At 45.2% G+C, this 57,671-nt stretch carries 55 protein-coding genes, 1 other RNA gene, 2 pseudogenes and 1 riboswitch (2 of these 59 only partly in view); of the genes and pseudogenes, 39 read left to right on the top strand and 19 right to left on the bottom strand.

The window, feature by feature from the left end; genetic code table 11:
• The 5 genes from NYE36_RS11110 to NYE36_RS11090 all read left to right on the top strand — a co-directional run.
• Positions 1-889: the 3' portion of a MoxR family ATPase gene (locus NYE36_RS11110; protein ID WP_003153758.1), read on the top strand. 2 nt of this gene lie to the left of the window's left edge; the window shows 889 of its 891 coding nt (coding positions 3-891); only part of the start codon is in view: it crosses the left edge, with 1 base visible at position 1; its stop codon occupies positions 887-889.
• 10 nt (positions 890-899) lie between these two features.
• On the top strand, positions 900-2,816 hold the full coding sequence (locus NYE36_RS11105; protein WP_094032097.1) for a VWA domain-containing protein: 1,917 nt from the start codon (positions 900-902) through the stop codon (positions 2,814-2,816).
• 227 nt (positions 2,817-3,043) lie between these two features.
• Positions 3,044-5,878: a 2-oxoglutarate dehydrogenase E1 component gene (gene sucA, locus NYE36_RS11100; RefSeq protein WP_094032098.1), complete on the top strand. Its 2,835-nt coding sequence runs from the start codon at positions 3,044-3,046 to the stop codon at positions 5,876-5,878.
• A gap of 15 nt (positions 5,879-5,893) precedes the next feature.
• Positions 5,894-7,141 carry a 2-oxoglutarate dehydrogenase complex dihydrolipoyllysine-residue succinyltransferase gene (gene odhB, locus NYE36_RS11095; RefSeq protein ID WP_094032099.1) on the top strand — a complete coding sequence of 416 codons (1,248 nt, stop codon included), beginning with the start codon at positions 5,894-5,896 and terminating at the stop codon, positions 7,139-7,141.
• 72 nt (positions 7,142-7,213) lie between these two features.
• Positions 7,214-7,960, top strand: a complete 747-nt coding sequence (locus tag NYE36_RS11090) for an MBL fold metallo-hydrolase (RefSeq protein ID WP_033574663.1) — start codon at positions 7,214-7,216, stop codon at positions 7,958-7,960.
• A gap of 32 nt (positions 7,961-7,992) precedes the next feature.
• Here the strand turns inward: NYE36_RS11090 and NYE36_RS11085 are convergent, their stop codons facing one another.
• A complete protein-coding gene (locus NYE36_RS11085) occupies positions 7,993-8,964 on the bottom strand; it encodes a bile acid:sodium symporter family protein (RefSeq protein WP_104843519.1) in 972 nt (323 codons plus the stop codon).
• A gap of 203 nt (positions 8,965-9,167) precedes the next feature.
• Between NYE36_RS11085 and NYE36_RS11080 the strand changes: the two genes are divergently transcribed.
• A complete protein-coding gene (locus NYE36_RS11080; protein WP_007407975.1) occupies positions 9,168-10,505 on the top strand; it encodes a sodium-dependent transporter in 1,338 nt (445 codons plus the stop codon).
• 39 nt (positions 10,506-10,544) lie between these two features.
• On the opposite strand, the gene NYE36_RS11075 is transcribed toward NYE36_RS11080, so the two are convergent.
• The 3 genes from NYE36_RS11075 to NYE36_RS11065 all read right to left on the bottom strand — a co-directional run bounded on the left by NYE36_RS11075 (position 10,545) and on the right by NYE36_RS11065 (position 14,853).
• Entirely contained in the window at positions 10,545-11,390 is an 846-nt protein-coding gene (locus tag NYE36_RS11075) for a superoxide dismutase (protein WP_007407976.1), read from the bottom strand.
• On the bottom strand, positions 11,387-13,270 hold the full coding sequence (locus NYE36_RS11070) for a prenyltransferase/squalene oxidase repeat-containing protein (protein WP_047935803.1): 1,884 nt from the start codon (positions 13,268-13,270) through the stop codon (positions 11,387-11,389). Before NYE36_RS11070 ends, NYE36_RS11075 begins: the two co-directional genes overlap by 4 nt.
• 95 nt (positions 13,271-13,365) lie before the next feature.
• Positions 13,366-14,853 carry an aldehyde dehydrogenase family protein gene (locus NYE36_RS11065; RefSeq protein WP_003153776.1) on the bottom strand — a complete coding sequence of 496 codons (1,488 nt, stop codon included), beginning with the start codon at positions 14,851-14,853 and terminating at the stop codon, positions 13,366-13,368.
• Between the two features lie 183 nt (positions 14,854-15,036).
• Here NYE36_RS11065 and NYE36_RS11060 point away from each other — a divergent pair, with 183 nt between their 5' ends.
• The 3 genes from NYE36_RS11060 to NYE36_RS11050 all read left to right on the top strand — a co-directional run bounded on the left by NYE36_RS11060 (position 15,037) and on the right by NYE36_RS11050 (position 16,084).
• Positions 15,037-15,240, top strand: coding sequence for a DUF6501 family protein (locus tag NYE36_RS11060; protein WP_007407979.1), 204 nt, complete (start codon positions 15,037-15,039; stop codon positions 15,238-15,240).
• A 65-nt stretch (positions 15,241-15,305) separates the two neighbouring features.
• Positions 15,306-15,446, top strand: a complete 141-nt coding sequence (locus NYE36_RS11055; protein ID WP_003153781.1) for a DUF4025 domain-containing protein — start codon at positions 15,306-15,308, stop codon at positions 15,444-15,446.
• A gap of 293 nt (positions 15,447-15,739) precedes the next feature.
• A complete protein-coding gene (locus NYE36_RS11050) occupies positions 15,740-16,084 on the top strand; it encodes a PH domain-containing protein (protein WP_003153783.1) in 345 nt (114 codons plus the stop codon).
• A gap of 44 nt (positions 16,085-16,128) precedes the next feature.
• Here NYE36_RS11050 and NYE36_RS11045 read toward each other — a convergent pair whose 3' ends face one another.
• Entirely contained in the window at positions 16,129-16,362 is a 234-nt protein-coding gene (locus tag NYE36_RS11045) for a hypothetical protein (RefSeq protein ID WP_003153785.1), read from the bottom strand.
• Positions 16,359-16,631 carry a hypothetical protein gene (locus NYE36_RS11040; RefSeq protein WP_014418114.1) on the bottom strand — a complete coding sequence of 91 codons (273 nt, stop codon included), beginning with the start codon at positions 16,629-16,631 and terminating at the stop codon, positions 16,359-16,361. Before NYE36_RS11040 ends, NYE36_RS11045 begins: the two co-directional genes overlap by 4 nt.
• 70 nt (positions 16,632-16,701) lie before the next feature.
• Here NYE36_RS11040 and NYE36_RS11035 point away from each other — a divergent pair, with 70 nt between their 5' ends.
• Positions 16,702-17,184 carry an Hsp20/alpha crystallin family protein gene (locus tag NYE36_RS11035; protein WP_003153787.1) on the top strand — a complete coding sequence of 161 codons (483 nt, stop codon included), beginning with the start codon at positions 16,702-16,704 and terminating at the stop codon, positions 17,182-17,184.
• Here NYE36_RS11035 and NYE36_RS11030 read toward each other — a convergent pair.
• Positions 17,171-17,404: a hypothetical protein gene (locus NYE36_RS11030; RefSeq protein ID WP_014418113.1), complete on the bottom strand. Its 234-nt coding sequence runs from the start codon at positions 17,402-17,404 to the stop codon at positions 17,171-17,173. The genes NYE36_RS11035 and NYE36_RS11030 overlap by 14 nt on opposite strands.
• Before the next feature lie 92 nt (positions 17,405-17,496).
• Between NYE36_RS11030 and gerPC the strand changes: the two genes are divergently transcribed.
• The 7 genes from gerPC (at position 17,497) to NYE36_RS10995 (ending at position 23,169) form a co-directional block, all read left to right on the top strand.
• Positions 17,497-17,877 carry a spore germination protein GerPC gene (gene gerPC / locus NYE36_RS11025; protein ID WP_144664989.1) on the top strand — a complete coding sequence of 127 codons (381 nt, stop codon included), beginning with the start codon at positions 17,497-17,499 and terminating at the stop codon, positions 17,875-17,877.
• An 82-nt stretch (positions 17,878-17,959) separates the two neighbouring features.
• A complete protein-coding gene (locus tag NYE36_RS11020) occupies positions 17,960-18,451 on the top strand; it encodes a TraR/DksA C4-type zinc finger protein (protein ID WP_265451414.1) in 492 nt (163 codons plus the stop codon).
• A 144-nt stretch (positions 18,452-18,595) separates the two neighbouring features.
• On the top strand, positions 18,596-19,222 hold the full coding sequence (locus NYE36_RS11015; RefSeq protein ID WP_003153791.1) for an FMN-dependent NADH-azoreductase: 627 nt from the start codon (positions 18,596-18,598) through the stop codon (positions 19,220-19,222).
• 215 nt (positions 19,223-19,437) lie between these two features.
• A non-coding RNA gene (gene ssrS, locus NYE36_RS11010) (6S RNA) lies at positions 19,438-19,623 on the top strand.
• 107 nt (positions 19,624-19,730) lie between these two features.
• Entirely contained in the window at positions 19,731-21,509 is a 1,779-nt protein-coding gene (gene recQ / locus NYE36_RS11005; RefSeq protein WP_020955932.1) for a DNA helicase RecQ, read from the top strand.
• Positions 21,510-21,744: 235 nt separating this feature from the next.
• Positions 21,745-22,614, top strand: a complete 870-nt coding sequence (locus tag NYE36_RS11000; RefSeq protein WP_007407985.1) for a 3D domain-containing protein — start codon at positions 21,745-21,747, stop codon at positions 22,612-22,614.
• Between the two features lie 162 nt (positions 22,615-22,776).
• A complete protein-coding gene (locus tag NYE36_RS10995) occupies positions 22,777-23,169 on the top strand; it encodes a hypothetical protein (RefSeq protein ID WP_040238966.1) in 393 nt (130 codons plus the stop codon).
• A gap of 31 nt (positions 23,170-23,200) precedes the next feature.
• Here the strand turns inward: NYE36_RS10995 and NYE36_RS10990 are convergent, their stop codons facing one another.
• Both NYE36_RS10990 and NYE36_RS10985 read right to left on the bottom strand, forming a co-directional pair.
• Positions 23,201-24,178 (bottom strand): S66 peptidase family protein, encoded by a 978-nt coding sequence (locus NYE36_RS10990; protein ID WP_040238044.1) that lies wholly within the window; start codon positions 24,176-24,178, stop codon positions 23,201-23,203.
• A 64-nt stretch (positions 24,179-24,242) separates the two neighbouring features.
• The gene (locus tag NYE36_RS10985) at positions 24,243-24,740 is read right to left on the bottom strand and encodes an N-acetyltransferase (RefSeq protein ID WP_040238046.1); all 498 of its coding nucleotides are present in this window, start codon (positions 24,738-24,740) and stop codon (positions 24,243-24,245) included.
• Between the two features lie 194 nt (positions 24,741-24,934).
• Here NYE36_RS10985 and NYE36_RS10980 point away from each other — a divergent pair, with 194 nt between their 5' ends.
• Together NYE36_RS10980 and NYE36_RS10975 are read left to right on the top strand one after the other, a co-directional pair.
• On the top strand, positions 24,935-25,717 hold the full coding sequence (locus tag NYE36_RS10980) for a VLRF1 family aeRF1-type release factor (protein ID WP_265451415.1): 783 nt from the start codon (positions 24,935-24,937) through the stop codon (positions 25,715-25,717).
• 144 nt (positions 25,718-25,861) lie between these two features.
• Positions 25,862-26,398, top strand: a complete 537-nt coding sequence (locus tag NYE36_RS10975; protein WP_007407990.1) for a DUF420 domain-containing protein — start codon at positions 25,862-25,864, stop codon at positions 26,396-26,398.
• Between the two features lie 64 nt (positions 26,399-26,462).
• Here the strand turns inward: NYE36_RS10975 and NYE36_RS10970 are convergent, their stop codons facing one another.
• On the bottom strand, positions 26,463-27,128 hold the full coding sequence (locus tag NYE36_RS10970; RefSeq protein WP_003153802.1) for a lysozyme family protein: 666 nt from the start codon (positions 27,126-27,128) through the stop codon (positions 26,463-26,465).
• A gap of 191 nt (positions 27,129-27,319) precedes the next feature.
• On the opposite strand from NYE36_RS10970, the gene czrA reads away from it, so the two are divergent.
• Positions 27,320-27,652 (top strand): Zn(II)-responsive metalloregulatory transcriptional repressor CzrA, encoded by a 333-nt coding sequence (gene czrA / locus NYE36_RS10965; RefSeq protein ID WP_012117736.1) that lies wholly within the window; start codon positions 27,320-27,322, stop codon positions 27,650-27,652.
• Between the two features lie 29 nt (positions 27,653-27,681).
• On the opposite strand, the gene NYE36_RS10960 is transcribed toward czrA, so the two are convergent.
• Complete coding sequence (locus NYE36_RS10960) at positions 27,682-28,203, bottom strand: hypothetical protein (RefSeq protein WP_007407994.1); 522 nt, start codon at positions 28,201-28,203, stop codon at positions 27,682-27,684.
• A 224-nt stretch (positions 28,204-28,427) separates the two neighbouring features.
• Between NYE36_RS10960 and NYE36_RS10955 the strand changes: the two genes are divergently transcribed.
• The 6 genes and pseudogenes from NYE36_RS10955 to NYE36_RS10930 all read left to right on the top strand — a co-directional run bounded on the left by NYE36_RS10955 (position 28,428) and on the right by NYE36_RS10930 (position 33,481).
• On the top strand, positions 28,428-29,147 hold the full coding sequence (locus tag NYE36_RS10955; protein ID WP_094032104.1) for an MBL fold metallo-hydrolase: 720 nt from the start codon (positions 28,428-28,430) through the stop codon (positions 29,145-29,147).
• Positions 29,147-29,713: a TetR-like C-terminal domain-containing protein gene (locus tag NYE36_RS10950; protein WP_094032105.1), complete on the top strand. Its 567-nt coding sequence runs from the start codon at positions 29,147-29,149 to the stop codon at positions 29,711-29,713. The genes NYE36_RS10955 and NYE36_RS10950 overlap by 1 nt, the downstream gene beginning before the upstream one ends.
• A gap of 52 nt (positions 29,714-29,765) precedes the next feature.
• Positions 29,766-30,475, top strand: a pseudogene (locus NYE36_RS10945) (helix-turn-helix domain-containing protein).
• 68 nt (positions 30,476-30,543) lie between these two features.
• A complete protein-coding gene (csaA, locus tag NYE36_RS10940) occupies positions 30,544-30,876 on the top strand; it encodes a chaperone CsaA (RefSeq protein ID WP_007611940.1) in 333 nt (110 codons plus the stop codon).
• Positions 30,877-31,205: 329 nt separating this feature from the next.
• A complete protein-coding gene (locus NYE36_RS10935) occupies positions 31,206-33,008 on the top strand; it encodes a T7SS effector LXG polymorphic toxin (protein ID WP_241457492.1) in 1,803 nt (600 codons plus the stop codon).
• Between the two features lie 14 nt (positions 33,009-33,022).
• Positions 33,023-33,481, top strand: a complete 459-nt coding sequence (locus tag NYE36_RS10930; RefSeq protein ID WP_015417611.1) for an SMI1/KNR4 family protein — start codon at positions 33,023-33,025, stop codon at positions 33,479-33,481.
• Positions 33,482-33,519: 38 nt separating this feature from the next.
• Here the strand turns inward: NYE36_RS10930 and NYE36_RS10925 are convergent, their stop codons facing one another.
• Positions 33,520-33,801 (bottom strand): hypothetical protein, encoded by a 282-nt coding sequence (locus tag NYE36_RS10925; RefSeq protein WP_061860625.1) that lies wholly within the window; start codon positions 33,799-33,801, stop codon positions 33,520-33,522.
• Complete coding sequence (locus NYE36_RS10920; RefSeq protein ID WP_061860624.1) at positions 33,794-34,372, bottom strand: MarR family transcriptional regulator; 579 nt, start codon at positions 34,370-34,372, stop codon at positions 33,794-33,796. Before NYE36_RS10920 ends, NYE36_RS10925 begins: the two co-directional genes overlap by 8 nt.
• 196 nt (positions 34,373-34,568) lie before the next feature.
• Between NYE36_RS10920 and NYE36_RS10915 the strand changes: the two genes are divergently transcribed.
• Positions 34,569-34,793 carry a hypothetical protein gene (locus NYE36_RS10915; protein WP_015417608.1) on the top strand — a complete coding sequence of 75 codons (225 nt, stop codon included), beginning with the start codon at positions 34,569-34,571 and terminating at the stop codon, positions 34,791-34,793.
• Positions 34,794-34,836: 43 nt separating this feature from the next.
• On the opposite strand, the pseudogene NYE36_RS10910 reads toward NYE36_RS10915, so the two are convergent.
• Together NYE36_RS10910 and NYE36_RS10905 are read right to left on the bottom strand one after the other, a co-directional pair.
• Positions 34,837-35,120 (bottom strand): annotated as a pseudogene (locus NYE36_RS10910) (hypothetical protein).
• 100 nt (positions 35,121-35,220) lie between these two features.
• Positions 35,221-37,269 carry a molybdopterin oxidoreductase family protein gene (locus tag NYE36_RS10905; protein WP_265451310.1) on the bottom strand — a complete coding sequence of 683 codons (2,049 nt, stop codon included), beginning with the start codon at positions 37,267-37,269 and terminating at the stop codon, positions 35,221-35,223.
• Positions 37,270-37,417: 148 nt separating this feature from the next.
• Positions 37,418-37,510: riboswitch (SAM riboswitch) on the top strand.
• A gap of 121 nt (positions 37,511-37,631) precedes the next feature.
• On the opposite strand from NYE36_RS10905, the gene NYE36_RS10900 reads away from it, so the two are divergent.
• The 3 genes from NYE36_RS10900 to NYE36_RS10890 are packed head-to-tail and all read left to right on the top strand — an operon-like array spanning position 37,632 to position 41,402.
• Positions 37,632-38,648, top strand: a complete 1,017-nt coding sequence (locus NYE36_RS10900) for a 2-hydroxyacid dehydrogenase (RefSeq protein WP_042635260.1) — start codon at positions 37,632-37,634, stop codon at positions 38,646-38,648.
• Complete coding sequence (locus NYE36_RS10895) at positions 38,641-40,107, top strand: FGGY-family carbohydrate kinase (protein WP_144464399.1); 1,467 nt, start codon at positions 38,641-38,643, stop codon at positions 40,105-40,107. The genes NYE36_RS10900 and NYE36_RS10895 overlap by 8 nt, the downstream gene beginning before the upstream one ends.
• A 47-nt stretch (positions 40,108-40,154) precedes the next feature.
• Positions 40,155-41,402: an RbtT/DalT/CsbX family MFS transporter gene (locus NYE36_RS10890; protein ID WP_020955920.1), complete on the top strand. Its 1,248-nt coding sequence runs from the start codon at positions 40,155-40,157 to the stop codon at positions 41,400-41,402.
• A 31-nt stretch (positions 41,403-41,433) separates the two neighbouring features.
• Here the strand turns inward: NYE36_RS10890 and NYE36_RS10885 are convergent, their stop codons facing one another.
• Positions 41,434-42,195 (bottom strand): hypothetical protein, encoded by a 762-nt coding sequence (locus NYE36_RS10885; protein WP_144464397.1) that lies wholly within the window; start codon positions 42,193-42,195, stop codon positions 41,434-41,436.
• A gap of 65 nt (positions 42,196-42,260) precedes the next feature.
• Positions 42,261-42,566: a DUF948 domain-containing protein gene (locus tag NYE36_RS10880; protein ID WP_265451311.1), complete on the bottom strand. Its 306-nt coding sequence runs from the start codon at positions 42,564-42,566 to the stop codon at positions 42,261-42,263.
• Positions 42,567-42,695: 129 nt separating this feature from the next.
• Here NYE36_RS10880 and NYE36_RS10875 point away from each other — a divergent pair, with 129 nt between their 5' ends.
• The 4 genes from NYE36_RS10875 (at position 42,696) to proB (ending at position 46,233) form a co-directional block, all read left to right on the top strand.
• On the top strand, positions 42,696-43,412 hold the full coding sequence (locus NYE36_RS10875; protein WP_007407344.1) for a 3-ketoacyl-ACP reductase: 717 nt from the start codon (positions 42,696-42,698) through the stop codon (positions 43,410-43,412).
• A gap of 285 nt (positions 43,413-43,697) precedes the next feature.
• Entirely contained in the window at positions 43,698-44,066 is a 369-nt protein-coding gene (rtp, locus tag NYE36_RS10870) for a replication termination protein (protein ID WP_003153833.1), read from the top strand.
• A gap of 175 nt (positions 44,067-44,241) precedes the next feature.
• Entirely contained in the window at positions 44,242-45,090 is an 849-nt protein-coding gene (gene proC / locus NYE36_RS10865) for a pyrroline-5-carboxylate reductase (protein WP_094032313.1), read from the top strand.
• Between the two features lie 24 nt (positions 45,091-45,114).
• Entirely contained in the window at positions 45,115-46,233 is a 1,119-nt protein-coding gene (gene proB, locus NYE36_RS10860; protein WP_007611899.1) for a glutamate 5-kinase, read from the top strand.
• Positions 46,234-46,293: 60 nt separating this feature from the next.
• Here the strand turns inward: proB and NYE36_RS10855 are convergent, their stop codons facing one another.
• Positions 46,294-47,196: a LysR family transcriptional regulator gene (locus tag NYE36_RS10855; protein WP_007611897.1), complete on the bottom strand. Its 903-nt coding sequence runs from the start codon at positions 47,194-47,196 to the stop codon at positions 46,294-46,296.
• Between the two features lie 145 nt (positions 47,197-47,341).
• Here NYE36_RS10855 and gltB point away from each other — a divergent pair, with 145 nt between their 5' ends.
• The 3 genes from gltB (at position 47,342) to NYE36_RS10840 (ending at position 53,695) form a co-directional block, all read left to right on the top strand.
• Positions 47,342-51,901, top strand: coding sequence for a glutamate synthase large subunit (gene gltB, locus NYE36_RS10850; RefSeq protein WP_094032314.1), 4,560 nt, complete (start codon positions 47,342-47,344; stop codon positions 51,899-51,901).
• 16 nt (positions 51,902-51,917) lie between these two features.
• Positions 51,918-53,399, top strand: coding sequence for a glutamate synthase small subunit (gene gltD, locus NYE36_RS10845; protein WP_076425192.1), 1,482 nt, complete (start codon positions 51,918-51,920; stop codon positions 53,397-53,399).
• Between the two features lie 95 nt (positions 53,400-53,494).
• Positions 53,495-53,695: a hypothetical protein gene (locus tag NYE36_RS10840; RefSeq protein WP_043021799.1), complete on the top strand. Its 201-nt coding sequence runs from the start codon at positions 53,495-53,497 to the stop codon at positions 53,693-53,695.
• Between the two features lie 26 nt (positions 53,696-53,721).
• On the opposite strand, the gene NYE36_RS10835 is transcribed toward NYE36_RS10840, so the two are convergent.
• Complete coding sequence (locus NYE36_RS10835; RefSeq protein WP_069007405.1) at positions 53,722-54,702, bottom strand: zinc-binding dehydrogenase; 981 nt, start codon at positions 54,700-54,702, stop codon at positions 53,722-53,724.
• 118 nt (positions 54,703-54,820) lie between these two features.
• Here NYE36_RS10835 and NYE36_RS10830 point away from each other — a divergent pair, with 118 nt between their 5' ends.
• Together NYE36_RS10830 and thrS are read left to right on the top strand one after the other, a co-directional pair.
• Positions 54,821-55,687 (top strand): LysR family transcriptional regulator, encoded by an 867-nt coding sequence (locus NYE36_RS10830; protein ID WP_342496853.1) that lies wholly within the window; start codon positions 54,821-54,823, stop codon positions 55,685-55,687.
• A 642-nt stretch (positions 55,688-56,329) separates the two neighbouring features.
• A protein-coding gene (thrS, locus tag NYE36_RS10825; RefSeq protein WP_069007407.1) for a threonine--tRNA ligase crosses the window boundary here: on the top strand, positions 56,330-57,671 show its 5' portion. It continues 578 nt past the right edge of the window; the window shows 1,342 of its 1,920 coding nt (coding positions 1-1,342); the start codon lies at positions 56,330-56,332; the stop codon falls past the right edge of the window.

Raw genomic sequence — 57,671 nt, 5'->3', positions numbered from 1 at the left:
GACTTCAGAATTACAGCACCTATCACTTCCGGAAGATATACAAAACAAACTGCAGGCTTATCAAAATCATCCCGTTTCCCAAGAATTCCGGGATTTAATCGGATCATCAGGCTATGAGGCCGAAGATAAAGCGATTGTATTCGATGCCGTCATTGCTTTGACAATGGGAAAAAATATCTTATTAAAAGGACCGACGGGTTCAGGGAAAACAAAATTGGCGGAAACGCTTTCGAACTATTTTCATAAACCGATGCACAGCGTCAACTGCTCCGTAGACCTCGATGCAGAAGCGCTTGTCGGCTATAAAACGATTGAAAATGAACAGGGACAGGCGACAATTGAATTCGTTCCCGGACCTGTAACAACCGCAATGAACGAGGGACATTTTTTATACATTGACGAAATCAATATGGCAAAGCCTGAAACCCTTCCGATTCTAAACGGCGTGCTAGATTACAGAAAAATGATGACAAATCCCTTTACAGGAGAAGTGATTAAGGCAAGCGAAGGATTCGGTGTTATCGCCGCGATTAATGAAGGCTACGTCGGCACCGTTCCGCTGAACGAAGCCCTTAAAAACCGTTTTGTCATCATTGATGTTCCGTATATTAAAGGAAGCCTCCTGAAACAGGTGCTGACCTCTCAGTCTGTTTTAAAAGATGAGAAATTAATTGAGCGTTTTATGACGCTGTCTTCTGATTTAATCGCACAAGCGCATAACGGACAAGTGTCAGAAGAAGCGGCGTCCATCAGGGCTCTCATTGATACGTGCGACTTGGCTGCGTACATCCCGCCGAAACGGGCGATTGAAAGAGGCATCGTAGAAAAACTTGACGACGACAGGGAAAAAGCCGCTGTCAGAAATATTGCAGAAACGCTGTTCGAATGAGGGATATACAATGAAGTTTATCAAATTTAATGACAGCACGATTGATTCGTTTTTGTTCATGATGCTGACTGATCTGGCCAAAACACTGACCAGAAGCAGTGAAGTTGAAGTGGAATACGGCGTGCAGTCTTACTACAATCCCTTTGAAAAGAAAATTTACATGAGCCACTTTTGGAAAGACCGATCAGCCGGGGATATGGAAGCCGGTCTGAAAAGCGATGTCTATTTGCGCGCTGTCGGAACACGCAGCAGCTCATTTCGGGTATTTGCGGCGTTTTTAAATGACGTTCACCGGCACTTCACCCGCCAAAGCTTTGCCAAGCAGCTGTTTATGCTGCTTGAGGATATCAGAATTGAAGAGCTGATCAAAAAAGAACGGCCGGGAACGAAACGTGTTTTTCAGAAGCGGAGGGAGATGTACAGGAAATATTTCACGACGCAGCTGACATTGAATTTAGAACGGAGCATTTTCACCGACGCTTTGTATTGCGCGATGTTTGTCAAGCTGACGGCTGAGTCTCCGCTTGAAGGCATTCCTTCCATGCATGAAAATATTGATATGATGATACCGTATATTGAACGTCAGCTCATCCGGGTGTATGAGGCGGATTCTACGGAACAAATCGCAAAAATAACGGAAGACCTCATGGAAGGCCTTGATGAAGTGCTTGAGAAAGATATGCTGAACACGTACTTTTTTCTGCCGGAACTTGATTACGAAAAAGCGTCTGAAGAGCCTATATTCGAAAGTGTAAAAAAAGCGCCTTCGTTAAGTGACGATCTCACGCTCCCTGAGTCTTCCGACGGAGATGAAGAAATTCTTGAAGAGAAAATGAATACGTGGCATCGGGAAACCGAAGCGCCGTCAAAAAGTTTCCTTCAATTTGATATTGAGCACGGCGCGAAATCAGATCTTGGGAAAGACGCGGCCAGAGAAGGCGATGACGGTGACCAGGCGCTCGGCTCCGTCCAAGGTTCCGCACGTCAGACGAAAAGAGAGGATTACTCCAAACTGGAAGCGCTTGAATCCATTCAGGATGAACATGAGGGCGCGGGGGTGGCTGACGGAAAAGAAAACAAATTTGCCTTCCCGGTTTATCAAACGCCTCATAAAGCGTCTCCTGAAGAGGAGCAGTCTTATAAAGAACAGGCAAAAACGATAGAATCATATCAAAAACGCCTGAAGCAGATGATACAAAAAACACTTGAGCACAAAAAAACGCTCCCGCGGACTGACCTTCACGCAGGCCGGCTGAATCGCAAACTGATCCGCTATTTTACGGAGCGGAACCCGCGCCTTTTCTATAAAAAGCAGGACCCGTCTTCAGACATTGACGCCGTTTTTACATTGCTTGTCGATTGTTCGGCCAGCATGTTCGACAAAATGGATGAAACAAAAAGAGGAATCGTTCTTTTTCATGAAGCCTTGAAATCAGTGTCCGTACCGCACCAGATCGTCGGATTTTGGGAGGATACAAACGAAGCGACCGAAACGAGCCAGCCGAATTTCTTCAATACCGTCATTCCGTTTGAAGAGTCGCTGCTGCAGGCGGCGGGTCCGCTGATCATGCAGCTTGCGCCTGAAGAAGATAACAGAGACGGATACGCCATCAGACAAATGACGAAACAGCTGATGCGGCGGAGTGAGGCGCAAAAATTTTTAATCGTGTTTTCAGACGGAGAGCCGGCAGCATTCGGATACGAACAAAACGGCATCGTCGATACGAGCGAGGCTGTCATCGAAGCGAGAAAAAAAGGGATAGAAGTCATAAATGTTTTTCTGTCCAATACTGCGATAGAGGAATCACAGATGAAAACCATTCAGGATATGTACGGAAAGTACAGTATTTTTGTTCCGGATGTCGATCAGCTGCCCGATGTGCTGTATCCGCTCTTGAAAAAACTGCTTCATAAAAGCATAGGATAGGCTTTTTCCTATGCTTTTTCGCTTTTTATTTTAAAATGATTTAATTTTTTCGGTATTGATCTGTTTTTTTTACTATTTTGTGAACAATCAAGGTAGAATCCAAACGCAATCAGTGGTAAAATATCCTTGGAAGCGTTTTTATTACATAATTTTGGGCACAGCGTTCAAAAGTTATTTCAAGATAGTGAATTGATCACTTGATTATCTAGGTTGGGGGTAATATTCAAATGTTTCAAAATAATATGAAACAAAGAATGAATTGGGAAGATTTTTACGGACCGAACCTCGGCTACGCACTGGAGCTGTACGACCAATATGCTGAAGATCCAGACAGCATTGATCCGGATCTGAAAGACATGTTTGACGAACTAGGCGCTCCGCCAAGCCAAATAAAAGAGGCATCGGGAACAAAGGAACAGGGACGCGTCACCGCAGATCTGATTCAAAAGATCGCAGCAGCAGTTAAACTTGCAGAAGATATTCGAACCTATGGCCATCTGAACGCTTCCGTCAATCCGCTCAGAAAGGATCCGAAAAAGAGCGAGCTCTTTCCGTTATCCGAGTACGGGCTTACAGAAGAAGAAATGAAAGCAATACCCGCGTCTGTCATCTGTAAAGACGCACCTGCCAATATAACAAACGGCTTAGAAGCCATCCAGCATTTACGCAATACCTATAAAAGAACCATCTCCTTCGAGTTTGACCATGTGCATGATTTCGAAGAGCGCGCATGGATTACAAAAATGGTCGAATCCGGAGAACTGTTCCGGAAAAATTCACCGGAAAAACTGTCAGCCGTTTTAGAAAGACTGACGGAAGTAGAAGGATTTGAACAATTTTTACACCGGACATTCGTCGGTCAGAAGCGTTTCTCAATTGAGGGGTTAGACGCGCTTGTGCCGGTTCTTGACGACATTATCGCCCAGTCTGTGAAAGCGGGCACAACCAATGTCAATATCGGGATGGCGCACAGAGGCCGTTTAAATGTGCTTGCGCATGTGCTCGGCAAACCGTATGAGATTATTTTCTCAGAATTCCAGCACGCGCCGAATAAAGATCTTGTGCCGTCTGAAGGATCGACCGGCATCAGCTACGGCTGGACGGGCGATGTAAAATACCACCTCGGTGCAGACAGACAGCTTCAGGATGCTGAAACCAAAAGCGCGCGGATTACGCTTGCAAACAACCCGAGCCATTTGGAATTCATCAATCCGATTGTTGAAGGAAGCACGCGGGCGGCACAGGAAACAAGAACGCAAAAGGGGTACCCGGTTCAAGACGAAACAAAATCGCTCGCCATTTTAATTCACGGTGACGCAGCGTTTCCGGGAGAAGGCATTGTCGCCGAGACGCTGAACTTAAGCTCTCTGAAAGGCTATCAGGTCGGCGGGGCCATTCATATCATCGCCAATAATATGATCGGCTTTACAACTGAAAGCGATGAATCACGATCCACGAAATATGCCAGTGATTTGGCGAAGGGCTATGAAATTCCGATCGTTCACGTCAACGCGGATGATCCGGAAGCATGCCTGTCAGCCGTTAAATTTGCGGTTGAATACCGGAAGCGGTTCAATAAAGATTTCTTAATCGATTTAATCGGGTACAGACGGTACGGCCACAATGAAATGGATGAGCCGTCAACGACACAGCCGATGCTGTATGACGCCGTCAGAAAACACCCGACTGTCAAGCGGATCTTTGCGGAAAAACTCGTAAGTGAAGGACTGATCAGCGAGGAAAAAGCGCAAAACATCGAAACGACAGTGACAAAACGAATTGAAGACGCCTATAAAAAGGTGCCCGCCAAAAAAGAAGACGCCGTACGGGAAATTGAATTGCCGGAACCGGTGTCCAACGGTTTTCCAGATGTTGACACAGCCATTGATTTTGATGTTCTCCGCAAGCTGAACGGCGAACTTATCAACTGGCCGGAATCTTTTAACGTGTTCGGCAAGCTGAAAAGAATCCTGGAAAGACGTGCAAAAGCGTTTGATGATGACCGTAAAGTTGAATGGTCATTGGCTGAATCGCTTGCGTTTGCTTCCATTTTGAAAGACGGCACGCCGATCCGGCTGACCGGACAGGATTCAGAGCGCGGAACGTTCGCTCAAAGAAACCTTGTGCTGCATGACAGCGAAACAGGAGAAGAATTTGTTGCCCTCCATCACTTAGACGACTGCGCTGCTTCATTTACGGTGCATAACAGCCCGCTCTCTGAAGGATCGGTTCTCGGCTTTGAATATGGATACAACGTGTATTCGCCTGAAACGCTTGTGATGTGGGAGGCGCAGTACGGGGACTTTGCCAATGCGGCTCAAGTCTATTTTGATCAATTCATATCTGCAGGACGGGCAAAATGGGGACAAAAATCAGGACTGGTCATGCTGCTGCCTCACGGTTACGAAGGGCAGGGCCCTGAACACTCCAGCGGCCGCGTCGAGCGGTTCCTGCAGCTGGCGGCGGAAAACAACTGGACGGTGGCCAACCTGACAAGTGCGGCTCAGTATTTCCATATTTTAAGAAGACAAGCGAAAATGCTGCTTCGTGAGGAAATCCGCCCGCTTGTGATCATGACGCCGAAGAGCCTGCTGCGCAACCCGAATACGGTATCTGAAGTGCAGGAACTGAGCGAAAGCCGATTCAAGCCTGTCTATGAGCAGTCCGGTCTTTCCCATGCTTACGAAAAAGTGACTCGCGTCGTATTATCAAGCGGAAAAGTGTCAATTGATATCAGCGATCACTTCAACAAAATGGAAGGCGATAAGGATTGGCTTCATATTGCCAGAATCGAACAGCTGTATCCGTTCCCGGCAAAAGATACGAAGGAGCTTTTCGCCAAACTGTCGAACCTGCAAGAGATCGTTTGGGTTCAGGAAGAGCCGCAGAACATGGGGGCATGGAGTTATATCAGCCCGTATCTGACGGAAATCGCGCCAAAAGGAGTAAATGTCCAATACATCGGCCGAAGAAGACGATCCAGTCCCGCAGAAGGAGATCCGACAGTCCACAAAAAAGAACAGGAACGCATTGTATCTGATAGCTTGACTCGCAAAAACTAAGGGGGAAATGAAAAAATGGCGGAAATTAAGGTACCTGAATTAGCAGAATCAATCTCAGAAGGAACGATAGCCCAATGGTTAAAGCAGCCCGGTGATTATGTAGAACAGGGTGAGTACTTGCTTGAACTGGAGACGGATAAAGTAAATGTTGAATTGACAGCAGAAGAATCGGGTGTTCTAAAAGAGGTATTGAAAGATTCGGGTGATACCGTCCAAGTAGGAGAAATTATCGGTACCATTACAGAAGGCGCTGGCGAAAGTTCTGCACCCGCCCCTTCAGAAAGTGCTCCAGCTAATGAACAAACGAAAGAGGAAGCAAAAGCTGAACCTGCTGCACAAGAAGTCAGCCAGGAAGCACAATCAGAAGCGAAATCCAGAACGGTAGCGTCTCCGGCTGCACGCAAGCTGGCAAGGGAAAAAGGAATTGATCTATCACAAATTCCGACGGGAGACCCGCTCGGCCGCGTGCGCAAACAAGATGTGGAAGCTTATGAAAAATCGGCTTCAAAACCTGCGGCACAGCCGAAACAGCAGGCTCCAAAAACACAGCAAAGCTTTGACAAACCTGTCGAAGTGCAAAAAATGTCCCGCCGCAGACAGACGATCGCGAAACGATTGGTTGAAGTGCAGCAGACTTCTGCGATGCTGACTACATTTAACGAAGTTGATATGACGGCCGTTATGAATCTAAGAAAACGCCGTAAAGACCAATTCCTTGAGCAAAACGAAGTAAAACTCGGTTTCATGTCGTTCTTTACAAAAGCCGTCGTGGCTGCATTGAAAAAATTCCCGCTCCTTAACGCTGAAATTCAAGGCGATGAGCTGATCGTGAAAAAATTCTATGACATCGGTATTGCTGTCGCGGCTGAAGAAGGGCTTGTCGTCCCAGTCGTGCGTGACGCTGACCGTCTGACGTTTGCCGGCATTGAAAGAGAGATCGGCGAACTTGCGAAGAAAGCGCGAAACAATAAATTAACATTAGGTGAGCTGCAAGGAGGCTCCTTCACGATCACAAACGGAGGTACATTCGGATCGCTTATGTCAACACCGATCCTAAACAGCCCTCAGGTTGGGATCTTAGGTATGCACAAAATTCAGCTGCGCCCAGTAGCGATTGATGCGGAGCGCTCTGAAAACCGTCCGATGATGTACATCGCTTTATCATACGATCACAGAATTGTAGATGGTAAAGAAGCGGTCGGATTCCTTGTCACCATTAAAAACCTGCTTGAAGATCCGGAACAGCTGTTGCTGGAAGGATAATTTGAGACAGACAAAAAGTACACTGCCCTTACAAGCAGTGTACTTTTTTATTGAGAGAAGGGGAGAATTTATATGAAAAGCTGTTATCCGCTTGAGATCGAATTTGAATATAATGAAGAATTGCATTCTATCACTCCGGTTCTTCTGCAAGACGAACATGACACGATATTAATAGACTGCGGATATCCCGGTTTTACAAACCATCTTCAACATGCCGCTGCCCGGCATGGAATGTCGCTTCATTCATTGACAAAAATCATTGTAACGCATCACGACATAGACCATATCGGCTCACTCGCTGCATTATACCGTTTACATCCGGATGTCAGCGTGACAGTACATGAGCGTGAATCGCCGTATATTGACGGCTCTAAAAAATCTTTACGGCTTGAGCAGGCTGAATCAGCGTTTTGTTCATTGCCAGAGGATGCAAAGCCTTATGCAAAACAGTTCATCCGCTCGCTTCAATCAGTCGAATCGGCTCCAGTTCACCGGACAGTTACTGACGGCGAGCTGCTGCCCTGGTGCGGAGGCATTCGCGTTGTAGCCACGCCGGGTCATACACCCGGCCATATCAGTCTTTATCTGCCTGCCGAAAAAACTATGGTCACAGGTGATGCGGTCGTCATTGAAGACGGAAAGCTGAACCTTGCTAATCCCGGCTATACGTTACATATGGATGATGCGGTCCGTTCTGTGCGGCGGCTGCTCGATTACGATATCCGCCAATTGATTTGTTATCATGGAGGTTTATTTCAGGGGGATGTAAAAAAAGCGCTTTTGCGTCTGTTTCGTGATCTGCAGAATAAACAAGGATAGGAGCGGCAGCAGCCTATCCTATCCTTGTTCAGTTATGAAAACGGAATCTTTGCCGTTTCTTCAACTTCGGCGCTGTTTTTCTCTTTTTTCTTAGACCAGTAGGTGGCAAGAACAGACCCCGACAGATTGTGCCATATGCTGAAAATTGCGCTCGGCACGGCTGACAAAGGGGAGAAATGCGCTGTCGCAAGCGCTGCGCCCAGTCCGGAGTTTTGCATTCCGACTTCGATCGCAATCGCTTTTTGTGAAGCATAATCCATTTTGAACAGCTTTGCAGTCAGGAATCCTAACAAATATCCGATTCCGTTATGTAAGATGACGACAGACACAATCAGCAGTCCTGATTGAAGCAGATGCTCACGATTTACGCTGACGACAGAGGATACAATCGCTACGATGCCGATTACCGACACGAGAGGAAGCGCGTGCACGGCTTGTCCGACCTGTTTTTTGAAGAACAGCTTCACAATCACCCCGAGGACGATCGGCAAAAGCACGGCTTGCATAATGGAAACAAACAGTGAGCCGAAAGAAACGGGGAGCCACTCTTTCGCAAACAGCATAATAAGTGCCGGCGTTACAATAGGAGCAAGCAATGTTGAGATCGTGGTGACCGCAACAGAAAGCGCCGTATTGCCTTTCGCCAAAAACGTCATGACGTTTGATGCCGTACCGCCCGGACAGCATCCGACCAGAATGACGCCCGCGGCGATTTCTGCGGGGAGGCGGAGCCCGATTGATAAACAGAAAGCCGTAAGCGGCATAATCGTAAACTGGGCAGCGACTCCGATCACGACATGCCAAGGCTTTCTGATTAATTCTTTAAAATCGTCTGCTTGAAGAGTAAGCCCCATCCCAAACATAATAATACCAAGGAAAATCGTCATATAAGAACTGATCCAAGAAAACAAATCAGGGCAGGCGAATCCTAAACCGGCAAAGACGATAACCCACAAGCCAAAGGTTTGGCCCGCAAACCTGCTTATTTTTTTCAGCCATTCCATAAACACAGCTCCTTTTACATTCAATCAATCAGTCAGAAAATATGACTGACTTTTCTGTATTCCATTATAAATAATTTTCTGAATAATTCAATATTAAATATAAGTTTTCAATAAAATTATTATGTAAACTAACATCTTCTTGACTATTCAGACATATATTCTTACAATTGATTTTTATACTGAAATGAATTGGGAGTGCTGAAGTGAAAGAAGCTAATCAATGGTCATCTAAGCTGGGATTTATTTTAGCTACGGCCGGCTCTGCAATCGGGCTCGGCGCAATATGGAAGTTCCCTTACGTAGCGGGAACCAGCGGAGGCGGCGCTTTTCTGCTTGTTTTTATTTTATTTACTGTTTTAATCGGACTGCCGCTTTTGCTTGCTGAATTTATTATCGGCAGAAAAACACAAAAAAACGCCGTTGAATCCTATAAGGCGCTCGCGCCGGGGAAAAAGTGGCACTGGATCGGATATCTCGGAATCATTACGTGTTTTATTCTATTATCCTTCTACAGCGTAGTGGGGGGATGGATATTAATCTACATTATAAAAGGCTTTACAGGCGGCTTATCGCTTTCTTCGGGATTTGATACGTTATTTATCGATACCATTTCAAATCCTTATGCAGCCGTTTTCGGCCAGCTGCTGTTTATCGTGCTGACGATTTTAGTTGTGGCAAAAGGGGTGAGCAGCGGAATCGAAAAGGTAAGCCAGGTGCTGATGCCGGCTCTGTTTATTCTGTTTATTCTCTTAATGATCCGCTCCGTTACGCTGCATGATGCAGCAAAAGGATTAAAATTCTTTTTTATGCCTGATTTTGGCGCGATGGATGCCAATACCATTTTATATGCGATGGGACAATCATTTTTCTCGTTAAGCGTCGGAGTGTCCGTAATGGTTACATACAGCGCATATTTAGAAAAAGAAGAAAATATTGTTCAATCCGCCGTATCGGTGACGGTATTAAATGTCCTTGTTGCTGTGATGGCGGGAGTGGCGATTTTTCCGGCGGTGTTTGCATTCGGCCTCAAGCCGGATCAAGGCCCGCAGCTTTTATTTAACGTGCTGCCGACCGTCTTTAACCAAATGCCGTTGGGCATCGTGTTTTTACTCGCCTTTTTGCTGCTGTTTTTATTTGCGACGCTGACATCGGCTTTTTCAATGCTTGAAATTTTAGTTGCTGTTTTGTCAAAAGGCGATTCGGCAAAACGGAAGCGGTATGCATGGATCGGGGGACTTGCTATATTTATTGTCGGGGTCCCTTCGGCGCTGTCGTACGGAATTTTGAGTGATGTTTCTATTTTTCACCGCAGTATTTTTGACGCTGCGGATTTTCTGGTCAGCAATGTCTTAATGCCGCTGGGCGCGCTTTTAATTGCCGTTTTCGTACCGCTGAAAATCCCGAAACAGATGCTGTTTGACGAACTGAAAAGCGGTTCCGGTATAAAACGAAAATGGTTTGCAGTCTGGCTCCTATTAATCCGTTATGTAGCTCCTGTAGCCATTATTATCGTTTTTCTGCACGTGCTTGGTATTTTTTAAACCAAAAGAAGCAGGCCCCCGTTCAAGACGGGGGCCTTTTTAATAAAGCGGCCATATCACGCGGTGCGCTTGCTCGAACCGTTTCTCCGCCTCCCGCCAATCAACGACATTCCACCATTGATCCACGTAAGCCGCTCGGTCGTTTTTATATTGTAAGTAATAAGCGTGTTCCCACACATCCAGCGGAAGCAAAGGAATGACGTCCCACTGGCTGTAGAGCTGATGCTTCTCAGCGGCCAAAATCTCCAGCCGCCCGGCGCGCGGCGCCCAGACTAGGATAGCCCAGCCGACTCCTTCGACTTTTTTCGCCGCTTGAGAAAATTGCTCTTTAAAAGCGGAGTAGCTTCCGAATGACACATCAATCATTTGAAAGAGTGCACCCGTCGGCCGTCTTTTTCCGTTTGGATTCATCGAAAACCAGAAAATACTGTGCAAATAATGGCCCGCGCCGTGAAACGCCAATTGCCGCCCCCAATGTGCCACTAAGTCGTACTGTTTCGTCTGTCTCGCTTTTTTGAGCTCCAGTTCTGCTTTATTCAGACCGTCAACATAGCTCTGATGGTGTTTGGTATGGTGGAGTTTCATAATCTCTCTTGAAATATACGGTTCCAGTGCGGAATAACTGTAAGGCAGTTTAGGGAGGACATGCTTGCCGATCGGCACATAAGCTCTGCGCTCATCCGGCTCTTCGGGTTCAGTAATGTCCCGGTAAAGTGCTGATGCCTGTTCGTACCATTCGGCCTCCGTTAATCCATCATCCTGAAGGGTGTGAAAAATCCGGTCGATTTGTGCCGCGAAGCGATCGAACCGACCTTGCTGAATAACTTGTTCCTTCAAGGTTTCACACCAATTCAGCATCTCGGTTTGATAAGCGTGCCGTTTCATTTTTCTTCCTCCTTTTCACTCATTTTCATAAAAGTGCTGAGCGCAAGCAAAGAAAACACATACGGGTAGCTGTGATACCTGATGTAAAACTGCTTCGGCAGGCCGATTCCGGTCGGATAGCTGAAAGCGGCTCCTTCGTAATGCCGGTTTTCAATAAGAAAAGATATGCCTTTTGTGACGGCTTGATGATGAGTTTTTTCGTATTGCAGCAAAGCTTCGGCCGCCCAAGCCGTCTGTACAAGCGTCCCGTAAGAAAGCGGAACATAGGTTTTCTCTTCTGCACTTATACAGGATTCCCCCCAGCTTCCGTCCTCGTTTTGAATGGACTTCAGCCAGCGGATCGCTTTTTTCACGGCCGGGTGGTTTTGGCTCACGCCGCAAGCCTTCATCCCTGTCAGCGCCGCCCATGTGCCGTAAATATAGCAGACACCCCACCTGCCGTACCACGATCCGTCCTCTTCTTGATGGCGGATCAGCCATTGGACGGCCTTTTCAATCTGAGGGTGATCAGAAGAAAGCCCCGCTTCTCCTAAACAGTGCAGCACCCGCCCGGTTAAGTCGCTTGTTGAGGGATCGATGGCAGCTTCCTCAGCCGATTCCAGCGGTAGCAGGCGGACCAGCGGATGATTGACATTTTTCTCAAAAGCAGAGAAGCCGCCGTCACTGTTTTGCATGGACAAAAGCCAGCTCAGTCCGCGTTCCCATGAGGCGGGATAAAGTTTTCGCGGAATGGCTTTGAGCACTGCGGCTGTGTCATCACAATCAGGATTATTTGTATTGATGTTTGAAAAACCCCATCCTCCCGGTTCAGCATGCGGGTTGTGAACGGCCCAATCAGCGACTTTCGTCTGCTGCCGTTCACGCAGAAACCGGGCGGCGCTGGTTATCATCTGATCGTTATCTGAGATCCCGCTTTTCATAAGCGCATAGTTGAGAAGCGCCGTATCCCAAACGGTCGACGTTGAATTTTCCAGGTACGGTATATCGCCGCAAGACGTGAGCAAAGCTTTCGTGCCGGCAAGTGCTTTTCTGATAACGGGGGAGTGGCGCGATACACCGAGAGCGAGCAGGCCGTACACCATAAAAATAGTGGCGCTCGCATAGCTGTATAATGTGCCGTCTTCTTCAATCCGGTCAAGCATATACGTTTTGGCCGTACGCAGACCGAGCTGGTGAAAAGCGGCAGGAATCTGCAAAAGCCGCTTCCAGTGCGCGAAAAGAGAAGAGAGGTCTCTGTTCTCATCCTGATCGGAACGAAGCCATGTAAACGGATTTTTAGTCATATGCCGATCTAAATGCGCGAGAGACGGAACGTTGGGATTTTTCAGCGAAAATCTTTTGTTAAGCGTCACGGCCATCGGTACAAAATGAATACGGGCGTATGTACTGAACTGGTAAAAATGCAGCGGGAAGGATGGGGGAATGACTAAGAAAGATAATGGCAGATGCAGCGCGGGCCATGGATAAAGGCCGTTTGCCGCAAGCATCCACTTTGTCATGAAGTGTACGTTGCGCAAGCCGCCATTTGAGATGATAAAGCGTTCGGCCTGAATCATATGCGCCTCAGAACGGCTATATAAACCGGAAGCCAGCAAGCCGGCATAGCCCTGTACAGTGGCGGTCACATTTCCTTTCCGGTCATCAGGATAGTTGGCAAAAGTTCCGTCCGGGCGCTGTTTAGCGCGAATGCCTTCTGCAAGCTCAGCGATCAGTTCTTTATCATTGTCTCCAAGAGAAGTGAGGAGGAGGATCAGAAAGGCGTTTGTCAAAATCGGTCCTTCAAAACAAAATGACCATGAGCCGTCCGCATTTTGCGTTTCTCTTAATAGGGAGATGGTTTTCTTTTGGCGGCTTCTGACGTTTTCATGAATTGTGCTCACACTCGCTCAACTCCTTCAGAAGCATATATATTCATATGTAAAAGGCGGCATGACAAAAGAAAGAAACTGCTGACAGGCAGCAGTTTCTTGTTTGATTAATCTTCCAGATTGATCCAGACGCTTTTCACTTCTGTATAATTATTCAGCGCGTAAGAGCCCATTTCCCGCCCGAGGCCGGATTGCTTATAGCCGCCGAAAGGAGATGCCGCATCGAAAACATTGTAGCAGTTGACCCAAACGGTGCCGGCTTGGAGACGGTCAGCAATGTAATGGGCGTTTTTCACATTCTCAGTCCAAAGTCCGGCTGCAAGGCCGTATTCCGAGCGGTTCGCCCGCTCAATGACTTCATCTACCGTATCATACGGAATGGCGGCTAAAACAGGGCCGAAAATTTCTTCTTTTGCGATGGTCATGCTGTCATCCACATCCGCAAATACAGTCGGGGAGACAAAATACCCTTCTTCAAACGGGCAGCTGCCGCCCGCGACAGCTTTGGCTCCTTCCGCTTTTCCTTTTTCAATATATGAAAGCACGCGCTCATGCTGTTCCTGACTGACGAGCGGGCCGATTTGTGTATCTTGGTGAAGGCCGGCGCCTTGCTGAAGCGATTTCGCATATGAAACCATTTCGCTGACGACCTCATCATATTTGTCTTTGTGAATGAAGACACGGGAGCCTGCGCAGCATACCTGCCCCTGATTAAACATGACCCCGTTTAAAGCGCCGGGAATGGCTTTCTTCAAATTGGCGTCAGGCAAAATGATGTTAGGTGACTTTCCGCCAAGCTCCAGTGTCACGCGTTTAATTTTTTTTGCGGCTTTTTCCATGATTTTTTTGCCGATTTCTGTAGAGCCGGTAAAAGCGAGTTTATCGACATCGTCATGGTTGGTCAGCGCTTCCCCGGCCGTCTCGCCGAACCCTGGGACAATATTGATGACGCCGTCAGGGAAGCCCGCCTGATCTATTAATTCCGCTAAATAGAGGGCGGTCAGCGGTGTCTGTTCCGCCGGTTTCAAAACGATTGTGCAGCCTGTGGCAAGGGCGGCGCCCATTTTCCACATCGCCATAAGGAGCGGGAAGTTCCAAGGGATGATCTGCCCCACGACGCCGACAGGCTCATGGCGGGTGTAATTAAAATATGAACCGGCGACCGGAATCGTTTGTCCGGTTATCTTTGTAGACCATCCGGCATAATAACGCATATGCTCAATTGCAAGCGGGATATCCCCATTCGTCGTTTCATTAATCGGTTTTCCGTTATCAAGTGTTTCAAGCTGCGCGAGTTCCGTTTTGTGCTCTTCCATTAAATCGGCAAGCTTATACATCAGCCTGCTTCTGGAAGCGGCCGGCATAGTGCGCCATTCGCCGTGATCAAAGGCTTTGCGTGCCGCTTTCACTGCACTGTCAATGTCTTCTGTCTGTGCCTCGTAAAGCGTCATCAGCGTTTCTCCGGTTGCCGGATTCGGTGTGACAAATGTTGATCCTGAAGCGCTCGGAACAAATTTTCCGTCAATATAAAGTTTCTTCGTGCCCTGTAAAAATGTTTCCAGCCTTTTTGTGATCTGCATCGTTAAAGAACTCATTCGTAACAAACCTCCCGAAATTTTTTTATGGTCTGTTTTGAGCATCTTGATGTCCGCGCAAAGTAAGCGCATACAGTCATTCTATAATAACAGCCCCGGTAAAATCAATTGATAACCGTTATTGCAATTCACAAGAAAAAACGGCTACAATAAGCTTATCGATTAAGAAAAGGAGTTTTATAAATGATTCATAATAATTGGCAGACAAAAGAAAGCGTCAAAAAGGTCAAATGCGTACATACAGATGCGAAAAAATACATTGTCAAAAATGTGCTGACGCCGGGTAAAGAGTATGAAGTCAAAAATGAAACAGAAGAATTCATTTTTGTTGTAGATAATACAAACAAAGTCGGAGGCTTCTACAAAGAGTATTTTGAAGAAGTTTAAAGCTGAATGAATTTATTTTGCCTGAGCCATACTAAAAAAGACTACATATAAAGGGTGGCTGCAAAATGAAAAAAACAGAGCAAGACAAACAAAATAAAACATCAGATCAGCTTCAGCAAGTGCAACCTGAAGAAGGCACCGACACGACGATGGAACAAATTTCAGATACCTATAAAGAAGGAACAATTGAAGATACGGATCGTTGATGTTTTGTTGAAACCGCGGCATTGGAGAAGCCGCGGTTTTTTATGGCGGAAATAAAAAACTGACTTTTCGAAAAAAACACCGTTTTCTTGAAACCTTTTCTTTCGCTGAACCGTACTACTTCATAACAGCGGCACCTTTCGCGAAGGGCTTTTTTGATGAACGTTCTAAAAATGTAATCTGTTCGTAATGGTTTAAATGCCGTCTATGTCGTATTCTTATATAGGGATAAAGAACTTATTTTTTTATGATTGTAATAAAACAATAGTATAGAAGCAGAAAGTGGGGTTCTTCATTGGGAATTTTTTCTGTCAGCAGATCAACCGACACAAAAAAGCTGGAGGCTTTGCTCGTTGAGGGAGAACGGATCGAAACGATTTATAAACTGCGGGTTGACCAAATATGCTTTACGAATAAACGAGTGATTTTCTTTGATAATAAAATGTTCTCCAAAAAGAAAGTGCGCGTATTTCTTCCATATAAAACAATTGAAAGCTTCGCCATTCAAGAAGCGGGGATGTTTGATCCAGATACCGGGCTTGTATTAATGACAAGGGGAAAAACTTTCGAATTGGAATTTGCAAAAGAAACGGACTTGACTGAGGTTCAAGCCATCTTAACAAAATACTTATGCAGTTAAATATCACATAAAAGCCATCCGAATGCATGCGGATGGCCTTTTTATTATATAATGCTTGTTTTTCCGGAGTTCGAATCAATGAGATCCGGATCAGCAATAGAACTGATGGGGATATAAATCGGCGCCAAATCACCATTTTCTTCACCGAATCCGTAGTTGATCTTATTGGATAAAAAATAATCGATTTGCTGATACGGGCCGATCGTAATGGAAGAACCGCGGTCGACTGCATTTACTTTAAAGCCTCCTACATTTACCAAAACCGGCGAAAACATCATAATGGGCCTCCTTTTCCGGCAGGGATTTTATCGCATGCAGACTCAAAGGCAGATGGAGAATCAATTTGATCCCGGTCATCCACTTTGCCGTTCGTGCCGATGAAGCCGCTTGCATCTCCGAAGTTCTGTCCGTATCCCTGATTCTTTTTATCAGAATTCTGCCATTCCGCCAGTAAATTTTGTCCGACATTCACCGCTGAAGCATTTTCAAAGGAATTAATTTTCAACATGAAAATATTAATATTGATATATGGAGTTGGTTGAACCACAGGCAAACCTCCTTTAATACAGGTGTATGCCGGCTGTTATGACCGTATGCTTAGACAGGGGGCGATAAAAATGGATTTCGATAAGATGAAGCAATGGATGGAAATGGCGCAAAACATGTCCGGCGGCGACTTTTGGAAAAACGTTTTTGATGATGAACAACTGAAATCATTTCAAAACGGCCATTCTCATTTTCCCTTTCAACAGGGAGATGGGCAAATGAGAAGAAATGAGGATGCTTTTCCTCTTATAGATATTGTGGAAACCCATGATGAGCTCCAATTTTTACTGTATCTGCCCGGCTACCGGAAACAAGATGTTCAGCTGCTGTCCTACGGAGAATATATCGTCGTAAAAGGCACGAGAAAATCCTTTTTTAATGAACAGGATTTTAAACAGAAGACCGGAAAATACGGCGATTTTGAAAAAAAACTCGACCTTCCGCATTCCGCTCAGGGAACAAAGGGAATGCAGGCGGTATTCAAAGACGGGATTTTATATATATCGATTGCTAAACATCTGGGGGATGCAAGCCAGATCATTATCGAAGGCTGATCTTGTTTGCTGTGCCATCTATCAGATCTGAATCATCGATACTCATGATAGGGATGACGACAACGGTGCAATCACCGTTTTGTTCACCGTACCCTTCATTTCTTTTATTGGCTGCTGTGTTTCTCACCATAACGGAAGAGCCGGTGTTAAAAGCTGCTCCGCCGCTGATTCCGTTCATTTTTATATACTCAAAATTGATAACGGATGGAAAAAACATCATGATTCGCCTCCTTTTTGTATATCATGTTTATATATTCGCAATGCGGGACGCATAGAACTTTCCAAGAGTGACGGGGAAAGAAGTGATTTTCTTTGAAAAAAATAATGAAAGAGATTTTCAAAAAAGTGTGTGAAGAAGAATTAGACCGGCTTAAGAAAGTGGAACAACAGCTTGATGAGCTTCAGGATAAGTGTCATTTTGATCCGCAGACGGTGGAAGGAGAAAAAACATATGTCCATATTGAGCACGTCAAAGTGGACAAGGTTGAATACAATATTGAATTTGAAAAGCTGAGTATAGAAGAGCTGAGCGGTATGCTGAATATCGGCGCCACTTACCATACACCGGCGCACAGGCTCAAACAAGCCTGCGCTGAAGAATTTCGGGACAACCGGCAAAATGATCCTGCGAAAGAAAAAAGACAGACAAAGCAGCAGACACCCAATGTCACCATCAGGGGGAGAAAGCATTGACCCCGTTGTTTCAGCCTCCTTTTTCGAGGGTATGTATTAACAGATGCAGCGAAGAATACAGACGAAAAAGGAGATGATGAATATGTCATTATCAAAAGAACAGCAGGACAGCCTTTATCATAAATTAATCGATTTAAAGGAAAGTCTTCAGGGAGAATCAAAAGAAAATCATTCAATGAGCGAAGACACAGGAGAACTGTCGAACGGAGTAGATAATCACTTAGCTGATCACGGAAGCATTTATTTGGACAGGGTCACGAATCAGACGCTGGACGGTGTCGATCAGAATCTTTTAGATGAGGTGAACGCCGCGCTTGAACGAATGGATAAAGGAACATACGGGATTTGCGAGAAAACGGGAAAAGAAATTCCTTATGAAAGACTTAAAGCCGTACCGTACGCCAGAATGACCGTCGAAGCGCAGCGAGAAACAGAAGGGGAAGTGAAAACAGACGCTCCGTCATATGAAAGGGAATTTCACGAGCAGGTGAAAGACCTCTCAAATAAAGAAACCGTTGATCAAAAAAGCTCACAAACATACGAAATCCTGGATCGTGAGCAGGATTCACAATAATAGCAGCAGGTACATTCATATGTACCTGTTTTTTTATTCCATAAAAAATCTCAAAATCGAAATAAAATCATTGACTTTATATAAAAAAGAAAGTAACATACTATTTGTAAGTAAATATTAAAAGATTACCGGGAGGAATTTAGAATGTCTCAAGTATTATTTGTAAAATCAAGTGATCGTACGGCTGAAGAAGGCGTATCCGTAAAATTATACGAAGCGTTTCTGGCTGCTTATAAAGAAAACAATCCGAATGATGAAGTGATCGAACTTGATCTTCATAAAGAAAACCTTCCTTACCTCGGAAGAGATATGATTAACGGAACATTTAAAGCTTCAAAAGGAATTGAAATGACAGACGAAGAGAAAAAACAAGCGTCAACTGCTGACATTTACTTAAATCAATTTGTCAAAGCTGACAAAGTCGTGTTTGCATTCCCGCTTTGGAACTTCACAGTGCCTGCTGTGCTTCATACTTATGTTGATTACCTGTCTCGTGCAGGAGTTACTTTCACATACACGCCTGAAGGCCCTAAAGGTCTGATGGGAGATAAAAAAGTAGCGCTCTTAAACGCACGCGGCGGCGTATATTCTGAAGGACCGATGGCATCTCTTGAAATGTCATTAAACTTCATGAAAACCGTTCTCGGTTTCTGGGGTGTCCAAGATCTTCACACTGTTGTCGTTGAAGGCCATAATGCTGCACCGGATAACGCTCAAGCGATCATTGAAAAAGGACTGCAAGAAGCGAAAGATCTGGCTGCAAAATTCTAATTTTCATTAACTCTTGCGCCCCTACAGGGTGTGAGAGTTTTTTCTATTATAGAAGAAACTGGCGGAAGCTTTCGATCTGATCTTATATTGATATATTGATATCTTGTCGAAAAAACAATTTTTATGTAGAATAAAGCATTTTTCACAAAGAAAAAAGGTTTTCTGTAAAAGAATTAACCCTCTTGCCAAAATACGACTGATGGTGTAGGATATAAGAGAAGCTACATTGTTCGTATTGTTAATTAAGTTTTAACCTTTAAGCTGTAATAGGGAGTTTTATATCGAAGCCGGAATGTCATGCCTCCATTGCAGAGGACGACAGGAACGCTTCTGCAAACACCCACTTTGAGGAGTGGTGGTTTAAAACTTTCTTACTTGCGTACGGCATACGTAGCGAAAGCCATTTCCCTTGCGGAGATGGCTTTTTATTTTGAATTGCCCTTGAGCAGCGTACTTTATCAGTATGATAAAATAAAAGAATCAAAGACAAAGTGAGGTTTTACAACATATGCTGGAGAAAGCCCAATCCCTTCTGGCGCATTATTTTGGCTACGACAGTCTTCGCGCGGGCCAAAAGCAGGCGATACAATCAGTTGCAGAGGAAAGAAAAAACACGGTCTGCATTATGCCGACAGGGGGCGGAAAATCAATCTGCTATCAGATTCCCGCACTGCTGTTTGAAGGAACCACAATCGTTATTTCCCCTCTTATTTCCTTAATGAAAGATCAAGTCGACGCGCTTGAAGAAGCGGGTATCGCGGCAGCTTATATTAACAGTACCCAGACAAGCCGTGACATTCATGAGCGCCTGACCGGTTTGAAGCAAGGGGCTTACCGGCTCTTTTACATCACACCGGAGCGTTTGACTTCTTCTGAATTCATTCACATCCTGCAGAATATTACGGTTCCTCTTGTCGCCATTGACGAAGCTCACTGTATATCGCAATGGGGACATGATTTCAGGCCGAGTTACCGGAATATCGAAATCCTTTTTAATGAACTAAAAGAACCGCCCGTCATCATCGCATTAACGGCGACGGCTACGCCTGAGGTTCATGATGACATCTGCAAACAGCTTCATATTAAGAAAGAACAAACTGTATATACCGGTTTTGCCAGAGAGAATTTAACGTTTAAAGTAGTAAAGGGCGAAAACAAAGACCGGTTTATCGAGCGGTATCTGGAAAAAAATAAACACGAAGCCGGCATTATATATACAGCGACAAGAAAAGAAACCGACCGTTTATATGAGAAATTAAAACGCAGCGGCATCAATGCCGGCCGTTATCACGGCGGATTGGCGGATGATGACAGAAAAGACCAGCAGGAGCGGTTTCTTAACGATCAGATACAAGTGATGGTAGCTACGTCCGCTTTCGGAATGGGAATCGATAAGAGCAACATCAGGTTCGTTTTACACGCGCAGATTCCGAAAGATATGGAGAGCTATTACCAGGAAGCCGGACGGGCCGGGCGCGACGGTCTTAACAGCGAGTGTGTGCTCTTGTTTTCGCCGCAGGATATTATGGTGCAGCGTTTTTTAATAGACCAATCGGCCGCCGGAGAAGAAAAACAAAAGCAGGATCTCAAAAAACTGAGACAGATGGTGGATTACTGTCATACGGAAGATTGCCTGCAGCGGTTTATTCTGAAGTATTTCGGCGAGAATGAGGCGGAAGCTTGCGGAGCATGCGGCAATTGCACTGATACAAGGACCGCCCATGACGTCACAAAAGAAGCGCAGATGGTATTGTCATGCATCATCAGAATGAATGAGCGCTTCGGAAAAACGATGGTGGCGCAGGTGCTTAGCGGGTCAAAAAATAAAAAAGTGCTGGAAAACGGCTTCAGCAGCCTGTCCACTTACGGCATTATGAAGCATCAATCCGCAGCGGAAATCAGTGATTTTATCGAATTCCTTATTTCAGATGAATATATCAGAATGGCGGACGGCACATTTCCGACGCTTATGGTCACCCAAAAAGGCAGGGACGTTCTGCTTGGAAAAAGCGCAGTCTCGAGAAAAGAAGCCTTACAGGCCGCCGCCGTTACCGAGAATGATGAATTATTTGAGCTTCTCCGGCGTCTCCGCAAAGAAATTGCAGCTGAACAGGGTGTGCCTCCATTTGTCGTGTTCTCAGATCAGACGTTAAAAGAAATGTCGGCGAAACTTCCGAAAACGGATCAGGATCTTCTTTCCGTAAAAGGGGTCGGGGAACAAAAAAGATTGAAATACGGAGCGGTTTTTTTAGAAGAAATCCGAAATTATGTAAGAGAAACAGAGTGAAAAAAAGTTTTTTTAGAAATTTGCACATTGTGTTTTTCATTGGCGCCGGAAAAATCAGAAGCTTGAAAACCCTTGCTGTATCAAGGTTTCAGCAAGACTTACCAAGCGAGAGAAATGTTTCATGTAAAGGAACTGTAATCTAATTCAAATCGTTTTGTTATTGAACTGACATTTTCATATGTTACGATATCACCTGTTAGCCGCCAATAAAAAGCTAACAAGGGAGGATTTACTTATGAAGAAGACGATTATGTCCTTTGTCGCAGTTGCAGCAATTTCAACAACTGCATTTGGAGCTCACGCTTCTGCTAAAGAAATCACGGTGCAAAAGGGTGACACGCTCTGGGGGATCTCGCAAAAAAACGGAGTGAACCTAAAGGACTTAAAAGAATGGAATCAGTTATCTTCTGATTTAATCATTGAAGGAGAGAAACTGACTATTTCTTCAGTAGAAACAACCACATCTGGGCAGTACACAGTGAAGCAGGGCGACAGCCTCTGGAAAATTGCTCAGAAATTCGGAACATCAGTCGGCAATCTGAAAAGCTTGAATAACTTGCAATCAGATATAATTTACGCAGGCACAACGTTAAATGTGAAAGGTCAGGCTCAGGCTGCACAGCCGGCTCAAGAAGCCAGCCAGCCGCAAACTGAACAAAAACCAGCTGCCGAGACAGAACAGCCGAAACAAGAAGCTGTCAAAAACGAGCAGCCTAAACAAGAACCTGTTCAAGAACAACAACCTAAACAAGAAGCGAAGGCTGTCGAAGCAAAACAGCAGCCTGTTCAATCAAATACAAACCAACAAGAGCCTAAAAAGCAGCTGACAATGACTGCAACTGCTTACTCTGCTAACGACGGCGGCATTTCCGGTGTAACGGCAACCGGTGTTGACTTAAACAAAAACCCTGATGCAAAAGTCATCGCGGTAGACCCTAGTGTCATTCCGCTTGGCTCTAAGGTTTATGTTGAAGGTTACGGAGTGGCAACAGCAGCAGATACAGGCGGCGCAATTAAAGGAAATAAAATTGACGTATTTGTTGCAAAGAAAAGTGACGCTAACAACTGGGGCGTCAGAACAGTAAATGTTAAAGTATTAGACTAGTTTCATATAGAGATGAAGAACACAAGGCGAAATGCTTTGTGTTCTTTTTTTCTTCCCTTTTTTGACTGTATATAATCGTTATATGCGGAAAAAGAAAAAGCGTTTCTCTAATATAATAAGGAATGGATGTGAAAACGGAATCTGAAGGGATGTATGAATCTGATGGAGCCGGAATTTATATGTTTATGGAATGCCTTCACAGAATCACCGGTGTTTCAAGCAGGTATATGCACCGCTTTCGCCATTGTGCTCGTTATCGGACTGTCTATGCCTGCTGTCAGGCTGTTTCAGGCGCTTGACAGAGGGAGAGGAAGGATAGCCGTTATTGAAAAGGTGAGACGTACTGGCGTGATGAAGAATGGCAGGCACGAGCTTGTGCTTATTTTAAACGTAAAAAACCAAGACGGAACGCATGATAAACGTGAACTGACACATGCCGTATATAATGAAGAGATCAGCCGTTTTTATGAAGGAGCTTCCGTATGGGTGACGGCAGCGGCCGGCGGACGAATTATGATCGCTCCGCGCACGCCGCGGCATAAGGCGTCAAAATAAAAAGACGGGGCGTTTTTCCCGTCTTTATGTATTAATGCCGATCGATCCATATCCGTCCGCCTTCTGAGCCGGCTTCTATCCTGCATGTTCCTCCGATCGGGAATGTCATCAAAGGGGAGGTATGGCCGAAATCAGCATTTGCGATAACAGGCATGGATGCCAGTTCTTCTTTTGTACGGATGACGGCACGCAGAGCCTCCTCAGACACATTTGAAGCATGCTGGAAACGTCCGATGACAATTCCTTTCACGGCTGAAAAAGCGGGAAGGTGGATGAGTGACTGCAAATCCCGGTCAAACATATGAATGTCCGACATATAATCATCTTCTATAAACAGAATCACTTGCTCCATCTCCGGAAAGTATTCGGTGCCCTGCAGAAGATTCAGCGTGCATAGATTTCCTCCGATCAGTGTTCCTTCCGCATATCCGGGTTGAATAACGAGCGGTCCCGGATTCCGATAAAAACGTCTGTCCTCCTGGTTCAAATACCATTTATCATCACTCCACTCAGATGAAGGCTTTACCTCATACGGGTTGTCAGAAGCACAGCAGGCCAAGAAAGAGTCAATCGTATAGTCCAGCCCTTTTTTCATGGCAAATGAAGAAAAATGGGGACCGGAATATGTAATAAGGCCGGTTTTTTGATATATGGCATGGCCGAGAGCGGTAATATCTGAATAGCCGCAAAGGATTTTCGGATGCCGCTTGATGTTTTCATAATCAAGATAGCGAAGCAGCTGATTTGATTGGAACCCGCCGAGTGTCGTCAAAATCGCTTTGATGTCAGGATCAGCGAAAGCTTCGTGCAGATCCTGTACACGCGATTCAATGGATGATGAATCAAATTCATTTATTTCTTTCGCATGCTCTGAAAAAGAGACACAAAAGCCCAGCTCCTCCAATTTTGTCTTCGCGGCATTTATATTTTCATCTGACATAACGGACATGCTTGTGGCCGGAGACACAATACGAATGCCGTCACCTTTTTTCAATTTTTCCGGATACAAAAAAAACCCTCCTTAAATGGTTTAATCTATTACACCATATTAACGAGGGTTTATCTATCATTTTTTACAGGTCGACCCATTTAATGCCGCCTGATTGCGTATCATTGTCAATCCAGACATCAAAGTGATGCTTTTCATAAAAATGAATGAGTCTGTCGACATGATCCCAATCACGCTTAGCGATGTCGCCCGTCACTTTCGGGATATTCTGCTCTCTGGCGATATGTTTTAAAAATTTCATGCAGATCGAGCCATAGCCGTGGTTCGGCGGGCCTTTAATGTCCCCGATGTGAATGGCATTGTCATAATAAGAGGCGATCAGTGAAAAACAGCCTCTTCCCCGGTAGGCTGATTCACAATCAGTCAGCATAATCTTACATGTTTGGCCATCATCAATCGAGGAAACAATGATCCAATCGTCATTGTTCGATTGATCAATACCAAGCACTCGCGCGTCTTTTGATACATCTATCAGATTTTCCCGCATTCTGAAAATCTGAAATTCAAGTTTATGAAGCTCTTTTTCCAGCTCTTTCTGATCTCTTTCTTCTGTAGTAAACAAAATCATACTCCTTTCACAGCGTAAAAGTCTTAGTCAAACACAAGTATCCATTGTAGTAAATGATGTCTTGGTTTGTAAATGGGTTTTGCAAAAACTTTTTTAGAAAAGTCTGCCGTTTATATGTGGATTGACGTTTTTAAGGCGGTGCGGATAGGGAAAGGAACAGTGAGCAGCGGAAAAAGGAGGAATCTATAATGGCAATTGACTCACTCATCGGCAAATTGAAGTACGTAATGACGGAATCTCCTGATAAAATGCTTTCCTTATATGTCAATACGGATATGAGAAATCCGGATCAGCAGGGGGGAGAGTGGAAAATCGCCTTGAAAACCGGTTTTCGGAGATTAAAAGAGTATCTGTCTGCCAGTGATCCGGAAGAAGAAAAATCTCTCGTCCGCATCATGGAACGTGTCTATCAATATATCGATGGGCTTGGTAAAGAGATGCCGCGAAGTCTCGTATTTTTTGCATCGGGAGAAGGCGGTATTTGGGAGACGATTGAATTGCAGGTGCCTGTCGAAACACGATTTTATTGGGAAGAGATGGCTGTCCTTGATCAATTAGAACTTCTTCGTGAACAATTTCCGAGCACGGCTTTTATTCTCACCCAGCAGAATGAAGTGAAGATCATAGAAACCGTACTCGGAAAAATTGAAGGGGTGGAGCATTATCAATACGACGTCATCAATGAATCGTGGAAACCGCAGGATGTAAGCGGAAGCTTCGCATCGATGGACGAAGACGCCGCCAAAGCCCATGTTGAAGAAAACCAAAACAGGCTGTATAAACGATTGGCTTCAAACCTTGATCAAAAGGCCGCTTCACACCAATGGGAGCGTCTCGTAATCGCAGGGGACAAAGAAACAGCCGATATTCTCGATCAGCATATGAATAAACCGATAGATCGGATCATTCCAAAAAATCTGTTGAATGAAAACGAACATAAGGTGATAGAAGAACTGTTGAAGGAAGCATAATATGACGAAAGGCCGGGTCTCAAACACCCGGTCTTTTTAGGGCTTAAGTTTGTCTAATTTCTGACGAAGCGGACGAAACCGTTGACATCAAAGCTGAATTCTCATACCATTTGGATAGTCAGTAAAATTGAGAGAGGTCATAAGATGAATCAGACAGAAAACAAACCTAAAAGTTATACCGGTATCGTGCTGACATTGACCGTTCTGATCAACGGGTTAATTGCGGTGCTGTTTTTTATGCCGAAATCGGGACAGGTCAGCATTGCCAATATTCATATTCTGCCGATGTTAAATGCTATTTTTAACAGTTTTACTTTTATCTTTTTGCTGGCAGCGCTCTTTATGATTAAGCAAAAAAATATTCAAGCGCATAAACGCTTTATTTTGGCGGCGTTTACGACGACTCTGCTGTTTTTGATCTGCTATGTCGTATACCACTCTGTGGCTGAAAATACTTTATTCGGCGGTCACGGCATCATTCGGGGGATTTATTTCTTTATTTTAATTACGCACATCTGTCTTTCCGCCGTTATCGTGCCGCTTGCGCTGTTTACGCTGATCAGAGGATTCAGTATGCAGGTGGAGCGCCACAAAAAAATCGCGAGATGGACGATGCCGCTCTGGCTGTATGTCAGTCTGACGGGTGTCATTGTATACTTAATGATCTCACCGTATTATTAAAAAAAGCCGTGCTCTGCGCGGCTTTTTTCTATTGATTGAAAAAGGCGCCTCATCAGGGCGCCTTTTACTCTTCAAGCGTTTCAAGTGTTGTTACATTTAAGGATTGTTCAACGGTTTTTGTTTTTGCTTTTACTTTTTCTGCGTACGTGTAATCACCATAGCAGTAGGGATAACGGAAATTGTCTTTGTTCCCTCCGCAAGTGTAAAGTTTCGGATTCTTTTTGACCTGCTGCTCGGAGTATTGTTTTGCCAGTTCCTCAGTATGCGATCCTCCATGTTCAGCCACAAAATCAATATAGCCGGCTCCCATGTTGTAGCTTTGTATAATCGTATCCAAGTCTACGCCTTTTTTCTTGCCTGTTTGGTACATGAGAGTGAATTGTTTGATTCCCTGTTTGATACTGGTTTGAGGGTTTTTAATCTCATTTCGCTTTAAACCCAGAGATTCTGAAGACTGCATGGGATCATTTCCTCTTCCTTTTGACTCCTGATATATCATGCCGAGTACAAGCGATGTATATTTGGTGAGTCCTTTTTCATCCAGCTCGTCTTCAACAAGCGGTTTGTAATCTGTCAGCCGTTCAAGGACGATCGGCTTGACATCAAACGGAAGACTTTTGAGCCATTCATTATTTGAAAATAACAGAATGAGGAAGAAGGAAACCATGACAAAAACACATATCATCATAAGACCCGCGGCAGCGAAACAGCCTTTTTTCTTTTTCTCCACTGTGTTTCACCCTCAATTTCAGGAGCATTATGACTTTTTCATTATGACACAGATGAATGCGCGAAACCAAGCGGAAACCCGTATTTGAAACATAAATTTAAAATAACGGTTCTTTTGTCAGGCGCAGGATGTATCTGCATCAATTGACATTTGGTATAATTGGGCTACTTGAGAAAAGAAGGGTGAGGTATATGACTGAATTTCACGAATCCGGAAACAAAAATGACCCCGCTGTCGATTTAGATGAGGAAACTTTATTTTTGGTTGCCCAGACTTTTAAGGCGCTGTCTGATCCGACCAGAATCAGAATTCTCCATTTGTTGTCACAGGGTGAGCACGCGGTAAATGATATCGCAGAAAAGCTGAATTTGCTGCAGTCTACCGTTTCTCATCAGCTGCGTTTTCTTAAAAATCTGCGCCTCGTCAAATCACGCAGAGAAGGAACATCCATCTATTATTCTCCTGAGGATGAACATGTGTTAGATGTGCTTCAGCAAATGATTCACCATACGCGGCACGATTAAAAAACATCCCTGCTTTTTAGACAGGGATGTCAGCCGTACTGACTGTTATTGGTTTGGTCTCTGCTCGTTTTTAAAACATAAAAAGAGAAGCCGCTGTAATACACTGCGATGAAATAAAAGATACTGATGGTCAGCGGATCGGCGCCGACCGTTTGGCTGTATGCCTCCGGATGGGTAAAGTCCGCTGTGACCCGGTAAATTTCAATAACGCGATAAACAAATCTCGATAGGAATAACGTTAATAGAATAAGTTCAATCCACAGGTGAGTGCGAAAATACATTTTTCCGCGGCGTTCTTCAAAAGAAATGTTCCGTTTTGCAAACAGGACCAGAAGCCAGCCGCAAAAAGTGCCGAATATAAGATGGCCGTATAAAGCCGGGTGTGTGATGCTGAAAAACGCCAGAGCTGCGGCCAGCAATGAAAACAAAATCATTCTTGTATAAAGCCAGCGGGGTTTCAAAGGCTGAAAGCCGACGGACCGTTTCACCTTTTTATACAGAAAAAAGGCAATCATTAAGACAGGGCAGATGCTTTGAAGTGTGATATGCATGGTGTGAAACTCCCCCTCCGTTGAGTAGTGTATGCTTATCCGGCTGGTTTTAGTAGTGTGATTTATTCGCAGGCTGAAAGCATCTTTTATCACAGTATGCGCGTTTCTTTTTTTTGCATAAGAGAAGCGCCCGCGCCTTTTTCAGGATTTAAACAGAAAACTCTTGATAAACTAACGGTATTAGTTATAATGAAACTAATGATATTAGTTTTAGGAGGATGTTCATGAGAATCTTACAATACGGAACCGTTTGGCAGCTGACTTTTTTTCCCGCGCTCTTCCCGGTGAATTGTTATTTGGTTGAAGAAGAAGAAGGAGTAACCCTGATTGACGCCGGACTGCCTAACAGTCATAAAGGAATCAAACAAGCATTGCGGCAGCTTGGGAAGCCGCTGAATGACATATTACTCACCCACGCGCACGGGGATCACATCGGTTCGCTTGACTCATTAGCTGCGGAATTTCCGGATGCTTCCGTCTGTATTTCTGAGCGGGATTCTTTCTTGCTGAAAGGTGACACTTCATTATTTGAGCATGAAGCACAAACGCCGATAAAGGGGGGAGTGCCGAAAAATGTTCAGACCGAACCTGATCGCCTGCTGAAAGGCGGCGAGCGGATCGGATCTTTACTTGTCGTTCCCGCTCCCGGTCATACGCCGGGAAGCCTCGCTTTTAAAGATACGAGAAATGATATGCTGATCGTCGGAGATGCCTTTCAAGTACGGGGCGGCCTTGCTGTTTCTGGGAAGCTGAAATGGAAATTTCCGTTTCCGGCTTTTGCTACGTGGAATAAAGAAGAAGCTGTAAAAACAGCAAGAACACTTATCGCTCATCAACCAAGCAGTCTGGCCGCCGGACATGGAAATGTTCTCTGCAATCCCGTTGAAATGATGGCTGAGGCTGCTGAGGAAGCCGAACGAAGCCTGCCGGGAGGCCGATCATAATGTCACCGAGAGTCGGAATGAGCCTTGACATGATATTGAGAGCCGCAGCAGGCATCGCTGACGAAAAAGGGCTGAACGAAGTGACACTTGCGGCTGTTGCAAAGTCCTTAAACGTAAAACCGCCTTCCCTTTACAATTTTGTCAATGGCCTTCAAGGAATTAAAACAGAGCTGGCTGTCTCCGGTTTAACTATGTTATATAAAAAAATGGCGGCCTCTGCAGAAGGACTGACGGGTGAAACGGCTTTGCTTGCTCTTGCCGATGCCTATATCAATTTCGCCGAAGCCAATCCCGGATTATATGACGCAACATTTCAAAAGATAAAAGACGGGCGGATTGAGAATCTGTCAAGCCTGCTTGTAGAGCTTGTTGTCAGGCAGCTGACTGCTAACGGTTATGCACAGTCTGACACTGCGATTCATGCTGCGAGAGGACTGAGGAGCCTTCTTCACGGATTTGCCGTGTTGAGAAAACAGAGTGCATTTGAATTAACCGAATCAATTAAGGAAAGCCGGAAGTTTGCAGTTGTTGCATTCCTAAGAGGTTTGCAGGATAGGGAACAATAATATTATTATGTAAACTAAATAAAAAGACGCATCATGTAAAAAGGAGGGACAAATGGATTCATTACAACATATCATTTGTGAGCGGCGCACCTATTCACATATTTTTGATTCTCATGCACACACATACTGCCAAATGCTCTTTCCGCTCGAAGGACAGCTGACTTGGAGACAGAAAGACGTAAAATCAGATTAAAACCTGATCAAATGTTGTATATTCCGCCCGGGCATGAACATCGGTTCCGTTCTTTGGAGCGAAATGAATGTCTCGTTCTCGACATACCGGCAAATTTTTTCAAAGGTTCATTAGACCCCGGCGTTCTGAATAAGCTTGATCCTTTTTGGACATCGATTCGGTTTCTGCTGACAGAAGAGACAAAGCAGCAGTCGGCTCATTCATTGAGTCTGCTTGCAGAATATATTGCTGAAAAGATACAAGAAAACCGTACAAATGATTCAATTGCGTATATCCGCCGAAATCTCTCAAAGACTTTTACAATTAAAGAGCTTGCCGCAATGGAACATTACCACCCGGCGTATTATTCCGACTGGTTTAAAAAGCAGACGGGGAAAAGCCCGCAAGCTTATATTGCTGAGCTCCGTATGAAGAAAGCGGAACAAATGCTTATTGAAACAAAATGCCGGCTGACAGACATCAGTCAGGAGGTCGGCTTTCAAAATTTGTCTTCCTTTACCAGATGGTTTGTCAGACATAAGGGAATAACGCCGCGCGTCTTCCGAAACACCTTTCAATCTGATAAATAATCCTGAAAATCGGTTAAATAAACTGCTTCTTTTTTTGGTATCATGATTGTAAAAAAGGAGTTTTTGATATGGCAGTCATCGAAGATTTTATCAAGCTTGATCTTAGAATAGGAACGGTCGTAAAAGCGGAAGTATTCCCGGAAGCAAAGGTGCCGGCCATTAAGATGACAATAGATTTCGGCGAAGAGATCGGCATGAAACAATCAAGCGCCCAGATTACAAAACGGTACGAACCGGGTGATCTGACGGGCAGACAGGTTACCGCTATTGTCAACTTTCCGCCGCGGCGGATCGCCGGATTTAAGTCAGAAGTTCTCGTTCTCGGCGGCATCCCGGAAAAAGGAGACGTTGTCCTGCTTACGCCAGAGCAGACAGTACCGAACGGAACGAAAATCGGATAATAAAAAAAGACGTTTGCAGAAGCAAACGTCTTTTGCGTATTGAGGCGATACACCACACGCCACATTCGTGTGTGCCGCAAGGGCATGTGCATCGGCTTACACAATTCAGCTCATCGCTATATCAATATAGCATGGCGGGTGTGGAAATGCAAGAGATTTTTTAATATATGTTATATCTGGCTTGTTTTGCCGATCCCCGATTCCGTCGTGTAAGGTTTTCTTTGAAATTTTATGATCTTGAATAAAGCAGTTCGACAAATGCAAGAGATTCATCTAATCTTATATCCTATGGTAAAATTTAGACAGAAAGAAGCAGAAAGGAGCCGTAAATGAAAGTATTTGAAGCAGCCTCGTTCATTTCAGCCGCAGAAAAGCGGGCAAAACAATACGATCAGATTAGAGAACAATTTATCAATCTCAGAAAAGCGTTTCAGGGAATGGCTGACTTAGACGACAGTGAGTTTTCAGGCAAAGGCGCAGACAACATCAAAGCATTCTTTCAAGATCACGCCGGTGTCACAGACAGCTGGCTTGATCTAATCGATATGAAGATTGCGTTTCTTAACAGTATTTCAGGAAAAGTAGCTGATGCCGGATTGGGCGATTCGTTTGTGGAAGAGTCCTTTTTAGAACACGAGCTGATCCATGCGAAGAATCAATCACAAGCCATCATGCAGGAGCAGCGCAATGAACTCAAGGACATCATAAATGAAATCAGCGATATCATTCATCTTGATGTTTTCTCGACAGAAGATGTCGATCAAAATCTGGAATCAGCAGACAAAAAACGGGACGATACCGTAAATAGGCTCGGAAAGCTCGATCACGATCTAACGAAAGAATACGCAGAAACAGAAGCGAACGAACAGTTCATTCAGGCAGATTTTCAACAGCTCCAAAACGCTACGGGCAAAGGAAAAAACGCCACTCCGCTTCATTATAACGTCAAGGCATACAGGGAAAGTGACATACATAAGAAAAAAGGCGAGATTGCAAGACACTCAGACACATATTTAACGTTTAAGAAGGAAGAAGCAAAAGAGCGGGAAATCAAGGATCTGAAGAAAAAGCTCGCTGACGGTGTGACCGATCCGGATGAATATTTGGAAATTGCGAAGAAGATCGGCTATGAAAACCTTGAACCTTCCCAGCAGCAATATGTCATTCAGCTTGAACAAGCAAAACAGCTGGAAGAAGCCGGAGAAGTGACTTGGGATATTTTAAAAGGAGCCGGCGTCGGTCTATATGATGTCGGGAAAGACACGGTAACCGGTTTATGGGACTTCATAACCGATCCGGGAGAAACCTTGTCAGCACTGGGGAATGCAGTACTTCATCCTGTTAAAACATATGATGCTGTTTCGGCAGCAATCGAGGAATCGTATCAAAAAGATATGGTAAATGGAGATGCGTATTCCAGATCAAGATGGGTGACATATGCGGTCGGTTCAGTGGCTGTTGCTGTCGTCGGAACGAAAGGCGCAGGAGCCGTTAACAAAGCTGATGCGGCGGGGAAGGTCATAAACAAGGCAGGACAGGCAGGGAAGAAAATTAAAGACGTTAAACTTCCAGAACTGCTTCCTTATAACTCTAAATATGATCTTGCTCTGTCGGGTGACGTACCATACAATGTGGTTGACAGCCAAAACCTTAAAAATGAACTTTTGACCAATGCAAAGAAAATCCCGGATGGAACGAGAAAGCCGTTTACTGGTCAAGAAATAAACCTTCCTTGGTTAAATAAAGAAAAGTATGGTGCCTTTAAGGTTAAGGGCAAGGTAAAAGCAAAGGGAAAAGTTAAAGACATAAGCCGCAGAGTGTATACTATGAAAGATATTGATATGAACCAAAAAACAGAATTTGGGGTAACAAATCTTCAGCTTATGAAAAACGGTAATGCTCCTTATGCAAAAGATGGCACACAGATTAATTTACATCACTTGATTCAAGAAGAACCTGGCCCAATGCTTGAAATCCCAAACAGTTTACATACAAAATATAGTGATGTTATTCATAAGCTTAAGACTGATGGTGAAAGTTTTAGAAATGATAGAGTTTTAAAAGCACAATATGAAAGCTTTCGAAAGAGATATTGGAAGTGGAGAGCGAAACAATTTGAGAATGAGAATTGAGGTGTTTAAATTAAATGATTTATTCAAAGGTTGAAACCTTTATTAATGAAAACAAGCAAAATGCTATATTCACAGAGGGTGCAAGCCTAGAAAACATAACTCGCATTGAAGAAACCCTCCAATGCGAACTTCCTATTAGCTATAAATGGTTCTTAGAAAAATACGGTGCTGGTGGTTTATTCGGGGTTTTAGTTTTAGGCTATAACTTCGATCATGCGTCAGTTGCAGATAAAACTAAAGAATATAAACAACATTATGGACTTGCTGATGGTCTTGTTGTCATAGAAGATGTTGATTTCTTTGCTTACTGTCTAGATACGAATAAAATGAAAGACGGAGAATGCCCTGTAGTGGAATGGGATAGGATAATTGGCTATCAAGATATCGCTGCAGAAAGCTTTATCGAATTTTTTTATAATAAGATTCAGGAAGCGAAAGATGACTGGGAAGAAGATGAAGACTGGGACGATTAATAAAAAAAGCTCTCTTTTAGAGAGCTTTTTTCAGATTTTCAATTTTTAACAGGCTTTATAATGAGCAAACAGGCATTACTCAAAATACTCGCCGCGCCTATCCAAAGCAGCCATTGTGTTGCGGTCAGCCATGAGGCAGTTAGGATAAAGAGTCCAATGGCAATTGATATATAATTGCCGGCTCGGTCCAGTTTACGTTTGTAATGAATTTTATATTTGGCATGAGAAATAAATTGATCAATTTTATCTTTCAGCTCATAGCATTTTTCCTTCATCTTATCCTCTGTTTCTTTTACTTTTCGATAAAGCATATTATTCATCGTCTGCACTCCCATATCGCCGTTTTGAAAATTCAGCCATGATTTTTTCTTCATAGTCATCTGAGATGAATTGTGCCTGATCTTCAACTTTCAAATGTGCTTTTTCTTCAAAACCATCCTGTTCTTCACCATCAAAACGATAAAGTTTTTGCAATAGCCTCCAGAATGTTTCAATTTCATCAGTTGTAAAGTCATGAAACATATCCGCTAAAAAATAGGTGGATTTTTCTGAACAGGAAATTAACGCTTTTTTTCCTTCAGCGGTAATCTCAATATTGATTGCACGTTTATCCAGTTTGCTTGGCACAGTGTGAACATATCCTTTTTTCGCGAGGCTTGAAATTAATTTGTTAGCGGTTTGTTTTGTTGTGCCCAGCTTTTTAGCGATATTCATAAGTGTGGTATCTTCCGTCGGTAAATGGGCAATAGCAATAAGAGTCATGTGCTGTCGGGAAGTCAACAACTCTAAGTATTCGTCCCCCCGAGCCTGCACTTTATTGACAACCGAAAATAATGATGCGTAACTTTGTTGCATAACATGCAGTTCCTTCATTAATAAATTAATATCCATAAGGTATCTCCTATCTTAATTGTCACCATGTTGACAATTATAATATACAACGAAACGGGAAACAAGTCAACATGGTGACTAATGGGAGGGGTTACGGCTGTTTCAAAAATATCACAGGCAGTCGGAGTGTTTACAGAAGGGGTAATAAGTAAAAGAATGCGAAAAGGCATTAATACAAAGTGAGAAGGTGTTTGACATGCAGAAAGTGAACTGGTCAGAACAGTATGAATGGTTCAATAAACAAGATGAAAAAGACGGGCGTTTAATGGCGCTCCTTCGTCATGAGCTTACATATGAGGAAGTCATACGGTTATATAAGAAAGGGTTTTATTTGAAATCTAAAGAAGGGGATGTTTCGTTACGTAAGAATGATATCTGTCGTATGTTTGGGGTTGAAGAGAGGCAGGGCGGCGAATCTTAATAAACGGGAAGAGACAAACTCTTCCCGCTTTTCATGGCAGCTGTTATTCTTTTTCCAGCATGGAAGTCAGCCATTCTCTTAATGCAGTTTTCTGTACATACCGCTTTCCGTTTCTCGTGATATGCGGAATGTCGGAGGTGTCGGGCACGATTTGTTTCGCTTCTTCCTTGGTAACTCCGAAATAATACCAATATAGAAGTGTAAATCTTTTTCTTTAATGAGAATGTGGTCAGTGTGTTCATGAGGATCAGGTGATTTAAAATTTTTCAATCCGTCTCCGATGAAATATCCGGCTAAAGCGATTCCGATGCCGGTAATGATATCCATACAGCAAACCTCCAATAAACGTTATCACTTTTTATACGGTGAAGCCGGCCGAAAGGATTCAGCCTTCATCAAAACCGCTCGGCGTTTATTGCGGACGGTTTTAATTGCTGAGCTTTTCCACCTGCACCTTTCCGGAGAAGAAAACAGCGCCTCCTCCCATATCCGCCAGCCGATCGGGCGTGAGCGAATTGACGAGCTGTTTTTTATCATCCATATCGGCCCAAAGACCTTGGCTGACTGCAACGCCGGGAAGCACCTGTTCGCCGACCGAAGCTGTTAATTCACACTCGCCGCGGTGATTCCAAACTCTAACGGTTTCCCCGTCTTCTATGTTCCGGCGTACAGCATCCTCTGTATGAATAAAAAGCTTTGGCGCTTTTTCTAATTTTACGTGTTTTTCATTATTCGAAAATGTTGAATTTAAAAAATTATGATTCGGTCCCGGGACAAATAAAAGCGGAAAATCACCATCGCTCTCAAGAGGGATATGTGTCGGCAGCGCGGGATAACCGTCCTGTTTCATCTTTTCCGAATATAATTCAATTTTTCCGCTCGGTGTCTTGAGCTGTCCCGGAAAAAGCGGTTTTTTCCGTTTGGCTTTCATGAAGGAATGGCGTGAGAGCGCTTCGTAATCAATATCCTCGATATACGGATTGTCGGGAAAGTCCAGCGCCTGTCTGATCAATTCTTCATCGGAATCCTGAAGCTCCTGCTCGGTAAATCCCATTGCTCCGGCAAGCAAACGGAACACTTCCGTATTCGATTTGCTGTCCCCGTAGGGTTCGATCACCGGTTTTTGCAGCTGAATAAAATGATGCCAGTAAGACGTGTAAAAATCCGTGTTTTCAAAAGCGGATGCAGCAGGGAGCACGATATCCGCATATTTGGCGGTTTCCGTTAAAAACAGATCGTGAACGACTGTAAATAAATCCTCCCGCAGCAGGCCTTTTCTGACTTTATTCGCTTCCGGCGCAACCACTGCGGGATTCGTACCGTAAATAAACAGGGAGCGCACGGGCGGTTTTGTTTCTAAAAGAACGCTTCCGAGCCTGTTCATATTAAATGATCGTGGCTTCCTGCCGTAAAGCAGATCAGGCCGCTGGAGCGCTTGTCTGTTATAGTTTAATACCGCGCTGTTGTGCTTGATTGCGCCTCCTCCGGTGTTGAGCCACTGTCCTGTAACAGCCGGAAGGCAGGCAACGGTGCGGACGATCATTCCGCCATTGTCATGGTGCTGAATGCCGTTTCCGATCCTGATAAGGGAAGGGGAGGTTTCCCCGTACATTCTCGCAAGGCGTCTGATATCGTCGGCTTTAACGCCTGTAATAGCAGAAACTGTTTCCGGATCATAGTGTTTGACATGCGCTTTTAATTCGTCACTGCCTTCGGTGTATTCTGTGAGAAATGCTTCATCGTGAAGGTTTTCGTCGAATAAGACATGCATGATACCGAGGGCGAGTGCGGCATCTGTGCCGGGGCGAATGGGAATAAACCAATCGGCAAGCCGGCCGGTTTGGTTCTTATGTACATCGATAACGACAATTTTAGCCCCTTTTTTCCGGGCTTTTTGGGCAATCATGACTTGGTGCATATTCGTGCTGACGGCATTGATTCCCCAAAAAATAAAGAGCTTTGCATGTATGGTCTCTTCCGGATCAGTACCCGCTCCTTCACCCATTGTATAGTTATAGCCTTCAGATCCGGCTTTGCTGCAGATCGTCCGTTCGAGATGACTCGCTCCGAGACGATGGAAAAAACGGCGGTCCATTCCCTCTGCCGCCAGTTTTCCCATATTGCCGTAAAAGCTGTACGGAAGAATGCTTTCCGCTCCTTCTTCGGCAATAAGCTCTTTCCAGCGCGCACTGATCGTATTGATCGCTTCCTCCCAGGAAATAGGCGTAAACGCGGCTTCACCTTTTTTACCGATCCGTTTTAACGGAACGGTTATGCGTTTCTCATCATAAATACGCTCAGCCATGTGTCTGACTTTGTTGCAAATATTCCCTGATGTGACCGGGTGATCGGGGTCTCCCTGAATGTTAACGATTTTTCCGTCTTTTTTTGTCACAAGCAAGCCGCATTGATCGGGACAGTCTAGTGAGCATACCGACTTAAAGACCCCGTTCGGCTGTTTTGCAGCAGAATTCATAGCCCATTTCTCCTCTTTGTTTATATTGTAAGCATTATAACATTTCAAAATCGAACGTCAATTCAGAAAAAAAAGTGTTGACATCACGGAAAGACTTTTCTATGATGAGTTTATTCTTTTAAACAGCCTGACAATTTCATCATTTTATTTTCTATCCAGAGAGGTGGAGGGACTGGCCCTACGAAACCTCGGCAACATTTATTGTGCCAATTCCAGCAAGCTTATGCTTGAAAGATAGGAAAGAATGATCTATACATATTTGTGCGCTTCAAGCGCATAAAGACGGTATATGAATCTCTTTCCTTCTTTGGGGAAAGAGATTTTTTTATGAAAAAATTTATGTGAAAAGGATGTTTTGCACCATGACGGTTTTAATTACCGCACCATATCACGACGAGGGGCTGAAGGAGCTGACTGAGCTGTTCGGCCGGACTGTGCACCGGCCGTGGAAGAAGCACGGCCGGGCCTATCGGGAAGATGAATTGATCCGAATGATTCAAGAGACAAACGCGTCGGGGCTTATCACTGAACTTGATGAGGTGTCTGAGCGTGTTATTGACATATTGCCTGATTCCGCTTTTATCGGTGTCTGCAGAGGAATGCCGTCTAACGTGAATATTGCGGCGGCGACTAAAAGAAAAATCCCCGTTTTCTTTACACCGGCCCGCAATGCCCAGGCTGTTGCTGAAATGTTTATCGGAAATGTGATTTCATTTTTGCGTCATACGTATTCTTCCCATCAGTGGCTGAAAGACGGGAAGTGGAATGGTGATTATTTGCAGGCTTACGTCAAATTCAGAGGAAATGAGCTGACGGGGAAAACAGTCGGCCTTATCGGTTTCGGAGCCGTCGGACAGAGAATCGCCCGGCTATTGGCCGCTTTTGACTGCAAGGTGCTTTACTATGATCCATTTGTCCGTCATGAAAACCGGGAGTATGAAAAAACGACGATTGAACGGGTATTTTCTGAAAGTGATATTGTTTCCGTTCACTTGCCGCGTACAGAAGAAACCATCGGCCTTATCGGCGCCCGGCACTTTCAATTGATGAAACAGGAAGCTGTTTTTGTCAATACGTCAAGAGCGGTGGTTACAGACAGGGAAGAGCTGCTGCGGGTGCTGAAAGAACGGCGGATTAAGGGAGCGATCCTTGACGTGTTTTATCACGAACCGCCAGAATCTTCTGATTATGAATTGATCTCTTTGCCTAATGTATTAGCGACTCCCCATTTAGCGGGCGCAACATTTGAAGTGGAAGATCATCATGTGAAGATTTTAAATGAAGCGCTTTTCAAATGGAAACAAGATCAAACCTGCTCAATACGTGAACTTTATAACAAAAGAGAACTTGAAACGGAAGGAGGAGGCTGTAATGGCTGAACAAAAAGGCTACCTTGTATTTGACATCGGGACGGGGAATGCGCGAGTCGCGGTCGTGACTGCCGGCGGCGAAGTGACCGCGCTTGAAAGGGAAGACATTGAATATGTGACGGATCCGCTTTATCCGGACGGACGATATTTCTCACCGGAAAGATTATGGACGCAAATCAGCGCTATGGCAAGGAAGGTTATTGCCAAAAGCCCACATATTACATTAATCGGAATCACCTCCACAAGCCAGAGGCAGGGAATTGTTCTGATCAATAAAGGTAAAAAGGCATTTCTCGGTCTGCCCAACATTGATAACAGAGGGCGTGAATGGGAAGACGGGATTGAGGCAATAGAAGAAGTGCATCAGCAAACCGGACGTCTTCCGAGCGCTTTATTTTCCGCCATGAAACTTGTCGGATTAAAAGCTAGACAGCCGTCTTTATGGAAAGAAGTGAAGTACATCACAAGCATCAGTGACTGGGTGACATTTGAGCTGAGCGGTATTTTAAGCTATGAACCGTCACAGGCTGCTGAAACACTGCTGTTTGACGTAAGGAAAAAGGCGTGGTCAGAGAAATTATGCAACATCTTCGGTGTGCCTTCTGCCATTCTTCCTTCACTCGTCCGATCTGGGACGGTTGTCGGAATGTTAACGTTTAAGAAAGCGGCGGTTCTCGGCCTTTCTGAAAGAGTGCCTGTGATTGCAGGCGGGGGAGACACACAGCTTGCCATCAAAAGTGCAGATGCAAAGCCGGGAGATATCGTCATCGTATCCGGCACGACGACGCCGATTACAAAGATAACAGCGGAGACCGGAACCGAAAGTTTAGAGAATGCATGGCTGAATTGCCATACAGAAGAAGGTCAATGGCTTCTTGAAACGAATCCGGGTGTAACAGGACTCAATTATCAAAAATTAAAATCCATTTTTTATCCGAATGAATCCTACGGCGTTATGGAACGGGAAATCGCAAGTCTGCCGAAACATGATCATGCTTGTATTTCTGCGTTAGGCTCCTATTTATCGCCTGAGAAAAACGCACTGGCAAAAGGCGGATTTATTTTTGACGCTCCGCTGTCCCAAAACTTAAGCAGAGCCCATTTTGTCAAAGCCGCACTGCTGGAAATCGCTTTTTCAATCAAATGGAACTATGAGGCGTTAACAGAGGTGGCTTCCTTTTCACAAGATGATGTGAAGGTGTGCGGCGGCGGTTTCCAAAGTGATGCTTTGACGCAGTTTCTTGCTAACCTTCTCCAAAAGAAAATCTATAAGAGAGAGGGGTTCAGCCAGGCATCCGCAATGGGAGCGGCGATGATTTGCAACGAAGCTCTCGGTGTGAAAGCAGAGCTTTCGAGCCGCACAAAGGTAATTGAGCCGGAAGCGGATCAGACGGATCTCTTCCTATATGAAGAATGGAAACATACGCAAAAATTATTTACTCATTTTCAGCCGGCGGTGAAAGCCTGACTTGGGGATGAGATGACAACATGAAAGATTGCTGAGGAGGAACAAAAATGCTTAATAAAATAGGAATTCCAAAACAGCTCGCATGGGGATTTTTGGGAGTCGTGCTGTTTATGATGGGGGACGGCCTTGAACAAGGATGGCTCAGCCCGTTTTTAGTTGAAAACGGCTTGACGGTACAGCAATCAGCATCCTTGTTTACAGTTTACGGTATTTCTCTCGCTGTGGCGTCTTGGTTTTCAGGGGTCTGCCTCGAAGCCTTCGGCGCAAAGCGGACGATGTTTATGGGGCTGTTGTTTTACGTTATCGGAACAGCCGCATTTATCGCATACGGATTTGAAAATCTTAATTTGCCGGTGATGTATGTCACGTATTTTATTAAAGGGCTGGGTTATCCGCTGTTTGCCTATTCTTTTTTGACATGGGTGATTTACCGGTCGCCGAAAAACAGGCTCAGTACGGCGGTCGGCTGGTTCTGGATTGCATATTGCTGCGGGATGTTTGTATTCGGTGCTTGGTATTCAAGCTGGGCCATCAAATCCTTCGGCTATTTGAATACACTGTGGAGTTCAATTTTTTGGGTCTGCCTCGGCGCGTTTTTTGCTTTGATTTTAAATAGGGACCGCTTTGAAAAGAAAAAGGCAGATAAGCTGGAAAAGGCGCAGGAATTAATGAAGGGAATCACCATCCTTGCTGAAAATCCGCGCGTGCTCTCTGGGGGGATCATTCGGATCATTAACAGCATCGGTACATACGGATTTCCGGTATTTCTTCCGATGCATATGGCGCAGCACGGCATTTCTACAAATGTATGGCTTCAAATTTGGGGAACGATCTTTCTCGGAAATATCGTCTTTAACTTAATCTTCGGCGCAGTCGGCGATGCCTTCGGCTGGAAAAAGACTGTCATGTGGTTCGGGGGAGTGGGCTGCGGCATTTTTACTCTTTTATTATATTATGCTCCTGTTGTATCACATGGGAACTTGCTTTTCGTCAGCATTGTCGGTTTTATATGGGGAGGGCTCCTCGCCGGGTTCGTTCCGATCGGGGCTATCGTGCCGACGGCGGCCGGCAGCGATAAAGGTGCTGCCATGTCTGTGTTAAATCTGGCTGCGGGCCTGTCGGCATTTGTCGGCCCTGCGCTTGCCTGGGCGTTCATCGGACTTGTCGGCGCACAAGGCGTTGTATGGATTTTCGCAGCGCTCTATTTCGTAAGTGCAATCTTGACCAATCAAATCAAAATACCTGAAGAGAAAACGGCAAAACACAATAAAGCATTGCCTGAATACGCTTCTTAACAGCAGCGCCCCGAAAATTCGGGGCGTTTTTTTACAGCTGCTGAAGAAACCCGGCAAAGCGCTGAATTTGTTCACGTAACGATTGTTTGTTTTCGTGAAATTGTTTGAAACGATGTCCGTTTGCTCCGGACGGATGCGGGAAGCCTTCCAGAATGACCGCATGACCCATTCTGCCGTTCTTCTTCAGCATGCGGCAGGCTGATTCTGCTGCTTTGCCGAGAGGGATAAGCAGAATGTCCTTTTTCATCATTTTTATTTCATCCGGAAAACATGTCAGCGCGTAACGGCTGAGAAGAGCTGACCTGCTGATTGCCGGCCGATGTCCCGTATAGTTTTTCTGTTTATAAAAAACAGGGTGTTTGATAACGGACGTTGTATGAAGAAGCTCCCGTTTTGAATCAAATAACCGGGATGAATCCTCAACGTGAAGCGCGGCCGGCAGACCGCATTCATTAAGCATTTCGATGATGTTCTGCCTCATTGAACCGGAAAGTCCGGCCGCTTTTTTTGTTTCATAGGCTATCGTTTCAAAAGTTTCGCCATCTTTTAAAAGCTGTGCCGCTTTTTTGTAAGCCAGCTGCATTTGAAAAAAACCGGGTGTGATTCCGGAAATGGCAACGACTGCATAAGGGTTAATATATTCATTATGAGGCGAATAATACAAATCCAGATCTCCGTCCTTAGCTAAATGGAAAGCCGGAGTCAGCAAATCCGATTTTGTAAACCCTCCCGAAGAAGATAGTGCTTTAAGCTGCTGCAAAAAATGCGCAAGCCGCTCACGATCGCAAATCATGTTATGCCTCCTTGAATCCGCCGGTTTCTCTTAGTGTCATCAAAAAAGTCGGATGACATGCAGGCTCATACATCACTTTTACCGGCGTTCCAGAGCATCTTCAGGACATGAGGCGTTCCTTTAACTTCGGCCGCCGTCGTTTGCACGGCTGTTTTTTTAGTGAGAAAATCTTCTTTCAGCTCTTTCTGCTTTTGCGATAACAGATCGGTTTCTGTTTTGATTTCATCAACGGACGTCTGCATGGACGCTGTCGCGGCGTTAATCTTCTTTATATCAGGCGCTGTGTTTCTTTTAAAATGGACGGCGGATACGGCTGCATAAATGAATGCGGCAGCCGCAACGGCAGCACTGATATACAAAATGATGATCATCTGCTTTTCACTCCTTTTTTTCAGTTGATACCCTTTACGGATCGTGTTGAATCATTTTATTTGCTAATTGTTTTTTTTCTGCTTATAATGTGAAATCGTACATAAGGACATTCAGAAAGGGTGAAAGACGTGGAAAGCTTACAAAACAAAACGGCTCTTATCACGGGTGCGGGCAGAGGAATCGGCCGCGCCGCCGCTATCGCTTTAGCCAAAGAAGGAGTCAATATCGGTTTAATCGGCCGTACAGAAGCAAATGTCGAAAAGGTTGCGGAAGAAGTGAAAGCCCTTGGTGTAAAGGCATCATTCGCTGCTGCCGATGTAAAAAACCAAAAAGAGGTAGAGCAAGCCGTCTCCTCTATTAAAGAAGAACTCGGTGAGATTGACATCTTGATTAACAATGCCGGAATCAGCAAATTCGGCGGATTTTTGGATCTTACGCCTGAAGAGTGGGAAGACATCATTCAAGTGAATGTAATGGGTGTATACCACGTGACACGCGCCGTTCTACCTGAAATGATTGAGAGAAAATCAGGAGATATCATTAATATTTCTTCTACGGCGGGCCAAAGAGGCGCCGCGGCGACAAGTGCGTACAGCGCTTCTAAATTTGCCGTTCTCGGTCTGACTGAATCTCTCATGCAGGAAGTCAGAAAACACAATATCCGTGTCAGCGCAATGACTCCGAGCACGGTTGCCAGCGACATGTCTATTGAATTAAATCTGACAGACGGCAATCCGGAAAAAGTCATGCAGCCTGAGGATCTTGCAGAATACATGGTTGCTCAATTGAAATTACATCCGCGCATTTTCATCAAAACTGCCGGTTTGTGGTCAACTAATCCTTAAACAAAAGGGGACCTGTCTTCGTGACGGGTCTTTTTTTGTTTCCGCAACCCGAATAAATGGGCATAAAGATCCGTTTTTGCAGAAAAAAGAGTGAAAAAGAAACCGATATCAGCTATAATTAAACTAAATAAACTATGTACCAAATGTTCATTAAAATTATTTTTCCCCGCCTCTAAAAAACAAATCAATACAAACCAAACTGTCCGAACAATAAAAGGGAAAACGGGATAGAAAGAGAATATTTAGTACATGGAATAATTTGTTAGAAGGAAGGGTGTGCACATATTGAAAGAAGAAAAAAGAAGTTCAACCGGTTTTTTAGTGAAACAAAGAGCTTTTTTAAAGCTTTACATGATTACAATGACAGAGCAGGAACGGCTTTACGGACTGAAGCTTCTCGAGGTGCTGCGTTCGGAATTTAAACCCATCGGTTTTAAGCCGAATCATACCGAGGTGTACCGTTCACTTCACGAACTATTGGATGACGGGATTTTAAAGCAAGTAAAAGTGAAAAAAGAGGGAGCCAAACTCCAGGAAGTCGTTCTCTATCAATTTAAAGACTATGAAGCTGCGAAGCTTTACAAAAAACAGCTGAAGACAGAGCTTGACCGCTGCAAAAAGCTGATAGAAAAAGCCATTTCAGATAATTTTTAAATCCGGCCGGAACGCACCCGGCCTCCCGGGCTCAAAAGGTGATTCTGTGATTCATTATACATAATAGCAGGCTCGGAACAATACATATCAATAATACCCTCAAACTTGACATCAACTCCTGAAGTGGTAACATAAAAAACGTGTGAAAAATACGAACAAAATACGAACAAGGGAGATGTTACCGATCTTAGATCAAAAGAAAGTTGCTTTTATCGGAGCAGGATCAATGGCTGAAGGAATGATATCAGGCATGGTCCGCGCAAAAAAAATTCCCAACCAAAACATCTGCGTGACAAACCGCCGCAATACAGAGCGACTCGCTGAATTGGAACATCAATACGGAATTCAGGGCATTGCTTTTGACAGCATGAAAACCGAAGATATTGATGTCTTTATTTTAGCCATGAAGCCGAAGGATGCTGAAATCGCTCTGGCTGCGCTGAAACGGCGTATTCAACCTCATCAAATCATCCTGTCTGTTCTGGCAGGCATAACAACCTCATTTATACAACAATCATTACATGATAATCAGCCGGTTGTAAGAGTCATGCCGAACACATCCAGCATGATCGGCGAATCGGCAACAGCTGCGGCTTTCGGAGACCATGTCTCTTACAGTTCAGCAAAAACCGCGGTATCCCTTTTGGAATGCCTCGGGGAAGTGTACGTGATCAAGGAAGATCAGATGGACATTTTCACCGGCATCGCAGGCAGCGGACCGGCGTACTTTTATTATTTAATGGAGTTTATTGAAAAAGCAGGTGAAGAAGCCGGCTTAGACAAACGGCTGTCCCGCAAAATCGGCGCGCAAACGTTATTGGGCGCCGCTAAAATGCTGATGGAAACGGGTGAAAAACCGGATGTGCTTCGGGAAAACATCACCTCTCCAAACGGCACGACGGAAGCCGGCCTCGATGCGCTCAGGTCAGAAGGCGGCGGAGAAGCCATTGCCAAAGCCATTAAACACGCGACCGAACGTTCTATTGAGATCAGCAAAACAATTGAAAAAACGGCAGCACTATAATCGTTAAAAAACAGGAGTGATACAGTGACGTCTCGGACGAAGATCAAAAGAGTCGCGGTGAAAATCGGCAGCAGCTCACTGACGAGCCTGCACGGGGAAATCAGCAGAAGAAAGCTGGAAGCATTGGTGGATCAAATCGCACAGCTGAAAGACAGCGGCTATGAAGTGATTTTAGTATCTTCCGGCGCAGTGGCGGCAGGTTATCGGAAGCTCGGATTTATTCAGAAACCGGAAAGCCTCCCTGAAAAACAGGCTTCTGCTTCCATCGGGCAGGGATTATTAATGGAGGCTTATTCAAAGCTGTTTTTAGCGCACGGTTATGTCGCATCACAAATTTTAATTACAAGAAGCGACTTTTCCGATGAATACCGCTACCATAATGTGCGCAATACGATGAACGTCCTTTTGGAACGGGGCATTATTCCGATTATTAATGAAAATGACACGGTCACAGTCAACCGGCTGAAATTCGGAGATAACGATACACTCGCAGCGAAGGTGGCAGGTTTAATTGATGCCGACATGCTTGTGATTTTATCAGACATTGACGGTTTATATGATGATAATCCGCGCAGCAACCCGAAAGCGAAAAGAATCAGACATGTAAGTGACATCACTCCGGAAATAGAAGCAAGCGCGGGAGATGCCGGGAGTGAAATGGGAACCGGCGGAATGCGTTCGAAACTGGATGCTTTTAAAATTGTGATGGCCTCCGGTATTAAAGGCTTTCTCGGGCAGGCTAACATTCCGGACATTCTGCTTCAAGCGGTAGATGAGGCGGCTGAAGGAACTTATTTTGAAGCGGAAGGAACCCTGCCGTTAAACCACAAAGAACAATGGCTTGCATTTAATTCCGGCCCCGAAGGCGAAATTGTGATGGAAAAAGAAAGCAGCCGCGATGTCGCGAACGGAAATATGGAGCTGTCACCGCAGGACATCGAGCAGATTAAGGGCAGATTCAGCAGCGGAGCGGTTGTCAGGCTGCTTGATCAGCAGGGAGAAGAGCTCGGACTCGGCATCGTCAACTATTCCTCAGCCCAGCTGAAGACTTTTAAAGAAACGCCGCCCAAACAGACCGATCAATCAGTCATTGATCCGGAAGCGTTTGTCTGCCACGTTGAACTATCCATTCCGATCGGCTGAGAAAGATCTATAAAAATATGAAAAAGCCCGAGGCTTCGTTTTGAAGCTCGGGTTTGTTTTTTATTGATATTGTTCAAGTTTGGAGAAAAATTGAATGACAAAATGATAGAAATCATTTGCAGACGGAGCCAGTTCCCTTCCTTTTGGTTTAATAATGCCTACGGTGCGCTTCACTTGAGGAAATTCAATCGGAATTTTGACCGTGAACCGGGGTGTGGTTTCTGCAAAGGTGCTTTCAGGTAATAAAGTAACTCCCATCCCCGCGGAGACTAATCCTTTAATGGCATCTAAATCCTCGCCTTCCGTCGATACAAGCGGCGCAAAGCCGGCCTGTCTGCAAGCGTCAATCGCCATGTTACGGAGAATAAACCCTTCAGGAAATAAAACAAATTGGTCGCCGCGCAGATCAATTAAATGAATATTTTTCTGTTTGGCAAGCGGATGGTGCAGCGGAACAAGCGCGTAAATCTTTTCCGTGAATAAGATATTGCCTGTTATGTCGGGGAATTCCGTCGGAACGGGGCCGAGCAGCGCCGCATCTATATCCCTGTTTCTTACCGCTTCGATTAAAAACTTATAAGACCCCTGGCGGAGCAAAAACTCAACGTTCGGGTATTCCTCTTTAAATGCCGAAATCACCGTCGGCAAAAGCTGGCTTGCAAGGCTCGTCGGAAATCCTATTTTGACGGTTCCGCGATTCGGATCAAGATATTCATCGATTTGTTCCTTCGCGTAATCAATTGCTTTCATCGCCGTTTTAACATGTTCTAAAAATTGTTTGCCGATCGGCGTTAATTTAATATTTCTGCCTTCCCGTTCAAATAAAGTGACTTGCAGCTCTTCTTCAAGATTTGCAATCTGCCTGCTGATGGCGGATTGTGCGACATGCAGATGATCAGCCGCTTCTGACACATGTTCCCGTTCTGCTACCTCCATAAAATACCGAAGCTGGCGTAATTCCATTGCGTTCACACCTATCTATCTCATTTTGAGATGTATTTGATCTAAATTATATATTGTTTATATTGTTTTGAAAACTTACAATTAATTTAAAGTTGTCAGATTTTATGACCGATAATTAACGGAAACTGATCGGGGGAGAGGAATTATGACTTACAATCAAATGCCGAAAGCACAAGGTCTCTACCGTCCGGAATTTGAGCACGATGCATGCGGAATCGGCTTATATGCCCATTTAAAAGGGAAACCTTCACATGACATTGTCAAAAAAGGACTGAAGATGCTTTGCCAGCTGGATCACAGAGGAGGACAGGGCAGTGATCCGAATACGGGTGACGGCGCCGGCCTGATGGTTCAGATCCCTGATGCTTTTTTTAAGAAAGAGTGCGGAGAAATGAGACTGCCGGAAAAAGGCCGTTACGGGGTAGGAATGGTCTTTTTCTCGCAAAATGAAGAGGAAAGAAAAAAGATCGAAAAACAGGTGAATGCATTCATTGAGCAGGAAGGACAGATCGTTCTCGGCTGGAGAACCGTCCCTGTAAATGTCGGAAAAATCGGAACAGTGGCACAAGGCACTTGCCCATATGTGCGTCAAGTATTCATCGGCGCCGCAAACGATTTGAAAGACAGCCTTGCTTTTGAACGCAAACTGTATGTCATCCGGAAGCAGGCGGAAAATTGGGGCGTTCAAGAACAGCTTGATTTTTACTTCGCAAGCCTGTCAAGCCAGACTATTGTTTATAAAGGTTTGTTAACGCCTGAGCAGGTTGACGCATTTTATTTGGATTTGCAGGATGAAACCTTCGTATCTGCATTCTCACTTGTGCATTCAAGGTTCAGCACAAATACCTTTCCTACTTGGGAACGTGCCCATCCGAACCGCTATCTGATTCATAACGGAGAAATCAATACGCTCCGGGGCAATATCAATTGGATGAGAGCGAGGGAGCAGCAGTTCGTTTCAGAAAGCTTCGGAGACGATCTTCACAAAGTGCTGCCGATTCTAAATGCTGAGGGCAGTGACTCATCCATTCTTGATAATGCGTTTGAATTTTTCGTGATGGCAGGGCGGAAACCGGCACATACGGCAATGATGCTGATTCCGGAACCATGGACGGAAAACACTCACATGTCTAAAGCGAAACGGGCTTTTTATGAATATCACAGCTCTTTAATGGAGCCGTGGGACGGGCCGACCGCCATTTCGTTTACGGACGGAAAACAGATCGGCGCCATCCTTGACCGTAACGGCCTGCGTCCGGCACGTTACTATGTGACAAAAGATGACCATATTATTTTCTCATCTGAGGTCGGCGTTATTGAAGTAGAGCAGGAGAACATTCTTCATAAAAAACGTCTGGAGCCCGGAAAAATGCTGCTCATTGACTTAGAAGAAGGCCGGATTATTTCAGATGAAGAAGTGAAAACAGAAATTGCCAATGAATTCCCTTATCAAAAATGGCTTGAAGAAGAATTGGTTCAAGTGAATCCTGACCCGGAAATCCGGGAAGAGGAACAATTCGATGATCTTCTCGTCCGTCAAAAAGCGTTTGGCTATACGTATGAAGATATTCAGAAGTATTTAATTCCTGTTATTAAAGAAGGCAAGGACCCGCTCGGCTCTATGGGAAATGATTCGCCGCTCGCCGTTTTATCCGACCGCGCCCAATCACTGTTTCATTACTTTAAACAGCTGTTCGCGCAAGTCACAAACCCGCCGATTGATGCGATCCGCGAGCAGCTTGTGACCTCTACGGTGACCTGGCTTGGAGCTGAAGGCGATCTGCTGCATCCGAGTGAAAGAAATGCACGCCGCATAAAATTGTATACTCCTGTATTATCAAACGAACAGTTTTATGCGCTGAAAACACTTGTGCATCCTGACATTAAGAGCCAGAACATCCGCACGCTGTTTTCCGATGACCTAGAAAAAGGCCTGAAGGATTTGTTTCAGCAGGCGGAAAAAGCGATCAAGGAAGGCGTATCTCTGTTAATTTTATCTGACAGGGCAATGAGTAAGGAATTGACGCCGATTCCGCCGCTTTTGGCCGTCAGTGCGCTGCATCAGCATCTGATCCGTCAAGGCCTGCGAACAAAAGCAAGCATTATCGTTGAATCCGGGGAAGCGCGTGAAGTTCATCACTTTGCGGCTCTCATCGGGTATGGTGCAGATGCTGTCAATCCGTATTTGACTTACGCTACGTATAAGCAGGAAATCGATGAAGGCCGGCTTGATATTCCGTATGAAGAAGCTGTCAGCAAATACGGAAAGAGCGTAACAGAAGGCGTCGTGAAAGTGATGTCAAAAATGGGGATTTCAACTGTGCAAAGTTACAGGGGCGCCCAAATTTTTGAAGCGGTCGGCATCGGTGAAGACGTTATCGCCAAATACTTTACCGGTACTGCATCTCAGCTTGGCGGAATCGATATCGAGACGATTGCGCAAGAAGCGAAACAGCGCCATCAAGCGGCGTACAAGGATGATTACAGCCAAACCCTTGATCCGGGAAGTGAATTCCAATGGCGGAACGGAGGAGAGCACCACGCTTTCAACCCGAAAACCATCCATACGCTGCAATGGGCCTGCCGCAAAAATGATTACAGCCTGTTTAAGCAGTATTCTCATGCAGCGGATGAAGAACGAATCGGATTTTTACGCAATCTGTTCGCCTTCAAAGAAGACCGCAAGCCTTTAAAATTAGAGGAAGTTGAATCAGCTGCTTCCATCGTGAAACGTTTTAAAACAGGAGCGATGTCATTCGGTTCATTAAGCAAGGAAGCCCATGAGGCTTTAGCGATAGCGATGAACAGGCTTGGCGGAAAAAGCAACAGCGGAGAAGGCGGCGAGGACCCGAAACGTTTCGTTCCGGATGAAAATGGCGACGACAGAAGAAGTGCGATTAAACAGATTGCTTCCGGCCGTTTCGGCGTAAAGAGCCATTATCTCGTCAATGCGGATGAATTGCAGATCAAAATGGCGCAAGGGGCGAAGCCGGGAGAAGGCGGTCAGCTTCCGGGCAACAAGGTATATCCTTGGGTCGCGGATGTCCGCGGTTCTACACCAGGTGTAGGGCTGATCTCACCGCCTCCTCACCATGATATTTATTCAATTGAAGATTTGGCGCAGCTGATTCATGATTTGAAAAATGCTAATCGAAGCGCGCGAATCAGCGTCAAGCTCGTGTCAAAAGCCGGCGTCGGCACGATTGCGGCCGGTGTGGCAAAAGGCACTGCGGATGTCATCGTCATCAGCGGCTACGATGGCGGAACGGGCGCGTCGCCGAAAACAAGTATTAAACATACGGGTCTTCCGTGGGAGCTTGGTCTTGCAGAAGCTCACCAAACGCTGATGCTGAACGGTTTACGGGATCGCGTGGTATTGGAAACGGACGGTAAGCTGATGACAGGCCGGGATGTCGTAATGGCCGCCTTGCTCGGTGCGGAGGAATTCGGCTTTGCTACAGCGCCGCTTGTCGTTCTCGGCTGCGTCATGATGCGCGCCTGCCATTTAGATACATGTCCTGTAGGTGTCGCGACGCAAAACCCGGAGCTTCGCAAAAAATTCATGGGCGATCCTGACCATATCGTAAATTACATGCTGTTTGTCGCAGAAGAAGTGCGTGAATATATGGCGCAGTTAGGCTTTAAGACGCTTGATGAAATGATCGGACGCACGGACGTTCTTCATGTCAGTGAACGTGCGAAAGCGCATTGGAAAGCGGGCCAGCTTGATTTATCCACACTGCTGTACCAGCCTGAAGGCGTACGCACTTTCCGTACGGCGCAAAACCATAAAATCGACGAGTCGCTTGATATGACGGTTATTCTTCCGGCGGTGCAGGCTGCAATTGAAGCCGGTCAGGAAGCGGAAGCTGAAATCAAGATCAATAATACAAATCGCGTAGCCGGAACCGTGACGGGAAGTGAAATTTCTAAACGCTACGGAGCGGAAGGCCTGCCGGATGATACGATCAGACTTCATTTTACCGGATCAGCCGGACAGAGTTTCGGAGCATTTGTCCCTAAGGGGATGACGCTTCATTTGAACGGGGATTCAAATGACTACGTAGGCAAAGGGCTTTCAGGCGGAAAAATCATCGTGAAAGCGCCTGATGCCTTCAATTGTGAAACGCACGATAACGTTATTATCGGGAACGTCGCATTTTACGGAGCAACAAGCGGGGAAGCGTACATTAACGGGCGCGCCGGTGAACGTTTTGCAGTCCGTAACAGCGGAGTCAATGTCGTTGTAGAAGGTATCGGAGACCACGGCTGTGAATACATGACAGGCGGCCGGGTTGTCGTCCTCGGCGAAGTCGGCAAAAACTTCGGGGCGGGAATGTCAGGCGGTATCGCATACGTCCTCAGTGATGATGCCAAAGCATTTAAACGCAAATGCAACATGGAAATGATTTCATTTGAAAAGCTGACGGATGAGGCGGAGATCAAAGAAGTGCAAGAAATGGTCAAACGGCATGCGGCGCTGACAAACAGCAAAAAAGCCGCAGATCTCCTGGACAATTGGGAAAAAGCCGCAGAAACCTTTATCAAAGTCATTCCGAAAAACTATAAACAAATGCTCCTCAGCATCGAAGAACAAAAAGCGGCGGGTTTATCAGAAGAAGACGCAATTATGTATGCTTTTGAAGCCAATACAAAGGTCCTCCAAACGCCTGCCAAAGATCAAAAACAAGCGGTAGTACAGTAAGAAAGGGGAGAGGAACATGGGGAAACCAACTGGATTCATGGAAGAAAAACGAGAAAAACCGGCTGAGCGGGACCCTCTCACTCGCTTAAAGGATTGGAAAGAGTATTCGGCTCCGTTTTCAAGTGAAGCGTCAAAGCGGCAGGGGGCGCGGTGTATGGATTGCGGCACACCGTTTTGCCAAATCGGCGCTGATATCAACGGTTTTACGTCCGGCTGCCCGATTTATAATCTGATACCGGAGTGGAATGACCTCGTCTATCGGGGGCGCTGGAAAGAAGCCTTGGAGCGCCTTCTGAAAACGAATAACTTTCCTGAATTCACAGGGCGGGTCTGTCCCGCTCCTTGTGAAGGATCTTGTACGCTGGCTATTTCAGATCCGGCTGTTTCAATTAAAAACATCGAGCGGACGATCATTGACAAAGGTTTTGAAAATGGATGGATTCAGCCGAGAATTCCAGCGAAACGCACAGGTAAAAAAGTCGCTGTCGTCGGTTCAGGCCCGGCAGGTCTGGCAAGCGCTGATCAGCTGAACCAAGCCGGTCATTCCGTAACGGTCTATGAGCGTGCTGACAGAGCGGGAGGCCTGCTGATGTACGGCATTCCGAGCATGAAGCTTGAGAAAAGTGTCGTCGAACGCCGTATTAAACTTTTGACGCAGGAAGGTATAGATTTTGTAACAAATACCGAAATCGGCGTTGACATAACGGCAGATGAGCTGAAAGATCAATTTGATGCCGTCATTTTGTGCACAGGCGCCCAAAAGCAGCGCAATCTGCTGATTGAAGGCCGGGAAGCAAAAGGCGTCCATTATGCGATGGACTATTTAACACTGGCGACGAAAAGCTATTTAGATTCCAACTTTAAAGACAAACAATATATAGACGCTAAAGGGAAAGACGTCATCGTAATCGGCGGAGGAGACACAGGAGCTGACTGCGTGGCAACCGCGCTGCGCCAAAAAGCGCGCAGCGTGCACCAGTTCGGGAAACATCCTAAACTTCCTCAAACGCGCACGAACGACAATATGTGGCCTGAACAGCCGCACGTCTTTACCCTTGAATACGCCTATGAAGAAGCGCAGGCAAAGTTCGGCAAAGACCCGAGAGAATATTCAATTCAGACGACAAAAATGGTGGCCGATAAGCAGGGCCGCTTACAAGAGATTCACACCATTCAAATGGAAAAAGTCAGAAACGAATTCGGAAAGTATGAATTTCATGAACTGCCCGGAACAGAAAAAGTCTGGCCTGCTCAGCTGGTGTTCATCGCCATCGGTTTTGAAGGGACGGAACAGCCATTATTGAAACAGTTCGGTGTCGATTCGGCAAATCATAAAATTCAGGCGGCATATGGGGATTATAAAACGAATGTTGACGGTGTTTTCGCCGCAGGGGATGCAAGAAGGGGCCAAAGCCTGATTGTATGGGCGATTAATGAAGGCCGGGAAGCAGCGCGCGAAGTCGACAGTTATTTAATGGGGAGCACTGTTTTACCGTAAATAAAGGGGTTTATTTATAAAACCGGCTGGGATCAGCCGGTTTTTCGTATTGAAATGAAACCTCCTTCTTCCTTTATTGGTCATATAAGGGTAACGTGGAAGATAACATACGGAATTTTGTTTTACAGAGTGGAGAGATTGTTTTCTTCCGCAGACTGAGACGATTTGCAAGCCTTGAGCAGTTGATCACGGTGCTGCTGACGGGCTCTGTGTGTCTGCAGTCGATTTGCGGGCAGATTTTAATTGATGAAGAAAAACATATTGAATTTCAAGCGGAAACGCTTATAAACAAATAAGAAACGGACGCGTCCGCTCCTCTTTTTTAGACATCCAAACGAAATCCGATATTGCCGAACTGCCGTCCTTCCCGCATTCTGTTAAAAGCGGCAGCTGCTTCACTGAGAGGGTACATGCGGTCGATAATGGGACGGATGCCGCAGCGGTTTACCAATTCCAGCATATCCGCAAATTCCTCATTGCTTCCCATTGATGTACCGAGAATATGAATCTGCGGAAAAAACAGCGAGCGAATAGGAAATCCGAGCTGATCGCCTGAACTGGCGCCGAATGTTACGATCCGGCCATTCGGTTTCATAATGTCAAGATAGTGTTGAAACAAGGCGGGGCCTACACCGTCAAGTATGATATCTGCTTTTTCGCCATTCAGCGCCTCATTCCAGTCACCGTAGCTGTCAATCGCCCGGTCTGCACCGTATGACAGTGCGGTGTGTTTTTTGTTTTCACTGCGGGAGGTGACGCTGACTGTCGCTCCGATAGCTTTTGCCATTAATAAGGCGTAAGTTGCCACGCCGCTTCCGATGCCCGGAAGGATAAGATGTTCGCCTTTTTTTAATTGTCCTTTTGTAAATAAGGCGCGATAAGCGGTTAATGCTGATAACGGCAGCACGCCCGCTTCCTCCCAAGTCAGGTGTTCGGGTTTTAAAACGGCATTTTCCTCAGGAACGATGACATAAGGTGAAAATGTTCCGTCGCTCGGACCGCCTAAAATGTCAGGGACGGCCGGTACGTCCTCAACAGTCTTCCAATTCAGCACCGGGTTGATGATGACTTCTGCATGCAGTAAATGAGACCGGACGCCGTGTCCTATTTCGGTTACGATTCCCGCGCCGTCTGAACCGAGAGTAAATTCATGGTTTCCGGTTTCGTGGTTTTTCATTAAAAACAAATCACGATGGTTTAATCCGGCTGTTTTCAGCTTTATTTTTACTTCGCCGTTTCCCGGCCTTTTGTCAGGTGCCTGCCTGAAACCAAAGCCATTTTCGTGTATGATAAGGGCATTCATCATTCTTCTCTCCTTTATGATTGATGAGAAAGATTTTACAGGCTGTATCAGCTGCAGTAAATAAATGAAAATTGATAGCCGGCTATCAATAAAAATCATAGCAAGAAGGTGCCCTTACATGGAAAGCGGAGACTTAAAGATTTTTCAGGCTGTCGCCCGCAAAGGAAGTATTTCAAAGGCGGCAGAAAGCCTGCATTATGTTCAATCAAATGTGACAAACAGGATTCAGCAGCTGGAACGGCAATTGCAAACACAGCTTTTTTACCGCACAAATCGGGGGATGACGCTGACGCCTGCAGGTGAAAACTTATTGAAAGACGCAGACAGAATCCTTCAATTGCTGCATGAGGCGCAAAAAACGGCGCAAGAAGCAGGCGATCCGAACGGCCCGCTTCGAATCGGTTCTCTTGAAACGGCGGCAGCCGTCCATCTCCCACAATTTTTCACGGAGTATTGCAGCCGCTGCCCGAAAGTACAGCTGTCTCTGTCAACCGGTGATACACATACCTTAGTGCAGCGCGTCTTACACTATGAGCTGGACGGCGCTTTTGTTTATGGTCCGGTCGAATACGAAGATCTTGAACAAGTCGCTGTATTTCAAGAAGAATTGGTCTTGGCTTCAAATAAGCGGGAAGGCAGTTTGCAAGACTTGTTGCGAGAGCCGATTCTGTATTTTGCCGCGGGCTGTTCGCACCGCCGCAAAATAAAACACATACTGAAAGAAGAAGCAGTACCCGCACATAAAATCATTGAATTCGGTACGTTGGAAGCCATTATTGGGGCGGTGCAGGCGGGGATGGGGGGTTCCTTTCTGCCTGCATCAGCCGTCCGTTATTTTCAAAACAGGAAAAATCTTTTTCTTCATGAGCTTCCTGAACAGTTTCGGGATATGAATATATCATTCATCTACCGGAGTGATTTATTTTTGACATCGGCGTTTGAAGAACTGCTGAATGGATTAAAAGCATTACCGAACGGAAGATGAGAAAACAGGACAGCTGTGTACGCCAATTTTTTCGTTCTGGTTTTTCTTAAAAAAACTTTCTTTTTCGGAAAATTTATGTATAATAAAAGAAAGTTTTTCGGATAAAGTATCTGCAATGATAAGGACATGAGACATTTTAACCGGCCATACAGAGAGGGAAGGCACGGCTGAGACCTTCCCGGCACGAAGAATGAGCTTACCGCCTTTTGAGCTGTATCGGTGAACGAAAGCAGCCGATACCGTATAGCCGCGTTACGGCAAAAATGAGCCGTCACTTGAAGTGGCGGGAATTTGGGTGGAACCGCGGGTCTGACACACACTCGTCCCTTATTTTGGGATGAGTGTGTTTTTATGTTTATATAAGAAAAATGGCAATGATAAGGACATGAGACATTTTAACCGGCCATACAGAGAGGGAGGGCACGGCTGAGACCTTCCCGGCACGAAGAATGAGCTTACCGCCTTTTGAGCTGTATCGGTGAACGAAAGCAGCCGATACCGTATAGCCGCGTTACGGCAAAAATGAGCCGTCACTTAAAGTGGCGGGAATTTGGGTGGAACCGCGGGTCTGACACACACTCGTCCCTAGCTTTGGGATGAGTGTGTTTTTTATTTTATTAAAAATAAAGGAGAGATCAGACCGTGAAGGAGCCACACATTGTGATTACTTTTCCTGATGGGAAACAAAAAAAATACCGGAAAGGCGTTACGTTAGAAGAGATCGCACAATCAATCAGTCCGAGTCTGAAAAAGGCATCTGCCGCCGGAAAGATAAACGGATCGTTATTTGACCTTAGAAGAAGCATTCAGATTGACGCGGCGATTGAACTGTGCAGTTTTCAGTCTGAAGCGGGACTGGAAGTGATGAGACACACAGCAGCACACGTATTGGCGCAAGCGGTAAAACGTCTGTATCCGAAGGTTTGTTTAGGGATCGGACCCGTTATTGAAAATGGCTTTTATTATGATTTTGATATGGATGAAACAATTACTGAAAAAGACCTGGCCGTCATTGAAAAAGAGATGAACCGAATCATTTCGGAAAATCCGGAAATTATCAGAGAAGAAATCTCCAGAGAAGAGGCAGAGCAGCTGTTTGCTCATGAACCGCTGAAGCTTGAGCTCTTAGCGGGTATTCCGCAGACTGATACAATCAGTATATACCGCCAGAGCGAATTCATTGATTTATGCCGGGGTCCGCACTTGGCGTCTGCCGGACAGATAAAAGCTTTTTCGCTCACTCATGTATCAGGGGCTTATTGGCGCGGCGACAGCAACCAAAAAATGCTCCAGCGCATCTATGGAAAAGCATTTTCCTCAGAAAAGGAGCTGAACAGACATTTTCAGCTGTTGAAAGAGGCGGAGATGAGAAATCATCGGAAATTGGGAGCGGAGTTACAACTTTTTATGTTTTCGGAAGAAGCGCCGGGTATGCCTTTTTATCTGCCGAACGGTCAGTTTATCCGAAACACGCTTGAATCATTTCTGCGTTCGAAGCAGGATGCCTATCATTATCACGAAGTGCGCACCCCTATGATGATGAACCAGCGTCTTTGGGAGCAATCCGGTCACTGGGAACATTATAAAGAGAATATGTATTTCTCGGAAGCCGATCATCAGCGCTTCGCGTTAAAGCCGATGAACTGTCCCGGCCACATGCTCTTATTTAAAGAAAAGCTTCGTTCTTATCGTGATCTTCCGATTCGGATGGCTGAGTTCGGTCAGGTGCACCGTCACGAATTCAGCGGGGCGCTTAATGGCCTGCTCCGCGTCAGATCTTTTTGCCAGGATGACGCACACATTTTTGTAACGCAGGATCAAATCGAGAGTGAAATCGCTTCGGCGCTGCAGCTTATTCACGAGGTGTACACCGCATTTGGTTTTTCCTATGATATTGAGCTGTCAACAAGACCGGAAGATTACATGGGAAGCGAACACTTGTGGGACAGGGCTGAGAGCGCATTAGAAAAAGTATTAAAAGAAC

Source organism: Bacillus sp. FSL R5-0593, assembly GCF_038603755.1.
GTDB classification, from domain to species: domain Bacteria; phylum Bacillota; class Bacilli; order Bacillales; family Bacillaceae; genus Bacillus; species Bacillus velezensis.
The sequence above is the reverse complement of the archived record's forward strand: the minus strand, read 5'-3'. Positions and strand labels throughout refer to the sequence as shown.

What these genes read in the sequence shown, in the direction of transcription:
- NYE36_RS11105 (WP_094032097.1), top strand. Translation starts at nt 900, where the DNA reads ATGAAGTTTATCAAATTTAATGACAGCACGATTGATTCGTTTTTGTTC.
- sucA (WP_094032098.1), top strand. Translation starts at nt 3,044, where the DNA reads ATGTTTCAAAATAATATGAAACAAAGAATGAATTGGGAAGATTTTTAC.
- odhB (WP_094032099.1), top strand. Translation starts at nt 5,894, where the DNA reads ATGGCGGAAATTAAGGTACCTGAATTAGCAGAATCAATCTCAGAAGGA.
- NYE36_RS11090 (WP_033574663.1), top strand. Translation starts at nt 7,214, where the DNA reads ATGAAAAGCTGTTATCCGCTTGAGATCGAATTTGAATATAATGAAGAA.
- NYE36_RS11085 (WP_104843519.1), bottom strand. Translation starts at nt 8,964, where the DNA reads ATGGAATGGCTGAAAAAAATAAGCAGGTTTGCGGGCCAAACCTTTGGC.
- NYE36_RS11075 (WP_007407976.1), bottom strand. Translation starts at nt 11,390, where the DNA reads ATGAAACGGCACGCTTATCAAACCGAGATGCTGAATTGGTGTGAAACC.
- NYE36_RS11065 (WP_003153776.1), bottom strand. Translation starts at nt 14,853, where the DNA reads ATGAGTTCTTTAACGATGCAGATCACAAAAAGGCTGGAAACATTTTTA.
- NYE36_RS11060 (WP_007407979.1), top strand. Translation starts at nt 15,037, where the DNA reads ATGATTCATAATAATTGGCAGACAAAAGAAAGCGTCAAAAAGGTCAAA.
- NYE36_RS11055 (WP_003153781.1), top strand. Translation starts at nt 15,306, where the DNA reads ATGAAAAAAACAGAGCAAGACAAACAAAATAAAACATCAGATCAGCTT.
- NYE36_RS11045 (WP_003153785.1), bottom strand. Translation starts at nt 16,362, where the DNA reads ATGATGTTTTCGCCGGTTTTGGTAAATGTAGGAGGCTTTAAAGTAAAT.
- NYE36_RS11035 (WP_003153787.1), top strand. Translation starts at nt 16,702, where the DNA reads ATGGATTTCGATAAGATGAAGCAATGGATGGAAATGGCGCAAAACATG.
- NYE36_RS11030 (WP_014418113.1), bottom strand. Translation starts at nt 17,404, where the DNA reads ATGATGTTTTTTCCATCCGTTATCAATTTTGAGTATATAAAAATGAAC.
- NYE36_RS11020 (WP_265451414.1), top strand. Translation starts at nt 17,960, where the DNA reads ATGTCATTATCAAAAGAACAGCAGGACAGCCTTTATCATAAATTAATC.
- NYE36_RS11015 (WP_003153791.1), top strand. Translation starts at nt 18,596, where the DNA reads ATGTCTCAAGTATTATTTGTAAAATCAAGTGATCGTACGGCTGAAGAA.
- recQ (WP_020955932.1), top strand. Translation starts at nt 19,731, where the DNA reads ATGCTGGAGAAAGCCCAATCCCTTCTGGCGCATTATTTTGGCTACGAC.
- NYE36_RS11000 (WP_007407985.1), top strand. Translation starts at nt 21,745, where the DNA reads ATGAAGAAGACGATTATGTCCTTTGTCGCAGTTGCAGCAATTTCAACA.
- NYE36_RS10995 (WP_040238966.1), top strand. Translation starts at nt 22,777, where the DNA reads ATGGAGCCGGAATTTATATGTTTATGGAATGCCTTCACAGAATCACCG.
- NYE36_RS10980 (WP_265451415.1), top strand. Translation starts at nt 24,935, where the DNA reads ATGGCAATTGACTCACTCATCGGCAAATTGAAGTACGTAATGACGGAA.
- NYE36_RS10975 (WP_007407990.1), top strand. Translation starts at nt 25,862, where the DNA reads ATGAATCAGACAGAAAACAAACCTAAAAGTTATACCGGTATCGTGCTG.
- czrA (WP_012117736.1), top strand. Translation starts at nt 27,320, where the DNA reads ATGACTGAATTTCACGAATCCGGAAACAAAAATGACCCCGCTGTCGAT.
- NYE36_RS10960 (WP_007407994.1), bottom strand. Translation starts at nt 28,203, where the DNA reads ATGCATATCACACTTCAAAGCATCTGCCCTGTCTTAATGATTGCCTTT.
- NYE36_RS10955 (WP_094032104.1), top strand. Translation starts at nt 28,428, where the DNA reads ATGAGAATCTTACAATACGGAACCGTTTGGCAGCTGACTTTTTTTCCC.
- NYE36_RS10950 (WP_094032105.1), top strand. Translation starts at nt 29,147, where the DNA reads ATGTCACCGAGAGTCGGAATGAGCCTTGACATGATATTGAGAGCCGCA.
- csaA (WP_007611940.1), top strand. Translation starts at nt 30,544, where the DNA reads ATGGCAGTCATCGAAGATTTTATCAAGCTTGATCTTAGAATAGGAACG.
- NYE36_RS10935 (WP_241457492.1), top strand. Translation starts at nt 31,206, where the DNA reads ATGAAAGTATTTGAAGCAGCCTCGTTCATTTCAGCCGCAGAAAAGCGG.
- NYE36_RS10930 (WP_015417611.1), top strand. Translation starts at nt 33,023, where the DNA reads ATGATTTATTCAAAGGTTGAAACCTTTATTAATGAAAACAAGCAAAAT.
- NYE36_RS10925 (WP_061860625.1), bottom strand. Translation starts at nt 33,801, where the DNA reads ATGAATAATATGCTTTATCGAAAAGTAAAAGAAACAGAGGATAAGATG.
- NYE36_RS10920 (WP_061860624.1), bottom strand. Translation starts at nt 34,372, where the DNA reads ATGGATATTAATTTATTAATGAAGGAACTGCATGTTATGCAACAAAGT.
- NYE36_RS10915 (WP_015417608.1), top strand. Translation starts at nt 34,569, where the DNA reads ATGCAGAAAGTGAACTGGTCAGAACAGTATGAATGGTTCAATAAACAA.
- NYE36_RS10905 (WP_265451310.1), bottom strand. Translation starts at nt 37,269, where the DNA reads ATGAATTCTGCTGCAAAACAGCCGAACGGGGTCTTTAAGTCGGTATGC.
- NYE36_RS10900 (WP_042635260.1), top strand. Translation starts at nt 37,632, where the DNA reads ATGACGGTTTTAATTACCGCACCATATCACGACGAGGGGCTGAAGGAG.
- NYE36_RS10895 (WP_144464399.1), top strand. Translation starts at nt 38,641, where the DNA reads ATGGCTGAACAAAAAGGCTACCTTGTATTTGACATCGGGACGGGGAAT.
- NYE36_RS10890 (WP_020955920.1), top strand. Translation starts at nt 40,155, where the DNA reads ATGCTTAATAAAATAGGAATTCCAAAACAGCTCGCATGGGGATTTTTG.
- NYE36_RS10885 (WP_144464397.1), bottom strand. Translation starts at nt 42,195, where the DNA reads ATGATTTGCGATCGTGAGCGGCTTGCGCATTTTTTGCAGCAGCTTAAA.
- NYE36_RS10880 (WP_265451311.1), bottom strand. Translation starts at nt 42,566, where the DNA reads ATGATCATCATTTTGTATATCAGTGCTGCCGTTGCGGCTGCCGCATTC.
- proC (WP_094032313.1), top strand. Translation starts at nt 44,242, where the DNA reads ATGTTACCGATCTTAGATCAAAAGAAAGTTGCTTTTATCGGAGCAGGA.
- NYE36_RS10855 (WP_007611897.1), bottom strand. Translation starts at nt 47,196, where the DNA reads ATGGAATTACGCCAGCTTCGGTATTTTATGGAGGTAGCAGAACGGGAA.
- gltB (WP_094032314.1), top strand. Translation starts at nt 47,342, where the DNA reads ATGACTTACAATCAAATGCCGAAAGCACAAGGTCTCTACCGTCCGGAA.
- gltD (WP_076425192.1), top strand. Translation starts at nt 51,918, where the DNA reads ATGGGGAAACCAACTGGATTCATGGAAGAAAAACGAGAAAAACCGGCT.
- NYE36_RS10835 (WP_069007405.1), bottom strand. Translation starts at nt 54,702, where the DNA reads ATGAATGCCCTTATCATACACGAAAATGGCTTTGGTTTCAGGCAGGCA.
- NYE36_RS10830 (WP_342496853.1), top strand. Translation starts at nt 54,821, where the DNA reads ATGGAAAGCGGAGACTTAAAGATTTTTCAGGCTGTCGCCCGCAAAGGA.